The sequence below is a fragment of the Enterobacter pseudoroggenkampii genome, from assembly GCF_026420145.1.
GTDB lineage: Bacteria > Pseudomonadota > Gammaproteobacteria > Enterobacterales > Enterobacteriaceae > Enterobacter > Enterobacter pseudoroggenkampii.
In genome coordinates, this window is the sequence record NZ_JAPMLV010000001.1 from 1999392 (window position 1) to 2056406 (window position 57015).

Consider the following 57015-nt stretch of genomic DNA (forward strand, 5'->3'; position numbering starts at 1 on the left):
TGCCACCGCAGATTGCGGATCCATATGATGGACAGCCATGAACCATCGTGGGGCATAGGCACCAATCGGTAACGCGGCGGCATCAATATGGCCCAGGCGTTCAGGTATCAACAGCAGCTCGGGCGAATACCCCGTATCACCGCTGAACCAGAAACGATGATGTCGGCCTTCCATCACCCAGCCGCACCATAATGAGCGATTGCGGTTCCATGGCGTGCGCATACTCCAGTGTTGAGCCGGTACGGCGGTCAGCGCCATTCCTTGCCAGGTGAAACTCTGCCACCAGTCTAGCTCAACCACGCGTTTTGCTCCCCGACGCCGAAACCAGTCGGCCAGCCCCAACGGAACAAAAAAACTGACGTCGGGGAAGCGTTTGAGGATACGGCGAATGGTCGCGTCATCAAGATGATCGTAATGATTATGGGAGATGACGACCGCATCAAGCTGATGAAGCTGATCGACTGACAGCGCGGGAGGCGTTTTGCGCTGTGGTCCCATGAAAGGGAGCGGAGAAGCACGTCGCGAAAACACCGGGTCGGTAAGGATGATATTGCCGTCCAGCTGCAGCAACACGCTCGCGTGTCCGAGCCACCACACCCCATCTTCATGAGTTTGCGTAAGCTCAACCGGTTGCCACCACTGGCGGATAAAGTCTTCATAACCCAGCGCGGGCGGCTTCGGTAAACCGGCCTCTTTACGCGCTTTACGCCAACGGTCGAGGTCGCCGGGTTGATGTCCGACAGGATCGGTATTACGAAAACCGTTCGGGGTGTGATGTTTCAGGGAGGGGTCATACCAGGGGTTTTTCCAGACCACAGCCACCTCCCAGGACAAAAAGATTAACGCTCAGCCACCAGGCGGATAAAGTCATCTTCGTCTTTGTTATCTTCAGCGACTGCGTCTTTCGGCGCGTCTTTCTCTTCCGGTTCGTTAGCCTCACACAGACGGCGTAGCAGCGCATTCTGACGTTTTTGCTGATCGAGCAGCGCTTCCAGCAGTTCAATCTGCTCGTTAGTACGGGAACTGGCGCGATTCACAAAAAACCAAATGACCAGCCCCACAAGCAGAACAACCAAAGAAATCATCAGGGATGCTATATTCAGCAGCCCTGAATTCAGTAACTCACCCATTTCACCACCTCAATAAAAACGTCTATTTTACCACTGGCGCGAAGGAAGGAAATCACCTTGAGAAAAAATGCGTGTTACCAGGGAATAAATTTATTGATTGCGCAAACGCCGCTAAAAAACTGTACATCCTGATCGCACATCACATTGATCGTCTGCGTCCATAACACCACGCACGCTATCAGCACGATAATCAGAATTACCCAGCGTATTTTTTTCACTCCACACTCCGTCTAATGACCTGATGTAACGAGGTTATCACGCTTATCTTAAACAAGGGCTAACTGTGCCGCCATCGCGCTTTTTTCAGAATCCTGCACTTGTTTCGTTTCGTAAACCGTTTACGCTAGCATTATGATAACAACGATAAAAGAGGTAATGATGCGCTTAATCATTCGAACAATTATTGCACTGGCCCTTGTCTGGATTGGCCTTCTTCTAACGGGTTATGGCGTGCTTGTGGGAAGCATCGAAAACGCTGCCGGGTTAGGCATTCAGTGTAAATACTTAACAGCACAAGGAATGAGCACTGCGCAATATCTGCATACTGACAGCGGGATTGTTGGCTTAACCCACTGTCCGGTCCTGCGTAAGACTTCCGTCGTGATTGATAATGGCTAGTCAGCCGGGTAAATGACCGACAAAAAACGCCGCAACAGATGCGGCGTTTTTTATGTGAACAGAGATTAGAACGGGTAGTCGTGATACCCCATCTGTTCAGAAATCTTACGTGCGGCAGTGTGGAGAATAGCCACATACTCATGCAGACGCTCTTCGGAAAAACGTAAGGTTGGGAAGGAGATACTTAAGCCCGCGATCACCACGCCAAAACGGTCAAATACCGGAACGCCGATGCAGCGCAGTCCCTCTTCCTGCTCCTCGTTATCTTCGCCATACCCCTGCTCGCGTACGCGATCGAGCACCGTTAGCAGCGCGTCCGTGCTGGTAATGGTTCGTGAGGTACTTTGCTTGTATTCCACGCCTTCGAGGATCTGCTTCACTTCCTCACGATCGCGCCACGCCAGCAGAACTTTACCAATGGCGGTACTGTAGAGCGGGTTGCGACGACCAATGCGCGAATACATGCGCAGATTGTACATGGAGTCGATTTTATGGATGTAAACTATGCTGTCTTCATCCAGCGCGCCGAGATGGATGGTCTCTTTAGTGAGGCGAGAGATTTCACGCATCTGAATATCGGCGCTGCGGATCAGGTCAACATTTTGTAGCGCGCGGGCACCCAGCTCAAACAGCTTCAGCGTCAGGGAGTATTTTTCAGATTCGCCTTCCTGGGCAACGTAACCCAGCGATTTCATGGTCTGCAAAAAGCGATATACGGTGCTTTTTGACATCATCACGCGCTGTGACAACTCTGTAATACCTATTTCACGCTCCTCTCCCAGCGCCTGTAAGATGCCAAACACCTTCAGCACGGAAGAAACAGAATCTGGCTGTTTATCCAAATCCGCAATAGCCATTTACCACCTCATAGCGAGTGTTTTATAAAAATCAGAACCGGTTTTTATTATAAGTTCCCGTCATGTCACCTGCAATCAATCCCCGTTTACTTCGTTACAAATCTGCGACATATCGCGGCTGTAACAATGCTAAAATAGTTACCCTGAGAATAATTTCACGCTGAGCTTTTTTAACCCTAATGGAAAAGACCCTTTCCGATGGCCTGCCTTTACCCCAGCGGTATGGCGCGATAGCGACCATCATTATCGGTATATCAATGGCGGTCCTTGACGGCGCAATCGCAAACGTTGCCCTGCCAACCATCGCCAGCGACCTGCACGCCTCTCCCGCCAGTTCGATATGGATTGTTAACGCCTATCAGATTGCGATCGTGGTTTCCCTGCTCTCGTTCTCTTTCCTGGGCGATATGTTCGGTTACCGTCGGGTGTATCAGTGCGGTCTGGTGGTTTTCACCTTTACGTCTTTGTTCTGTGCTCTTTCAGATTCACTGCATACCCTGACGCTTGCCCGCATTGCGCAGGGTTTTGGCGGCGCGGCGCTCATGAGCGTAAACACGGCGCTGATCCGCTTAATTTATCCGCAGCGTCATCTGGGGCGAGGAATGGGGATAAACTCGTTTATTGTCGCCGTCTCTTCTGCCGCCGGGCCAACGATTGCGGCGGCGATCCTTTCCGTTGCGTCATGGCAGTGGCTGTTCGCCATCAACGTGCCGCTGGGTATTGTCGCCATCTTCTTTGCCCTGCGCTTTCTTCCCGCTAACGGTCCCAAAAGCACCATGCCGCGCTTCGATGTGGCGAGTGCGGTGATGAATGCCCTGACCTTTGGCCTGTTGATTACGGCGCTGAGCGGATTTGCGCAGGGACAGTCTCTGATGCTTACCGGCGCGGAGCTTATCGCCCTGCTGGCGATCGGCTTCTTCTTTGTTCGCCGCCAGCTCACTCTCCCTGTGCCTCTACTGCCTGTTGATCTGCTGCGTATTCCCCTCTTTTCCCTCTCCATTTGCACGTCTGTCTGCTCGTTCTGCGCCCAGATGCTGGCACTGGTCTCCCTACCCTTCTTTCTGCAAAGCGTGGTTGGACGTTCAGAGGTGGAGACCGGCCTGCTGCTCACCCCCTGGCCGCTGGCGACCATGGTGATGGCACCGCTGGCAGGTTATTTAATTGAACGCGTCCATGCCGGTTTATTGGGTGCTTTGGGGCTGGCGGTGATGGCGACAGGCCTTTTCGCGCTGGCATTGCTACCGTCATCGCCAACCGATCTGGACATCATCTGGCGCATGATCCTGTGCGGCGCGGGGTTTGGTCTGTTCCAGTCCCCTAACAACCACACCATTATCACCTCCGCGCCGCGTCATCGCAGCGGAGGAGCCAGCGGTATGCTGGGGACCGCGCGTCTGCTGGGCCAAAGCAGCGGTGCGGCACTGGTCGCCCTGATGTTTAACCTTGCCGGACAAAACGGTAACCACATTGCGCTTCTCACCGCAGGTGCCCTTGCTTCCCTCGCGGCGGTCGTCAGCGGCCTGCGGGTGACACAGCCCAGGGTTCAGGCATAAAAAAAGCCGGGCAGAGTGTTCTCCTGCCCGGCTTATTAGGGTTCCTGGCGTTACTTCAGGTATTCCCCACTGCGCAGCGCTTCAATACGTTTATCCAGCGGCGGGTGAGACATAAACAGCTCGCTCAGCGATTTGGATTTACCGTTAATGCAGAAGGCCATCATGCTGTTCGCTTCCTGCGGCTCGTAGCTGGTTTTCAGACGCTGCAGCGCGGCAATCATCTTCTCACGACCAACCAGCTTCGCAGAGCCGGCATCCGCGTGGAATTCACGGTGACGAGAGAACCACATGGTGATGATGCTGGCCAGAATACCGAATACCAGTTCCAGAACCATCGACACGGCGAAGTAGATCAGCGGGTTGCCGTTGCTCTCTTCACCTTCGTCGCGGTTGCCGCCCATAAAGCCAGCCGCAATCTGCGCCAGGATACGGGAGATGAAGATCACGAAGGTGTTCACCACACCCTGAATCAGGGTCATGGTCACCATGTCACCGTTGGCGATATGGCTGATTTCGTGGGCGATAACCGCTTCAGCTTCGTCACGGCTCATGTTCTGCAGCAGACCGGTGCTGACGGCAACCAGTGACGCATCGCGACGGGCGCCCGTGGCAAACGCGTTGATGTCCGGGGCATGGTAAATCGCCACCTGCGGCATGGCGATGCCGGCCTGACGGGATTGCTGAGCCACCGTATTCATCAGCCACTGTTCCATATCGTTACGCGGCTGTTCAATAACCTCACCACCCACCGATTTCAGTGCCATCCACTTCGACATCAGCAGGGAGATGAACGAGCCACCAAAACCAAACAGCAGCGCCATAATCAACAGACCCTGAACGCTGCTCGACTGAATTCCTGTCAGGCTTAGCACGAGCCCGAAAACCACCATGACCGCCAGGTTGGTGAGCAGGAAGAGCGCGATTCGCATCATAATTTTCTTTTTACCTCAGTTTAACAAAACGCACTATGCGATTACCCACATCGTATGGGTATTCCGGTTATTTTCAAGCATCCGGCGGGCGTAAGTCACCAGAAAGACACAACTTTACACAATTGGAAATCTGGCTGACGGAAGGATGAAGAACAAAAAGAAACAGGCACAATTTCTTGTGCCTGTTGGGAGATTATTTTGCCGGAGCGGGCTGTACGGCAGGTTTCTCTTTTTCCTGATTCGCCAGGTCGAGAGCGATATGCACCGTCTCATCCAGATACGGATCCGGCTCCTGGTAATCTTTTGGCAGATCGTCCAGTTTTTTGAGCAGAGGCTTGCCTTCACGCTTGAAGCGATCGTTGATACGCGCCAGGCGGGTTGCATCGTCTTCGTTGTTCTCTTTCTCACGCTGTGCGTAGTTCAGAGAAACGATATTCCGCTTATCTTTCAGGGCATTGAAGCGTGCGATGTCCTTCATGATGTACTGGAATTCCGGATCTTTCGCGATGCGGTCGTTATGCGCTTTCAGCAGTTCAGGGCCAAATTGCGTCATATCACCCGCTTTCACGTAGGTCGCGGCATTGATGCTGTCCCACGGTAACGCGTTATCTTCAAACTTCTCGCCGGTTTCCGTCTCTTCCGTGCCTGTCGGCATCATAATGTCCGGCGTTACGCCCTTACGCTGCGTACTGCCGCCATTCACGCGGTAGAATTTCTGAATGGTGTACTGAACCGAGCCCAGTGCAGGCCATTCCGGACGCAGCATTTGATCGTAGATACGATTAAGAGAACGATACTGCTGAACGGTACCTTTCCCGAAGGTTGGCTCACCGACGATCAGCGCACGGCCATAATCCTGCATGGCAGCGGCAAAGATCTCAGACGCGGAAGCACTGAAGCGGTCAACCAGGACCACCAGCGGGCCTTTGTAGTAGACCACACCGTCGTTGTCGGCATCTTCACGCACTTTACCGTTGTTATCGCGCACCTGCACCACGGGACCCGATGGAATGAACAGACCAGAGAGTGAAACCGCTTCCGTCAGCGCTCCGCCGCCGTTACTGCGCAGGTCGATGATAATGCTGCTGACGTTCTGCTTTTCAAGCTTCTGCAGCTGAACTTTCACATCGTCAGTCAGCCCTACGTAGAAGCCAGGAATATCCAGGACACCCACCTTCTCTTTACCCACGGTTTTCACCGACATTTTCACCGCGCGGTCTTCCAGACGGATACGCTCGCGGGTCAAGGTAACGATACGGGTTTTGGTGCCTTTTCCGGCTGGCAGGACTTCCAGACGAACCTTGCTGCCTTTCGGACCTTTGATCAGCGCAACCACGTCATCAAGACGCCAGCCGATCACGTCGACCATGTTCTGTCCGGTTTGTCCTACACCCACAATACGATCGCCTACGCTAATCGCTTTGCTTTTGGATGCCGGGCCGCCTGCGACCATCGAATTGATCACCGTGTAATCATCGTCCATCTGCAGCACCGCGCCGATACCTTCAAGAGACAGGCTCATCTCGGTATTGAACTGTTCGGTGTTGCGTGGAGAAAGATAGTTGGTGTGCGGATCGATTTCGTGAGCAAAGGCCGTCATGGCCAGCGAGAAGACATCCTCACTGTTGGTCTGCGCCAGACGACGAATGGCGAATTTGTAACGACGCGTCAGCGTGTCACGGATCTCTTTTTCGTCTTTGCCGGTAAGCTTGAGGCTCAGTTCATCGTATTTAACTTTACCGTCCCACAGCGCATTCAATTCGGCTTCATCTTTCGGCCAGGGTGCTTTACTGCGATCCAGATTAAAGGTGTCGTTGCCGGTGAAGTCCATCGGACGTTCCAGCACTTTCAGCGCGTACTGATAGCGTTCGAAGCGGCGCTTTTGCGACAGGTTGTAGAGATCGTAGAACAGATCCAGCTTGCCTGAGCGCAACTCGTCACCCACCTCGGATTTGCGCTTAGCGAACTGCTCGACATCGCTGGCGAGCAAAACGTTATGGCTGTAATCCAGCAAGTTCAGATAGCGGTCAAAGATTTTGGCCGAAAAGGCCTGATCGAGATCGAACTGACGATAGTGCGAGCGGGTAAAACGTGAGGTCACGCGCTCGCTCACCGTCGCGTGCTGCGTCTCTTCCTTGAGAACCGGAATTTGATCAACACGCGTGATATCGTCCACTGCAAAAGCGTGACCTGTTATGGCAAACAGGCCCGCCAGCGCGGTGAGCTTAAAAAAAGTGTTCATGCCAGGCTTGGCCTCCGTTTCAGAACAACAAGTGTTCTGCGCGTACAATCATTGACATACCAGAAGTCAGCTGTACACGAACGCCATCTTTGGTGATTTCCAGTACGGTGGCGTCCATAGCATTGTTACCCGCTTTTACCTTCAGCGCCTGACCTACGCTCAGGGCGTTAATGTCAGAAACCGGCGTATGGCGCGGCTCTTCACGAGGGGCACGCGGGGCTTTTGCTGCTGGTTTGTCTGCACGCGGTTTGCGATCGTTATTATCGTGACGGCGCGGCGCAGGGCGTGGTTTACGCTCACGACGAGGCGCATCTTCCTGGCCGTTTGCCGCGGCGGCTTCGCGTTTTTTCGCCTGCTGTTCTGCACGTTGTGCCTGAACGCGTGCTTTGGCTTCTTCAAGCTGCTTGCGCGCGTGCTCAACGTGCTGCTCGTCCAGCTCACCACACGGGTTGCCGTCGAGATCCACACGGGTCGCGCCAGCTTTGATACCGTACAGGTAACGCCAGCTCGAAGTATAAAGACGTAAGGCGGAACGCAGCTGAGTTTTGCTGAGGTTCATTTCCCCTTCAACACGTGCCACCAGATCCTGAAAAATACCGACTTTCAGGGGACGCGCTTCACCTTCCGCGCTGAAGCACTGCGGGAAACGCTCGGCCAGAAATGCGATAACTTCTTTACTGCTATTCAACTTAGGTTGATTTTCCATGAAATTTCCTGATTACAACGGACGTTGCCAACAAGCGCAGGCATGAACAGGCGTCATTATAATGACGCTATCAGTAAATGCTACGTTATCCGTTGATTATCCTGCGACGCTCGCAAAGAATTTTTGATAATCGGTTGCCGCGAGTACGTTTTCCAGATTAGCCACCAGCTCGCGCAGCCCCTGTTCGTCCTCGGTTGTAAAGCGACTGAAGACCGTACTGTCGATATCCAGAACGCCAATAATCTGATTTTTGACCACCAGAGGCAGAACGATTTCAGAATTACTGGCGGCATCGCAGGCAATGTGCCCGTCAAATGCATGAACATCTTCCACACGCTGGACCTGATTCTCGGCCACCGCCGTGCCGCATACGCCGCGCCCTACCGGAATACGCACGCAGGCCAGTTTGCCCTGGAACGGACCGAGCACCAGCGTTTCACCTTCCAGAAGGTAAAAGCCGGCCCAGTTCACGTCAGAGAGACGTTCAAACAGCAATGCGCTAGTATTTGCCAGAGTGGCTAAGAAGCTGGTCTCACCCGCCATCAATGCCTTAAAATCGCGGTTCAGATCCGCGTAGAATTCTGTTTTGTTCATTATTCAATCACTTAGTTGTCTTACAAATTTACCGCATAGCCTATTAAAATAAGCATTAAATGCGCTCATGCTCAAGATGAATCCGTTCATGAGTTATTATAACTTTCAACAATACTTATTTGTGCGCAGCTGATGGCCTTAAAAACAACCAAAATTACGCCGACAAGAAAGATAACTGTCCATACGGTAAGCGAAGCTTTGCCACGTGCACATTATCAGCGTTGCCCCCAGTGCGATACGCTTTTTATGTTGCCGAAGATGAAATCGCACCAAAGTGCCTTCTGTCCCCGCTGCGACGCCAAAATTCGCGACGGCCGAGACTGGTCGTTAACCCGTCTCGCCGCCATGGCCGTCACCATGCTGCTGCTGATGCCCTTCGCCTGGAGCGAACCGCTGCTGAAACTCTACCTGCTTGGCGTGCGCATTGACGCCAACGTGCTGCAGGGTATCTGGCAGATGACCCGTCAGGGCGATCCCATCACCGCCGCCATGGTGCTGTTCTGCACCGTTGGCGCGCCGCTGGTGCTGGTTGCCGCCATTGCCTATCTTTGGTTTGGCAATATCCTCGGCATGAACCTTCGCCCGGTGCTGCTGATGCTGGATAAGCTCAAAGAGTGGGTGATGCTGGATATTTATCTGGTGGGCGTGGGCGTTGCGTCAATAAAGGTACAGGACTACGCCTTTTTGCAGCCCGGCATCGGGCTCTTTGCTTTCATCTGCCTGGTATTGCTAAGCATCATGACGCTGATTCACCTGAACGTTGAGCAGCTCTGGGAACGGTTTTACCCTCAGCGCCCCGCTACACGCCCCGATGAAAATCTGCGCGTCTGTCTGGGATGCCACTATACCGGCTTACCCGACGCGCGTGGACGCTGCCCACGGTGCCACATTCCGCTGAGACTGCGCCGCAACAATAGCCTGCAAAAATGCTGGGCCGCGCTGATCGCCTCCCTGGTGTTTCTGATCCCAGCCAATATGCTGCCGATTTCTATCATTTACGTGAATGGCGGGCGTCAGGAGGATACTATCCTCTCCGGGATTATCTCCCTTGCACACAGTAACGTCGGGGTGGCGGCGATCGTCTTTATTGCCAGTATCCTGGTTCCCTTTACCAAAGTGGTGGTGATGTTTACCCTGCTCATCAGCATTCACTTTAAATGTGAACAAGGCTTACGAACACGCATTCTGCTTCTGCGGTTCGTCACCTGGATTGGCCGCTGGTCAATGTTAGATCTGTTCGTGATTTCGCTGATGATGTCGCTCATCAATCGCGACCAGCTACTTGCTTTTACAATGGGACCCGCGGCTTTTTATTTCGGCTCTGCGGTGATATTGACTATTCTTGCTGTGGAATGGCTGGATAGCCGCTTACTTTGGGATGCACATGAGTCAGGAAACCCCCGCTTCGCCGACTGAAGCGAGAATTAAAACAAAACGCCGCATTTCGCCATTCTGGTTGCTGCCCGTCATCGCCCTGATGATTGCAGGCTGGCTTATCTGGACGAGCTATGAAGATCGCGGGAGTACGGTCACCATTGATTTCCAGACCGCGGACGGCATCGTCGCCGGGCGAACGCCCGTTCGCTTCCAGGGGGTTGAAGTAGGTACGGTTCAGGACATCTCCCTTGGAAAAGGGCTGAACAAGATTCAGGTGCGGGTCAGTATTAAATCTGATATGCAGGATGCCCTGCGCAGCGAAACGCAGTTCTGGCTGGTGACGCCTAAAGCCTCTCTGGCCGGCGTGTCCGGGCTGGATGCGCTCGTGGGCGGTAACTATATTGGCATGATGCCGGGTAAAGGCGAGCCGCAGGATCACTTTGTTGCTCTGGATACGCAGCCTAAGTACCGCCTCAATAACGGCGATTTGATGATCCATCTGCAGGCGCCGGATCTCGGTTCTCTGAACAGTGGCTCACTGGTCTATTTCCGCAAGATCCCGGTTGGCCGCGTGTACGACTACGCGATTAACCCGAATAAACAGGGCGTCACCATCGACGTGCTTATCGAGCGTCGCTTCACCAATCTGGTGAAAAAAGGCAGCCGCTTCTGGAACGTCTCCGGCGTGGATGCGGACCTCAGCCTGAGCGGTGCGAAAGTGAAGCTGGAGAGTCTGGCCGCGCTGGTGAATGGTGCCATTGCCTTTGACTCCCCGGAAAACTCAAGCCCTGCCACCGCTGATGACTCATTTGGATTGTATGCTGACCTGGCGCACAGCCAGCGCGGCGTGATCATCAAACTCGCCCTGCCCGATGCTAAAGGGCTAAAAGCGGGCTCAACGCCGCTGATGTATCAGGGATTGCAGGTTGGTCAGCTCACCAAAATGACGCTCAACCCGGGCGGCTCAGTCACCGGCGAAATGACGGTCGACCCGAGCGTGGTCGATCTCCTGCGCGAGAAAACGCGCATCGAAATGCGCAGTCCAAAGCTCTCTCTGAACGATGCCAGCCTCAGCACGCTGTTGACCGGCAATACGTTTGAGCTCATCCCCGGTGAAGGTGAACCCAGCAATAGCTTCGTGATTGCCCCGGCGGATAAAGCCCTGCTGCAAAAACCGGGTGTGGTAACCGTCACGCTGAATGCGCCAGAAAGTTACGGTATCGAAGCCGGGCAGCCGCTAATTTTACACGGCGTGCAGGTCGGTCAGGTGCTGGAGCGTAAGCTCTCCGCGGATGGCGTGACGTTCTCGGTCGCCATCGATCCGCAATACAGCGACCTGGTGCACGGTGACAGCAAATTCGTGGTGAACAGTCGCGTCGATGTGAAGGTGGGTCTGGACGGCGTGGAGTTCCTCGGCGCCAGCGCCAGCGAATGGGTTAACGGCGGCATCCGTATTTTGCCTGGCGATAAAGGCCCCGTGCGCGACAGCTATCCGCTGTATGCCAACCTCGAGAAAGCGATTGAAAACAGTCTGAGCGATCTTCCTACCACCACGCTGACGCTAAGCGCCGAAACGCTGCCGGACGTACAGGCGGGATCCGTGGTGCTGTATCGCAAGTTTGAAGTCGGGGAAGTGATCACCGTTCGCCCGCGTGCGGACGCCTTTGATATCGAACTGCACATCAAGCCGGAGTACCGCAAGCTGCTGACGCCAAACAGCGTCTTCTGGGCCGAAGGCGGCGCGAAAGTTCAGCTTAACGGTAACGGGCTGACCGTGCAGGCCTCCCCGCTCTCACGCGCGCTGCGCGGGGCGATTAGCTTCGATAATCTCAGCGGCGCGGGTGCGAATCTGCGCAAAGGTGATAAGCGTATTCTCTTCCCGTCCGAAACCGCCGCACGTGCAGTAGGCGGGCAGATTACCCTGCACGCGTTTGATGCCGGTAAGCTGGCGGAAGGCATGCCAATTCGCTATCTGGGTATTGATATCGGGCAGATCCAGAAGCTGACGCTGATTACCTCACGTAACGAGGTGCAGGCCACCGCCGTGCTTTACCCGGAATATGTGCAGACCTTCGCCCGCACGGGCTCGCGCTTCTCGGTGGTCACGCCGCAGATCTCGGCCGCGGGCGTTGAGCATCTCGACACCATTTTGCAGCCGTACATCAACGTTGAGCCCGGCCAGGGCAATGCCCGTCGCGATTTCGAGCTGCAGGAAGCCACGATCACCGACTCACGCTACCTTGGCGGCCTGAGCATCGTGGTGGAAGTGCCGGAAGCAGGCTCGCTGAACATCGGCACGCCGGTACTGTTCCGCGGCATTGAGGTGGGTACGGTCACGGGCCTGACGCTCGGTACACTCTCCGATCGCGTGATGGTGGCGTTACGCATCAGCGAACGCTACCAGCACCTGGTTCGAAATAACTCGGTATTCTGGCTGGCATCCGGCTACTCGCTGGACTTCGGCCTGACGGGTGGCGTGGTGAAAACCGGCACCTTCAACCAGTTCATTCGCGGCGGTATCGCGTTTGCCACGCCGCCGGGAACGCCGCTGGCGCCGAAAGCGCAGCCAGGTAAACACTTCCTGCTGCTCGAAAGCGAACCGAAAGAGTGGCGCGAATGGGGAACCGCCCTGCCACGTTAAACAGCAAGGCTCCGGTGTCAACGCACCGGAGCCTTTATGTTACACTGCGCACCTGAACTTTTCCCTGTGGTGTGCCCGTGGCTCAAAACTCCGTATTTCTTCCTGAACAATTCCTGGCGCAGATGCGCGAGGCGCTTCCTTCTCACCTGTCGTTAGACGATTTTATCGCCGCCTGCCAGCGTCCGTTACGCCGAAGTATTCGCGTCAACACGTTGAAAATCAGCGTCGATGATTTTCTGGCACTGGTCTCGCCGTACGGCTGGCAGCTTACGCCGGTACCGTGGTGTGCTGAGGGGTTCTGGATCGAGCGCGATGACGAAGCCTCACTCCCGCTGGGCAGCACCGCTGAACATCTGAGCGGCCTGTTCTATATTCAGGAAGCCAGCTCGATGCTGCCTGTTGCCGCCCTGTTTACCGATGGCAATTCGCCTGAGCGCGTGATGGATGTTGCCGCGGCGCCCGGCTCAAAAACCACGCAAATTGCCGCCCGGATGGGTAACCAGGGGGCGATCCTTGCTAACGAGTTTTCCGCCAGCCGCGTGAAGGTGCTGCATGCCAACATCAGCCGCTGCGGTATTCATAATGTTGCACTGACGCACTTCGACGGACGCGTGTTTGGCGCCGCCCTACCGGAAGCCTTCGATGCCATTCTGCTGGACGCCCCCTGCTCCGGCGAAGGGGTGGTGCGTAAAGATCCCGATGCGTTAAAGAACTGGTCCGTGGAAAGCAACCTGGAGATCGCCGCCACGCAGCGAGAGCTGATCGAGAGCGCATTTCACGCTTTGCGGCCTGGCGGCACGCTGGTCTATTCAACGTGCACCCTTAACCGCGATGAAAACGAAGACGTCTGTCTGTGGTTGAAAGCGAACTATCCGGATGCAGTCGAGTTTCTGCCGCTTAACGATCTGTTTGCCTCGGCACAAGAGGCGGTCACCCCCGAGGGTTTCCTTCACGTGTTCCCGCAGATTTACGACTGTGAAGGGTTCTTTGTGGCGCGTCTGCGTAAAACGCAGGCGGTTGCTCCCCTGCCCGCACCTAAATTCAAGGTCGGCAACTTCCCGTTTGCCCCTCTTAAAGGTCGCGATGCAGCACAGCTTGAAGCCGCCGCCAAAAAGGTTGGGCTGGTCTGGGATGAGAGCCTGCATCTCTGGATGCGTGATAAAGAGATATGGCTGTTCCCGGCTGAGATCGAGCCGCTCATCGGAAAGGTCCGTTTTTCGCGAATCGGGATCCGCCTGGCGGAAGTGCATAACAAAGGGTATCGCTGGCAGCATGAGGCCGTTATCGCGCTTGCCGGACGCGAGAATACCTTTGCCCTGACGCATCAGGAAGCCGAAGAGTGGTATCGTGGTCGCGATGTCTATCCGGACAGCGCGCCATCAGGCGATGAAGTGATAGTGACGTATCAGGGATACCCGCTGGGGCTGGCAAAAAAGGTCGGCTCAAGGCTGAAAAACAGCTATCCGCGCGAGTTGGTTCGGGATGGTCGGCTGTTTACCGGTAACGATCGCACGGGCTGAAAAAAAGCGCATTTTTTTACTGGCGATTTTGCTCTCCTTGTCTACGATCAAAAATGGGTGACTGCACTGGTCATACCAGATTTTGACAACAGAACCGGAGAGCACTATGACGAAAACCAGCGTGCGTATTGGCGCTTTTGAGATCGACGACGCAGAGTTGCGCGGCGAAGCACAAGGCGATCGAACGTTAAGTATTCCCTGCAAATCCGACCCGGATTTGTGCATGCAGCTCGATGCATGGGATGCAGATACCAGCGTCCCGGCAATACTTGATGGCGAACACTCTGTCCTTTACCGTGAGCATTACGATAGTAAAACCGATGCCTGGGTCATGCGTCTTGCCTGACCTAAAGAGAACCCGCCCGAAGGCGGGTTATTTATTACTGCAGCTGCGCCAGCGTAAAGTAACCGTCAAATACGGCGCCCGTATCAATGTAGTGGAGATTATTAAAATCATACCTTCTGTCGAGGGGCGTATGTCCGAACCAGAAATGATCCGCGCCGCTGATGCCCTGCCCTTTGCCCACCATAAATCCCATCAACCTGTCGCGGTTCCATAAGACGCGCTGGGCGCTGACCGGTTTTTGCCATTGGTATTCCGTAGCCGGATAATCTGCATGGGCTATCACATTCAGACCATTCGCACAGGTTATCTCGATGATATGCGGTAAATCGCGACAGGCCTCAAGCAACGACAGCGCAAGCTGTTGCTGGTCGCGTTCAAGTTGCGCAAACCACATTCCACCATTTATCGTCCAGAGCGAAAAATCGTTATTATCCAGACTGTCGAGCGCCATTTGCTCGTGGTTGCCCCGCACGGCACGAAACCATTTTTCATGTATTAACTGCAGGCATTTCACGCTATCAGGGCCACGATCGATGATATCCCCGACAGAAATAAGCAAATCCTCATACGGGTTAAAATGACGGCGTTTAAGCTCATCCATAAGCCACTGATAACAGCCGTGTATATCGCTGACAACCCAGACGTGACGCCACATCCCACCTTCAATTCGCTGATACATAAGCCCTCCCATAGGAAGTATAGTTACAGTTGACTTATGTGTAGGGACGCTGCACAGGAGCGCTTTTCATGAAGCTAAACAAACAGTAAACTAAGGATAAATAAATGTTTCACCAGTATTAATACTCTTTTGCATGCCCCCTAAAATATGCATTGCATAAACTTTGAGGTTTTCCCGTGTCAAATACGCGCCTGCAAAACGATGCGCCACAATCGCATCGTACCCATATCATTTCCGAACTGGTGAAAGGCAAACTCGTTCCAGGCCCTATCTGGCAAAAACGCGAGTACCGTCTTAAATTTCTGTTACGTTCATTGCTGTTCTGGTCTTCTACGCATCGCATGCTCGATGCGCTGGCTCGCCGCGACGATTTTGATCAGTTACTGGCTTCGCAGATCACCCTGCCGAGCAAAACACATCGCCAGTATCTGATGCGTGGCATGAACGCCAATGCGCGTGCTGATGCCATCGTCAGCCATTATCAGTGGATTGACTCTCTGAAAGACGTCGGCCTGGTCAAGGCCTTAACCGGACCACAAGAGCAATCCATTGTTGAGTTTCATGCCAAAGATGGCGTGAGCTATAACGTCAACGCCATGAATGCCAGTAAAGCAGAGCGTGAGGGCGAATGTACGCTGTGGCTGCGTGATAACGAAAATACCCTGCTTGCCAGTGTGACATTTTGCGTTGCTCGCGAAAACGGAGAATATGTTCTGGTGATTGGCGGTCTTCAGGGCCCGCGACGCAGCGTATCCCGTGATGTGATCAAACAGGCAACCCGAGCCTGCCATGGTCTCTTCCCGAAACGCGTGTTGATGGAAGTGCTTTTCCAATTGGCCACACTTTCCGGCATCAAAGCCATTTATGCGGTCAGCGATGAAGGTCATATCTTCCGTGCACTGCGTTATCGTCTGAGTAAAGGTCGCCATTTCCACGCCAGCTACGATGAGTTTTGGGCCTCTATCGACGGTCAAAAACGTTCAACCTTCAGTTGGCAGTTGCCATTGCAGATGGAGCGCAAATCCCTTGAGGAGATCGCCAGTAAAAAGCGTGCCGAATACCGCCGTCGCTTTGAACTGCTTGATGAAATTGAGGCATCCGTTAAATCCCGCTTTTAAACACGGTTCTGGCTTTTACTGATTGCACACGAAAATTTAACAAAACAGGCAAAAAGGGCTGGACTTCCGCATGCTGTGTTGCGTTATGTTTTAAGCAGTCGAACAGGACGAGCGCGCTGTATGAGAAAGAACTATTGGGATTACTCGTTTACTTTCATACAGATAAACAGACCGAATGCGATTCCTGTTTATACCTGCAATTTATATTTCTGCGGTATATCAAACACATACGCATCAACCAGATTAAAAAGCATACATCTGGTGATGCGTTTTCAGGCACTAAAAATCATATAGTTACTTAAAATTCCGGACAAATTCGGACGTATTTCGAATCGATTCATATCAAATTTACCAGCCGCCCCCGTTCCTGCATACTACGGGTTGCGGCTTCCTGATTGTAAATTTTCAACCTTATGATTTAACTCGTTGAGTGCCTGAAGGCATAGTGAGATAACACCTGGATATTTCATAGCGTAGCTGTGTTTACTGTCATCTCGTTTTCTTGTTAGCGGTATTACAATAAAAACCGCCCGTAGGGGGCTATGCTAATGAAACGGGTAATTTATCCTCTGATACGCCCTTGTCTCGTAGTGACTGTCGATACATTGCGATTCTCTCCAGCTCAACTTGAGATGGATAACTATCAGAGAGATATATTGCGAACTCGTATACAGGCGGCGGGTTGAAAGTTATCACTGAATACCCAGCATCTTCCAGCAACTCAACAACAATCCCATATGATGGCCTGATACCCGTAAACCAGTAACAGCCATGACTCTCCATACCCTGAACCGCCTTCGCTGCATGCTCTCTAAAAATAGCCAAATAAACAGATTCAGTAAATGCTTCCATTACACAGACTCCAGTCATCACTTTACTCTAAAAGAACTACAACAAATGTGTATGTAGGAATGCTAATCTCATAGATCTATTTTATGCTGTTCCTGAAGAAGTCTTATAGATTAAAGACTATGAGTTTAGAGAAACTGCTTCCAGACCAGCTTATTGAAAAGCGCTTTTACACCTTCCATTATCAAAGCTACAAAAATCATATAGCCACCTAATACGGTCAGTATGTTGGACTATGCACCACTGAACACCACCCCAATGTCACCTATCAACAGAAGCCCAATGCCGACCCAAAAAATATGAAAGCTATGAACAGTAATTGAATAAACCAAATCAGTTAACCCAATCTTCAATTGCAACTTTTCCATTCTTCTGCCTCAGCCAATGTAAGTGGATTGCTTATTATACGCAAAAATCAACTTACCCTTCACACCATTAATTTTAATGATCTGAATCACCCGCTATAGCCTCGCCATCCTGAGTTATTAATGCCTTCCTCTGAACTTTTGCGAAGTCCAGCCTACCGCAGAGCGCAATCAGGATGGTGTCACCTATTTCCGGATTTCTGGCAATATTAATTATCACGTACTCAGCTGATGTTTCGATAGTTCGGCAGTTGTCCTCATGACCGCAAAGGTTGGTAATAGTGAGTATCTCCTCAGCGAGGTCTAATGCAGGTGATTGAAAACCCATGATAACCCCCTAACACCTAACTGTATGTTTATAGAGCTCAACTAAAAACTGAAGGTCAAGAATTTGGGTCAAAAAAACCGCACAAGCGGGTAAGCGATTAATAAAAAAGCACTAAACACCATTATCTAATTCAAGAGAAACCATACAAAATCATCTTTAATTAAAGCGTTGATGTTAATGAGCCACAACCAGGTGTGTTCGTGAATGTAATGCAGAAACGGGTACCGAAATTTTCTGTTATTACCACTCACATCCTTCCTTCATAGCCATCAATGTAAGCTTCAGAGATAGCATCGCTCATGGCTTTACGCTGTTTAGCCGACCATGATTTATTGTCGACGTAACGAGTGCCCGCAAAAATAGTTTCACTCTGGATGGAGTTCAGAAATGCCTCGCTACGAAACTTATCTGCACGCTTGTTCGCGTCCTCTAAAGACATGCCTGATAAGCGGTCTTTTGCTCCCAGATCATGAAAAGTTTTAAAGAATGGCACCGCCATCTTAATACTGTCGGCTTTTATAACGCGTACATTCGGGTCAAAGCCGTCATCTGCAGCATATACATACTGGCGTGCATGGCGTTCTGCACTTGTTTGAGGGGTGCATGCGCTGCTCATCAAAGATGATGTTAACAACGCACACACGAATAATCCGTTAGATTTATTCATGAAGATCTCCTTTCCAGTAAACAATATTCCCATCAGTAGCTTATCAGGATTTTCCGCTCTCAGTCATACCCCAAAATCTGTCATTGACACGTTAGAAACAGCGGCGTAGGATTCGAACCACTGTATATATAACAATGTATTTATATACAGTATTGTCTAACTTTTAACCGTCAAAGAGGAATTAACTATGAGTGGTAATGGTGGCGACAACGCACACAACAATGCGTTCAGTGGTGGCAAAAATCCTGGCATCGGTAACTCTGGTTCTGGCAGCCATTCCGGTACATCAGGAAATGGAGGGAATGGTGGCCGTACACAGAATATTAATGGATTTTCTGTGGATCCAAACAACAGTGCGCAGGTGAATGCTGCTAACAGAGGTGATGCGGCTGGAGTATTTTCTGCCGGTGGTGCAATTGCTATCAGTTCCGGAGTAGACAGTCATTCAGGTAAAGGCTCCGGTGGTAATGGTGGTAACTCAGGTTCACAGTCTGGTAGTAATAACTCCCAGAATCAAAATGGAAATAGCACAACGAGTGCTCCATCTACCTGGGATAGGACGGCAAAGTATTATGGCTCCAATGATAAAGTTTCCCGAAAAGCGCTTAAGAACTTATATGAACAAGCAGTGCGGGATGGAAATATACCAAAAGCAGCCCGGGGTAATTTGCGCGAAAATGTCCAGAAGATGCTCGATGAAGATAATCAAATTGAAGCATTACAAAAAGCCAGTGAAATTATTGCTGACATGGGGGAAAAAGTTGGTAGTCACCTGGGTCAAAAATATAAAGATGTGTCAAGGGACATCGCAAGTAACGTTAAAAACTTCCAAGGTAAAACAATTCGTAACTACAATGATGCAATGACCTCTCTGAATAAGATTATTGCCAATCCGGGGATGAAAATTAATCAAGGTGATAAAACTGCGATCGTTAACGCATGGAAAAGTCTGAATGCAAGTGACATGGCAAACAAACTCGGCAATCTAAGCAAAGCATTTAAGACTGCAGATCTGGTGATCAAAGTCGAAAAAATCCGAGAGAAAAGTATTGAAGGGTATGAAACAGGAAACTGGGGTCCATTGATGCTAGAGGTAGAGTCCTGGGTTATTAGTGGCATTGCTGTCGGTGTGGCTATGGGAATCTTTGGCGCCCTGGCATCTTTTGTTGCGACAACCGTCGGGCTTCCTATTACTGCATTAACAATTGCAGGAATTATCGGTATCAGTTATCTGGCTTCATTCATTGACGATAAAATCGTTGATAAAATCAACAATGAAATAATCAGACCAGCTCATTAATCTAAAAGGGGCAGAGATGTTATCTGCCCCTTAGCTTTCAACGGTGCTTTATTTTTAACTTTAAAATCAAGAAAACTGCATAAGCATAGCTGATGTAATAGCAGGTGAGTATATAACACACATAAAATACGCTTACAAAAAAAACGGTAAGAAGATAATCGTTCCCTGATAAAAGCCTCATAAATCGTCCTGATTCAGTTAACTCCACGTTACACACCAACAAATAATAAACAATTGCAATATAAAACACGGTGAATAGCATAAAAGCCAAAATACCTTTCGTGAAAGAAAAAGTGGTTTTTAAATTTAACTCTCTCCGCGCAATCAAAAAAAACAAAACACCTAACAAAGGAGCGATTTTAACATAAAAACTCATAACACCACTTAATAATGGGTTACTGGCTGAAATCAGCTCAGGAACTTTACCAGATAAAGTATACAAATAATTTAGAAAATCGCTCCCTTGGTTGTTAGCATATAATAAAAAAATCAGAAGCAAAGGTATAACCCCGACAAGAAAAATATAATACATCCTTTTTGCCGCAATGTTTGTCATATCCCTTGATTTAATTTGCTTCATAGACATATCACCTACCCTGTGTTTGGAACTTGTCCCTCTGAGTTTAGTCAGTGGATTGAATAATAGAATAATTATATTGCAGATCTGCTAGCCGATCCATTTTGTCGGTGTTGTTGAATTTTTTTCATACATAAAAGCAAATAATACAATTAGTGGGTTAACTTTTCTCCACAACCTTATGCCAGTTATCTGCAAGCTCTCTTCGAGCCCCCCTCTCCCCTCCTGGCGGAAAAGAGAATCCAACTCGCCATTTTGAACAACCGTTAGAGCACCTAATTTCTGCGCCCCCCAGTTCAACCCACGACTTCGGACCTTCAGTGAAGAGGACATGCCACAATTGGGGCATTTCGGTAGATCAGTCATTCCCCAGCCCCTGCAGACGCTGAAAATTAGCCAGCTTCGCTTTCGTGCGGCCGATTTCGGTCGAGATATGGCGCGATGAGGGAATAATCAGATCATCTGGGCGGCTGGCGAAATGCATTTTCTCTCATTTACGGTCTTAAATTACCATCCTGAGATTTACGCCTCTTATGCATTTGCTAACAAGCTCAACAGTGTAAGCAGGGTCCTTCCTCGAGTTCATATGATTGCAAAAAACAGACTCACGCATACATGGGGACAGCATCTGCGTATGCCTCGGTACTTAACTCTATAGATAATGATGTTCTTCAATTACTTGCCACAAACCCTGAAATTTTTGATTTCGAAACAATTGATGATGGAGTAGTTAACATTAACGACTTTCAGACCATGGGGGTTGTAGCATTTGCGAAAGGACGTCTGTTCTCAATTCTCCCAACTGGAAGTGTGAGGATCATGAATCGCCGAGTTAAGGTAAACGCACCTTATAAGCAGTCTTGCCTTGAAACGAGAGATCGCATGGTTGCAAAACTCTGAGATCGTCTGTGCAGAGCATTCCCAGCATTGCATGAGTTTGGTTGTTAATTTAAAAAACGGTGTGGTATAACGGGAATTGCCGGATATTGAAGTTCGGACAATTTTGGGACATTTTCGGACAGAGCGCCGTAAGTGACTGAAATATAAGACAGATAAAAAGAGACCGAATACGATTCCTGTATTCGGTCCAGGGAAATGGCTCTTGGGAGAGAGCCGTGCGCTAAAAGTTGGCATTAATGCAGGCTAAGTCGCCTTGCCTTTTAAGAATAGATGACGACGCCAGGTTTTCCAGTCCACAGCTAAAGCGGTCGGAAAAAAAGCGCCAGAGCATCATAAAATGTGAAAAACCGCAGTGCTTTCGCAAGCATCTGCGGTTTTTTATTGGAAACCTGAACGTTAGCAGAGCTTGTCGGCACGCTCGATAAACGGCGCCAGACTCATCTTTTGTCCCGGATGCGCCGGGTCATCGATCTGAATAATGCTGATCGGCTGGCCGCTACTCTTGCCGCTGGCTACCTGCTGCTCTGCGGTATCATTTAACGGGTATTGCACCAGCGTGCTCGGGTTAATGGCATACAGCGCATGGCCCGGACGGCAGGTCAGCATCACCTCTTCGCGATTGAACGCCCATTTGTCCTTACCGACTTCAAAACGGCTGACGGTGATAACCTGCGGTGCGGCAAGCGCGCTCCCCGTGCAGGCCAGCAATATGAGAGAAAGTACTGTCTTTTTCATATGATATTTAACCTTGTCAGAAGGGTTCCCAGGTAGCGAACAGACTGACCGTTGCCAGTACCAGCGCGCCCAGCACCACTTCTGCCTGTGTCATCCTGATAAAAATCTGTTGTGCTCGCCCGGTCTCCGGACGAAACCGTGGCACCAGAAAATACCGATTTGCCAGCGCAATTACCACCATCAACGCCACCAGCGCACATTTGAACAACAAAAACTGCACGTAGCCAGCCTGCCAGGGTATATGGACGCCCAGTATCATGAGCGTATTGATCGCTCCGCTGAGCAGCACGCCCGCGACGGCATAATGGCCCACGCGCGAGAAGCGCATCATGGTATAGATGGCGGCATTCTGCCAGCGCCCTTTCGCCAGACGCATGCAGAACAACAGGGGCAGCAATCCGCCAAGCCAGGCTGCAGCGCAGATCAGGTGAAAAGCATAGTTAAGCCGCTGCAACGCCCCCATCGGACCGTCGTTCATCGCCGCGTGACCTACCCCAGCCAGCAGGATAAGCTGGCCCATGGCGAGCAGCAGCAGCCGCGAACCTTTCAGCGGCGCGAGCCATGCTGCAGCGACCGTCATCACAGCAAGAATTATTTGCCACAGCCAGACGCCACCAAACTGTGTCCTAAATACGCCGTACCAGACCTGCGGAGCAAATACATCTCCCCAGCCGTTACCCATCAGTCCGCCCTGAAGCATAAACATCAGGAGTGCAGCCGCCAGGCTCAACAAGGCAGCAACTTTCTGCTGCAGCTGGAAACGCCGGGACATCAGCCGCTGGAGGGAAGAAGGCGCAAACCAGACGCTGTAAAGCGCGTTGCCAAAAACCAGCATCAGCGCCCCGAAATGGATAAAGCGCAACCCGATATAACACAGCGCCAGCATGCTATTTCACGCTAAAGTGATAGCTGCCTTTGGTTTTATGACCGTCTACAGAGACGACATGCCAGTCTACCTGGTACGTCCCTGACGTCAGCGGTTGTTCCAGCGGAACGGTGAGTTGCGCCTTGTTCTTTTCGTCTCGCGTAGCGGCACCCGTTTTGATGACCTGCTTTTGCGCGTCCGTCACCACCACACCGCTAAATCCCGGTTCGATGCCTTCTGAAAAATGCAGCGTAAGTGCCTGCGGAGCGCTCACCACGCTGTCCGCTGCCGGGATCGGCTGCTTAAGATGCGCATGCGCCAGCGCGGAGGAGGTCATCATTGTAGAGGTCAGAAAAACCAGTGCGCATACCGCGCGGGAAGCGGAGAAACCCATCGCAATCATTCCTTTTTGTTATGTCTGTATGCTAAAGAATAACGCTGTATAATAAACGAGTCGAGGAACATCCTGCCTCCGCTTGTCATCGTCGTGCAATCGCGGTAACGTTGCCGCCGCATAAAAAGGAGAAGGTAATGAAGATCAATCTGGCCGCCCTTCCACAGGACGAGATGGATAAAGTAAATGTCGATCTCGCTGCCGCTGGCGTCGCGTTTAAAGAGCGTTACAACATGCTTGTTGTGGCTGAAGTCGTTGAACGGGAACAGCCCGCCCATCTGCGCGACTGGTTTCGCGAAAGACTCATCGCCCACCGTCTCGCCTCGGTTAACCTCTCCCGTTTACCGTACGAACCTAAAGTTAAATAAGCTTAACGAGCCGTTACACTTCCTTACGCGGAATCTGGCAGGATAAGAAAACCCTGATAAATTTAGGTGTATTCTTAAATCTCTGCGACTCAGTGTATAAGGAAGTCACGATGTCACATTGGAATATAGCGGCAGCTCAGTATGGCGGTCAGCACCAGAGTGTGGATGACCATGTTACGCACCACCTGCGCTTCATCGCCGAAGCAGCACGGCAGCGATGTGATTTGCTGGTCTTCCCTGAACTCTCATTAACGGGCTCAGGCGCACCGACGTTACCTCCCCCACCCGATGACGCGCAGCTGGAACCGCTGCTTGACGCGGCACATTTTTACCGGATTACCGTGATTGCCGGGCTCCCCCTGGAACGGAACGGTCAGCGCCAGAAAGGCCTCGCGCTCTTCACGCCCGCCCGTCACCGCATCCTGCGCTACCCGCAAGGTAGCGGTGCCAGCCTGGTGCCGGGGGAGAAACAGCTCAGCATTATTGATGCGCATGCCGATTCCCCCAATCTCGATCCCAGAGCGTCGCTGTTTACCAGCAGTCAGTCCGTAGAGGATCACCGCTGGCGGCAGTCCATCAGTACCCTGCAGCGCTTCGCGCATAAATATGCCATTGCGGTGCTGATGGCGAACGCCTGCGGCGGCAGTGCGCTGTGGGATGAAAAAGGCCAGCTGATCGTCCGCGCAGATCGAGGCGAGCTGCTGTTGACCGGCACGCTCGGCGGAGAGGGTTGGCAAGGCGATATCATTCCTTTAGGCTAGGCGTTTTAAGCTCAGGAGTGTTCAATGCTGCGCGTCATCGATACCGAAACTTGCGATCTTCAGGGCGGAATTGTGGAAGTGGCCTCTGTCGACGTGGTTGATGGTAAAATCGTCAACCCTATGAGCCATCTGGTGCGTCCCGATCGACCCATCAGCCCTCAGGCAATGGCTATCCATCGCATTACCGAATCGATGGTGGCGGATAAGCCGTGGATCGAAGAGATCATCCCGCACTACTACGGTAGCCCGTGGTACGTCGCGCATAACGCCAGTTTTGACCGCCGGGTGTTACCTGAAATGCCGGGGGAATGGATTTGTACCATGAAGCTGGCGCGTCGCCTCTGGCCGGGAATTAAATACAGCAACATGGCGCTGTACAAGTCCCGCAAGCTCAGCGTCCGTACGCCTGAGGGGCTTCACCATCACCGGGCCCTGTATGACTGCTATATCACCGCCGCGTTACTGATAGATATTATGAATATCTCTGGCTGGACGCCGGATGATATGGCGACCATCACCGGCCGTCCTGCACTTCTGACTACATTTACCTTTGGGAAATATCGCGGGAAGCCGGTGTCCGAGGTAGCGGATAAAGACCCGGGCTATTTGCGCTGGCTCTATAACAACCTCGACAGAATGAGCCCGGAACTGCGCTTAACGCTGAAACATTATCTGGGCGACGCTTAACGCTCCGCACGGCCTGGCAGCGTGTCCTGCGCCAGGCCTATTAAAAAGGCATATTCCAGGGCAACTCCTTCGTAGGATTTAAATCGTCCCGATTTCCCGCCGTGACCGGAGTCCATATCGGTACACAGCAGCAGCAGGTTGTCATCGGTTTTCAGCTCCCGCAGTTTTGCCACCCATTTTGCCGGCTCCCAGTACTGCACCTGAGAATCATGCAAACCGGTGGTGACAAGCATATGCGGGTAGGCTTTCGCCTCCACGTTATCGTACGGGCTGTACGCTTTCATATAGCGGTAGTACATCTCATCCTGCGGATTCCCCCACTCTTCAAACTCCCCTGTCGTAAGCGGGATGGATTCATCGAGCATGGTCGTCACCACATCGACAAACGGCACCTGCGCGACAATCCCCTTAAAGCGGTCGGGACGCTGGTTGATCACCGCCCCCATCAGCATGCCGCCCGCGCTGCCGCCCATCCCAAAGCAAAGCTGCGGATCCCCGTAGCCCTGCTCAATCAGCGCATCGCAGACGTCGAGGTAGTCATTGAAGGTGTTTTTCTTTTTCAGGAATTTCCCGTCTTCATACCAGTGCTGCCCCAGTTCACCGCCACCGCGAATATGGGCGATGGCAAAAACAAAGCCGCGATCGAGCAGGCTTAACCTGCTGCTGCTGAAATCGGCGTCCATGCTTGAGCCATACGAGCCGTAACCGTACACCAGGATAGGGTTTTTGCCTTTCTGGAAGTGGGCTTTGTGATAGACGAGCGAGACGGGGACCTCGACACCATCCCGGGCGGTGACCCACAGGTGCTCGCTGAGGTAGTTTTCAGACTCAAACCCTTTGACCTCGGTCTGTTTAATCACCTGACGCTGCCCGGTATCCATATCCAGCTCAAACAGGGTGTCCGGCGTGGTCATCGATGAGTAACCGTATCGCAGCCGCGATGATTCGGGTTCAGGGTTGAAACCAATCCACGTCACATAGGCCGGGTCGTCGAACGCGATCCCCACCACTTCCCGCGTTTTACGGTTGATTTGCCGGATACTGGTCAGCCCGCGCTGACGCTCTTCCACCACCAGCCAGTCGGTAAACAGGGTGAACCCTTCAAGCATCACCTGATCCCGCGCGGGGATAAGCACCTCCCATTTGCGCTCATCGCGCACTTTGGTTTTATAGAGACCAAAGTTTTTGCCCTCGCGATTAGAGCGCAAATAAAAGCTGTGCTGGAAGTGATCCAGGCTGTACTCGTGATCCTTGCGGCGCGGCAGGAAACAGAGCGGCTGGGCGTCGGGAAGTTCGGCATCCAGCAGCAGAACTTCCGAGGTCGTCGCGCTGGCCAGGAAGATAATCACATAGTGGCGCGAGGAGGTTTTATGCAGGCTGACATAGAACGTTTCGTCTTTCTCTTCATAGACCAGCTCGTCGTCAGCGGAGTCTGTTCCCACGGTGTGTCGCCACACCTGATAAGGCAGCAGCGTCGAGGCGTGCTTTTTGACGTAGTAAACCGTCTCGGAATCATTCGCCCAGACAAAATCCGGGGAAACGTTTTCCAGCATTTCCGGATACCAGTTGCCGGTGTCCAGATTGCGAAAACGCAGGCCGTACTGGCGACGGGAGAGATAATCCTCCGCCAGCGCCATCACCGCGTTATCCGGCGAAATGGACATGCCGCCCAGGGTATAAAATTCGCTGTGGGCGGCGCGCTGGTTGGCATCCAGCAGAATATCCCACTCATCCCATTCGGCGCTTAATACCGACTGACGCTGGTAGATGGGATACTCATTGCCGGGCTCGTAAATATGGCGATAGCGATAGCCGTTTTTGGTCCAGGGCGCGGAGATATCGCGCTGAGGAATACGCTGCACCATCTCATTCAGCAGTTGGTTCTGAAGCGTCTGCTGGCTGGACATGACCTTGCGGCCATAGTCGTTTTCCTCGTGCAGGTAGTCGAGTACCTCTGGCCGGGAGCGCGAATCGTCCCGCAGCCAGTAATAGTTGTCTATGCGCGTATCGCCATGCGTGGTGATCGCATATGGTATACGTCGGGCTTTCGGTGGCATGTCATCATTCTTTTAAGTTTTACACCCTATAAGGTTGGCAAAACCCACGCATGATGCAAGCGAAACAGCGTCGCGACGGCGGAGGCTATCCCTGTAACGCCTGTTTTTGTTCGCGGATATCCCGCTCAATGCCCTCGCGCACGTCCTGAGGGATCTTTAACGCATCGCCCAGGGCGTTAAGGTAGCTCCGCTCCATAAAATGGTCGATATCGATGGCGGCACAGCTGAGGAAATAGAGCTCCAGCGCCTCTTCCTCATTTTTCACACTTTGCGCAAGACGCTGCGGCTCGAGCGGCTGTTCGATGGCCTGCGCCACCAGCGCTCTTCCCTTCTCTTCAACGCCGGCTTCGCGCAGTTGCTGCTCGATCGCCGATCGTTCTTTGTCGTCAATATGCCCGTCACTTTTCGCGGCAAAAACCAGCGCAAGAATGAGCCGTTCGGTACGCAGATCCAGCGGCGAGGTGTGCTCGCCATAATGCGGTTCATCGCTGTGCGCGGTCCGTACCCTGTCCTTGTACTTATTCCACAGCACGGTGCCCGCGATGGCGCCCCCACCGGCCAGCAGCGCGCCGGTGCCATATTTTGCCAGCAGCTTGCGCGAGGATTTATTCGCGACCAGCAGGCCTGCCAGCCCGCCGAGCGCCCCGGGTACCAGCAGTTTGCTGAGGTCCCGTTCGCCAGAAGATGTTTTCTGCCCTAACAGGGATTGCAATTGATTTAACCAGCCAGACATGGTTTCCCTCACTTAACGGTGAACATGTTCCACAGCGTAAGCGAGCGGGCGTCAGGAAATGTCTGGTCGGGCTAAAGAAGCGCAAATTTCTGCCCTCGCGTTTATCCCTGCGCAAGACAGACGCAAACGTTTTCGTTTATACTGCGCGCAACTTTTTTAGGGGGATTGTTATGATTCGTTTAGGAACTGCGCTGCGACCTGCGGCGACGCGAGTGATGCTGTTGGGATCGGGCGAGCTGGGAAAAGAGGTCGCCATTGAGTGCCAACGTTTAGGTGTGGAAGTCATCGCCGTAGACCGTTACGCCGACGCACCCGCCATGCACGTCGCCCATCGTTCTTATGTGATTAACATGCTGGATGGCGATGCCCTTGGCGAACTGATTACGCGCGAGAAGCCCGATTTCGTTGTACCGGAAATTGAAGCGATTGCCACCGATACGCTGATCGCCCTGGAGCAGGAAGGCCAGCGCGTGGTGCCCTGCGCGAAAGCCGCAAAGCTGACCATGAACCGCGAAGGCATTCGTCGCCTGGCGGCAGAAGAGCTGGGATTGCCCACCTCGAGCTACCGTTTTGCGGGCGATAAAGCCGCGTTCCTGCAGGCCGTAGAGGAGATTGGCTACCCATGTATCGTTAAGCCGGTGATGAGCTCCTCCGGTAAAGGGCAGAGCTTCATTCGCGATAGCAGCACGCTCGATAAGGCGTGGGATTACGCCCAGCAGGGTGGCCGCGCCGGCGCCGGTCGCGTCATCGTTGAAGGCGTCGTGAAGTTTGATTTCGAGATCACCCTGCTGACCGTCAGCGCCGTTGACGGCGTCCATTTCTGCGATCCGATTGGCCACCGTCAGGAAGATGGCGATTACCGCGAATCCTGGCAGCCGCAGCAGATGAGCGCCCTGGCGCTGGAGCGTGCGCAGGCGATCGCCCGTAAAACCGTCCTCGCGCTGGGCGGCTATGGCCTGTTCGGCGTAGAGCTATTTGTGTGCGGCGACGAGGTGATTTTCAGCGAAGTCTCCCCTCGCCCGCATGACACCGGCATGGTCACGCTGATTTCGCAGGATCTTTCCGAGTTCGCCCTGCACGTGCGCGCCTTCCTCGGCCTGCCCGTCGGCGGTATCCGTCAGTACGGCCCGGCCGCCTCGGCGGTCATCCTGCCGCAGTTAACCAGCCAGAACGTTACGTTTGATAACGTCGACGTGGCAGTGGGTGCCGGGTTGCAGGTACGTTTGTTCGGCAAGCCGGAGATCGACGGTACCCGTCGTCTTGGCGTGGCATTAGCCACCGGGGATAACGTTGACGACGCCGTGGCGAGAGCGAAAGCAGCCGCAGCAAGCGTTAAGGTAACGGGATAAAAAAAACGGGCCGAAAGGCCCGTTTTTCATGCGGCGAATGGCTTACTGCTTCGCGCCTTCCACCGCTTCGCGAGCCAGTTTTGTGATGCGATCCCAGTCGCCCGCTTCCAGCGCATCCGCCGGAACCAGCCATGAGCCACCGATGCACAGCACGCTTTTCAGCGCCAGGTAGTCACGGTAGTTGGCAGGAGAGATCCCCCCCGTCGGGCAGAAGCGTACCTGAGAGAAGGGACCCGCAATCGCCTGCAGCGCTTTAGTGCCGCCGTTCGCTTCAGCCGGGAAGAATTTGAACTCTTTCAGACCGTAGTCCATGCCCAGCATCAGTTCAGAGACGGTGCTGATGCCCGGGATCAGCGGAATGGTGCCTTCGGTCGCGGCTTTCAGCAGCGACTCGGTCAGGCCCGGGCTGATGGCAAACTGCGCGCCCGCTTCGGTCACTTCAGCCAGCTGTTTTACGTTCGTCACGGTACCCGCACCGATGATTGCGTCCGGCACTTCTTTAGCAATCGCGCGAATGGCATCCATCGCGCAGGCGGTGCGCAGGGTCACTTCCAGAACGCGAACGCCGCCCGCAACCAGCGCTTTCGCCATCGGTACAGCGTGCTCCAGCTTGTTTACCACGATAACCGGCACGACAGGGCCAGTGGTCAGGATTGCTTCTGCACTTGTTTTCCAGTTTTTCATCAGAGTCTTCTCTCGCCAGATCGTTAAAATCAAGTCGTCTTAAAACGTAATACAGGTTGCGCCCTGCTCCGCACCGGAGAGCTTCTCACGCAGCGCGCTGAACATTTCGCGTCCGGTCCCCACGCGCGATGCGCTCAGGTCAGGAATATGGGGTTGACGTGCCGCCAGCTCGGCGTCATCCACCAGCAGGGTTAACTCGCCTGTCTGACCGTTCACGCGGATCATGTCACCGTCGCGCACTTTCGCCAGCAACCCGCCGTCGTAGGCTTCAGGCGTCACGTGGATGGCTGAAGGCACTTTACCGGATGCTCCGGAGAGGCGTCCATCGGTTACTAACGCAATTTTGAAACGGCGGTCCAATAATACACCAAGTGGTGGCATAAGTTTATGTAATTCTGGCATCCCGTTAGCTTTAGGCCCCTGATGACGCACCACCACCACGCAATCTTTGTCGAGCAGACCGGCGTCAAAGGCGGGTAATACGTCGTGCTGGCTTTCAAACACCACCGCCGGCGCTTCGATAATCTGGTTCTCTTCCGGTACGGCAGAGGTCTTCATTACCGCACGACCGAGGTTGCCGCTCAGCACTTTGGTGCCACCGTGAGGAGAGAACGGTTTGTCGATGGTGGCGATAACCTGCGCATCAAGAGACGCGCTCGCCCCGTCGCGCCAGTCCAGCTCGCCGTTGTTCAACCACGGCTCCTGGGTATAGCGCTGAAGGCCAAAGCCTGCCACGGTATTTACGTCTTCATGCAGCAGACCGCCTTTCAGCAGCTCGCGCATCAGAAGCGGTACGCCGCCCGCGGCCTGGAAGTGGTTAATGTCCGCCGGGCCATTCGGGTACAGGCGTGCCATCAGCGGCACCACGGAAGAGATTTCGGAGAAGTCATCCCAGTTAATCAGAATGCCCGCAGCACGCGCCATGGCCACCAGGTGCATGGTGTGGTTGGTTGACCCCCCGGTTGCCAGCAGCGCGACAATCCCGTTGACGATGACCTTTTCGTCGACCATTTTGCCCATCGGCATCCATTCGTTGCCGTTGCCGGTCAGACGCGTAACCTGACGGGCCGCGGCCTCGGTCAGCGCCTTGCGAAGCGGCGCGTCCGGCTGGATAAAGGACGAGCCCGGAAGCTGCATCCCCATAAACTCCACCACCATCTGGTTCGTGTTCGCGGTACCGTAAAACGTACAGGTGCCCGGCGCATGGTAGGACGCGGCTTCCGCCTCCAGCAGCGCCTGACGGTCTGCTTTCCCTTCCGCGTACAGCTGGCGGATACGCACTTTTTCTTTGTTCGGCAGACCGCTCGCCATTGGGCCCGACGGCACGAAGATCGCAGGCAGATGCCCAAACGACAGCGCCGCCATTACCAGGCCCGGAACAATCTTGTCGCACACGCCGAGATACAGCGCGCCATCAAACATGTTGTGCGACAGGCCCACCGCCGCGGACATAGCAATCACTTCGCGGCTCAGCAGGGAGAGCTCCATACCGTCCTGGCCCTGCGTCACGCCGTCGCACATGGCGGGTACCCCACCCGCCACCTGGCCGACCGCATTCACGCTGTGCAGCGCTTTACGGATGATATCCGGGTAAACCTCATAGGGCTGGTGCGCGGAGAGCATATCGTTATAGGAGGTAATGATGGCGATATTGTTACGCAACATGCTTTTCAGCGACGCTTTATCATCAGGCTGGCAGGCGGCGAAACCGTGCGCCAGGTTACCGCAGGCCAGCTGAGATCGGTGGACGGTGTTGCTCTTTGCCTGTTCAATCCGGGCGAGGTAGGCCGAGCGGGTCTCTTTCGAGCGCTCAATAATGCGTTGTGTTACGCGTAACAATGTCGGATTCATAAAAGCTCCTCTAATTTATCTGTCCGGGCTCGGGAGTTTACAAAGTCGCTGGCAGTTGTTAACAACGCTGAAACGCTTGCTGTCCGGAGCTCAGGGGCAAAATCACTTCCGGCAGTGTAATAAAAAAAACTCCGCGGGTGAATCCACGCGGAGCTTAAAAGTTGAAAATTGTGCCACTAGCTGAGTTAGATCATGTTACCGGTAAAATAACACTTTCGGGCTAGCGGATTATTTTACTCAAACTCGTTCCAGGAGCGGCCATCGCGGGTGATCATCGCCACCGACGCGACCGGTCCCCAGGTGCCCGCCTGATACGGTTTTGGCGCATCCTGGTCGGCAGCCCAGGCTTCGGTGATGGAGTCGACCCATTTCCACGCCTCTTCCACTTCATCGCGGCGCACGAACAGCGCCTGGATACCGCGCATGGTTTCCAGCAGCAGACGCTCGTAAGCATCGGCCAGGTGCGTCTGGTTAAAGGTTTCAGAGTAGCTCAGATCCAGCTTGGTGGTCTGCAGGTTGTGTTTATGATCCAGGCCCGGTACTTTGTTCAGGATCTGGATATCCACACCCTCGTCCGGCTGCAGACGAATGGTCAGCTTGTTCTGCGGCAGCTCCTGCCAGGACTCTTTGAACAGGTTCAGTTCCGGGTTTTTGAAGTAGACCACTACCTCGGAGCACTTGGCAGGCAGACGCTTACCGGTGCGCAGGTAGAACGGAACCCCCGCCCAGCGCCAGTCGTCGATATCCACGCGGATCGCCACGAACGTCTCGGTGTTGCTGGACTTATTCGCGCCCTCTTCTTCCAGGTAGCCCGGCACTTTTTTGCCTTGCGCAAACCCGGCGGTGTACTGACCGCGAACGGTCTTCTCACGCACGTTGGAGCGGTCGATGCGGCGCAGTGACTTCAGCACTTTCACTTTCGCGTCACGGATGCTGTCCGCCGTCAGGTCAGACGGTGGAGACATGGCAATCATGCACAGGATCTGCAGCAGGTGGTTCTGGATCATGTCGCGCATCTGACCGGCCTGGTCAAAGTACCCCCAACGACCTTCAATCCCCACCTCTTCCGCCACGGTGATTTCCACGTGGTCGATAGTGCGGTTGTCCCAGTTATTCACAAACAGAGAGTTAGCAAAACGCAGCGCCAGCAGGTTCAGTACCGTCTCTTTACCGAGATAGTGGTCGATACGGTAGACCTGGCACTCTTCAAAGAACTCGCCCACCTGGTCGTTGATTTCACGCGAGGTTGCCAGCGAGGTACCCAGCGGCTTCTCCATCACGACGCGCGCCGGTTTGGCGTTCAGTTTGGCTTCGCCCAGACCTTTGCAGATGGCGCCGAAGGTGCTTGGCGGCATGGCGAAATAGTTAATGGTGACACGGTTTTTCTGATCCAGCATCGCGCCTAAGCGGGTAAACGCGCTGACGTCATTGACGTCCAGGTTGCAAAAATCGAGACGTCCACTCAGGGTATCCCACAAACTTTCATCAATTTTTTCCTTCATGAAAGTTTCGAGCGCCTCGCGGACGACTTTGGTATAAGCGTCCTTGTCCCAGTCGGCGCGCCCTACACCCAGGATACGGGTATCCGGATGAATTTGGCCCGCTTTCTCCAGTTGATACAGGGAAGGCAGCAATTTTCGGCGTGCAAGGTCGCCTTTCGCGCCGAAAATGACCAGGTCACATGCCTGGGCTGTTTGCGTTACCGCCATGTCATTCTCCTCAGTTGGATCACCTGGTACTTCTGCCAGGTATCGTTGTAATTTTATTACAATGCACTGTACTGCTTTTACGTCATTCCCGAAACCATTAGCGCTTATCGTCGCGTGCGATACCGCGATTTTTCACCCTCTGGAGGATTACGACGGCTTAATGACGCAACAACCGTCGTTTCTTTGCGCAACAGGGTCACAGCAAAACCCGACACCGATCAAGTAATGAAAAAAAACAACAACATTATCTTGTCGATTGTTACCCTTAATGGAAGCCACAAGGGTAATATCGGCTAAATCGAATCACGATTTCATCAATTTATGAAATCGTTTACACCCATGAGCATCCTGTTAACATGAACATGCTGGAAAAAATCCAGTTTCAACTGGAACACCTTAGCAAATCCGAGCGAAAAGTGGCCGAGGTCATTCTCGCCTCCCCCGCTCAGGCGATTCATTCAAGCATCGCCGCTCTGGCACAGGAAGCGGGTGTTAGCGAACCCACGGTCAATCGCTTTTGCCGCAGCCTGGAAACGCGCGGCTTTCCTGATTTTAAACTGCATCTGGCGCAAAGTCTGGCTAACGGCACCCCTTATGTTAATCGTAATGTGGATGAAGACGACAGCGTTGATGCCTATACCGCGAAAATTTTTGAGTCGGCCATGGCTTCGCTCGACCACGTCCGACAGTCTCTGGACATGAGTTCCGTGAATCGCGCGGTGGATTTACTCACCCAGGCCAAGCGAATTGCGTTCTTCGGTCTCGGCTCGTCAGCGGCCGTGGCGCATGACGCGATGAACAAATTTTTCCGCTTTAACGTCCCGGTGATTTATTCCGATGACATTGTGCTGCAACGCATGAGCTGTATGAATTGCAGTGAGGATGACGTCGTGGTACTGATTTCGCATACCGGCCGCACCAAGAGTCAGGTAGAGCTGGCGCAGCTGGCCCGTGAAAACGATGCCATGGTGATTGCCCTCACAACTGCAGGCACGCCGCTGGCGCGTGAAGCAACGCTGGCAATTACCCTCGACGTGCCGGAAGACACCGACATTTATATGCCGATGGTTTCCCGACTGGCGCAGCTCACCGTGATTGACGTGCTGGCGACCGGTTTTACCTTACGTCGGGGCGCAAAATTCCGGGATAACTTGAAGCGGGTCAAGGAAGCGCTGAAGGAATCGCGTTTTGATAAAGAATTGCTTATAAAGAGCGATGTTCCCTGATAGTTGATAACGAAGACGTAACCAATAATTACGATGTAACGATTTACGGCATTCGGTCCACTCTCCGCTGCCTTGCAGCAGATGAAGACCGATTCAATGTTCACGCAACACCAAAGTTGTTTCAGTCAACGGAGTATTACATGTCCAGAAGGCTTCGCAGAACCAAGATCGTAACCACCTTAGGCCCGGCCACCGATCGCGATAATAATCTTGAGAAAATTATCGCCGCTGGTGCCAACGTGGTGCGTATGAACTTCTCTCACGGTACGCCAGAAGACCATAAATTACGTGCCGACAAAGTGCGTGAAATCGCAGCAAAACTGGGCCGCCACGTGGCTATCCTCGGTGATTTGCAGGGTCCCAAAATCCGTGTCTCAACCTTTAAAGAAGGTAAAGTTTTCCTCAATATCGGCGACAAATTCCTGTTGGATGCCAACCTGGGCAAAGGCGAAGGCGATAAAGAAAAAGTCGGTATCGACTATAAAGGCCTGCCGGCTGACGTGGTACCTGGCGATATCCTCCTGCTCGATGACGGTCGCGTACAGCTGAAAGTGCTGGAAGTTCAGGGCATGAAAGTGTTCACCGAAGTCACCGTCGGCGGCCCGCTCTCCAACAATAAAGGCATCAACAAACTGGGCGGCGGCCTCTCTGCAGAAGCGCTCACCGATAAAGACAAAGCGGACATCGTGACGGCTGCGCTGATCGGCGTGGACTACCTGGCTGTCTCCTTCCCGCGCTGCGGCGAAGATCTGAACTATGCGCGTCGCCTGGCACGCGATGCAGGTTGCGATGCCAAAATCGTCGCCAAAGTTGAGCGTGCGGAAGCCGTTTGCGATCAGGATGCCATGGACGACGTGATCCTCGCGTCTGACGTGGTGATGGTTGCGCGCGGCGACCTGGGCGTGGAAATTGGCGACCCTGAGCTGGTCGGTATCCAGAAAGCGCTGATTCGTCGCGCACGTCAGCTGAACCGCGCGGTGATCACCGCGACTCAGATGATGGAATCGATGATCACCAACCCAATGCCAACCCGTGCAGAAGTCATGGACGTGGCAAACGCCGTGCTGGACGGTACTGATGCGGTGATGCTCTCCGCAGAAACCGCAGCGGGCCAGTATCCGGCAGAAACCGTGGCCGCCATGGCGCGCGTCTGCCTGGGCGCTGAAAAGATCCCAAGCATCAACGTCTCTAAACACCGTCTGGACGTGCAGTTCGACAATGTGGAAGAAGCGATTGCGATGTCGGCAATGTATGCGGCAAACCATCTGAAGGGCGTTACCGCGATCATCACCATGACTGAATCTGGCCGCACCGCGCTGATGACCTCGCGTATCAGCTCGGGTCTGCCGATCTTCGCCATGTCCCGTCATGAGCGTACCCTGAACCTGACGGCGCTGTACCGCGGCGTGACGCCGGTTCACTTCGACAGCACCAATGATGGCGTGGCCGCCGCGCACGATGCCGTAAACCTGCTGCGCGACAAAGGCTATCTGGTGTCCGGTGATATCGTCATTGTGACCCAGGGCGATGTAATGAGCACCATCGGCTCAACCAACACCACCCGCGTTATGACCGTCGAGTAATAACGTCTCTGTTAAAAAGCCCTCTCCAGATGGAGAGGGCTTTTTTTATTTCGTTGGATACAGCTCTTTGCGTTTATACGGCTCTGTTTCGCCCGGTTTGCGCGTTTTAAGCAGCTTCAGAATCCACGTGTACTGTTCGGCATGCGGCCCCACCAGTATCTCTACCTCTTCGTTCATTCGACGCGCGATGGTGTGGTCGTCTGCGGTCAGCAGATCGTCCATCGGAGGACGGACCTCAATACTCAGACGATGCGTTTTGCCGTCATAGACCGGGAATAGCGGGATCACGCGGGCACGACAGACTTTCATCAGGCGACCTATCGCAGGGAGCGTCGCTTTATAGGTCGCAAAGAAATCGACAAACTCGCTGTGCTCGGGGCCGTGATCCTGATCCGGTAGATAGTAGCCCCAGTACCCCTGACGTACCGACTGAATGAAGGGCTTAATGCCATCGTTACGGGCATGCAGGCGTCCGCCAAAACGACGACGCACCGTGTTCCAGACAAAATCGAAAATCTTATTGCCCTGATTGTGGAACATTGCCGCCATCTTCTGGCCCTGAGAGGCCATCAGCATCGCCGGAATATCAACGCCCCAGCCGTGGGGGACGAGGAAAATGACTTTCTCGTCATTGCGGCGCATCTCCTCGATGATCTCCAGCCCTTTCCAGTCAATGCGATCGACGATTTTATCCGGCCCTTTCAGCGCCAGCTCCGCCATCATCGCCATGGCCTGCGGCGCGGTAGTATACATCTCATCAATGATTGCCTCGCGCTCGGCGTCGCTTTTCTCAGGAAAACAGTAATAGAGGTTGATCTGCGCACGACGGCGGGCGCTCTTGCCTAAACGCCCCGCCAGACGACCAATTTTACCCAGAACGGGATCGCGAACAGAGGCAGGCAGCATCGCCATCCCCGCAAAGGCGTAAACACCAAGCCAGGCGCCCCAGTTGCGCGGATGGCGGAAGGATTTTTCAAACTCAGGAATGTATTCAATATTGTTTTTTTGGGTTTCCATGCTGGATCCAGGGTCTGATGACGCAAAATTTTATTCAGATAGTGTAGCGAGGCAGTCGTCCACGCACAAAAGAAAAAGCCGGCGTCAGTGTGCGCCGGCTTTTTTAACAAAAACAGAGAACTTAGTTTAAGCTCAGCTGCGGCATCACCTCTTTCACCTGCGCCAGATAATCAGTACGATCTTTACCTGTCAGGCCTTCAGTGCGCGGCAGTTTCGCGGTCAGCGGGTTCACTGCTTGTTGGTTGATCCACACTTCATAGTGCAGGTGCGGGCCGGTAGAACGTCCGGTATTGCCGGAGATCGCGATACGGTCCCCGCGCTTCACCTTCTGGCCCGGTTTGACCAGCAGCTTACGCAGGTGCATATAGCGGGTCGTATAAGTACGACCATGACGTACCGCGACATAATATCCGGCGGCACCGCTACGCTTGGCCACCACCACTTCGCCATCCCCTACCGCCAGTACCGGCGTGCCCTGCGGCATGGCAAAGTCAACGCCACGGTGCGGCGCGACGCGCCCGGTTACCGGGTTCAGACGACGCGGGTTAAAGTTCGAGGAGACGCGGAACTGTTTTGCCGTCGGGAAACGCAGGAAGCCTTTCGCAAGACCCGTACCGCTGCGGTCATAGAACTTACCGTCTTCGGCACGAATCGCGTAGTAATCTTTGCCCTCAGAGCGCAGACGTACGCCCAGCAGCTGGCTTTGCTCGCGCTTGCCGTCCAGCATTTCGCGGGACATCAGAACGGAGAACTCATCGCCCTTCTTCAGCTTACGGAAATCCATCTGCCACTGCATGGCTTTGATCACCGAACTGATTTCAGCGCTGGTCAAGCCCGCATCTCGCGCGCTGGAGACAAAGCTCGCGCCCACGGTGCCTTTCAGAACGCTGTTAACCCAGTCGCCCTTCTGCATTTCGCTGGTCATCTTGAAACCGTTTGCAGTGCGATCGTAGGTGCGGGTTTCGCGGCGGGACATTTCCCAGGTCAGACGCTGGAGATCGCCATCCGCCGTTAGTGTCCAGGAGAGCTGTTGTCCGATTTTCAGGTTACGAAGATCTTTATCCGCAGCCGCCAGCTGGCTGATATTGCCCATGTCGATGCCGTACTGGTTCAGCACGCTGCTCAGCGTGTCCCCGGTAGACACAACATATTCGTGAATACCGGCTTCGTTCTCGGTTTTATCGTCCAGCTCATCCTGCGGAATGGCTTCATCTTCCTGAGCCGCCTGGTCGATAGGCTCACTGGCTTCAGGCAGCAAAGAACGGATTTCGCTCTTTTCAAGCTCAATGGTTTTGATGATAGGGGCAGAACTCGGGTGGTAAACATAGGGCCGCCAGACGGCGACCGCTAAGGTGAGTACTGTAAGCGACCCCAGCATAACGCGGTGGGGTCGAGGCAGATTGTTAAATGCCAGGGCGACAGAGCGGGCTATCTGTTGCACGTATTCACTTCCTCGTTAATCTCCTTTCAGGCAGCTCGCATACTGGTTCGCCAGTTGGCTGAGGAACTGCGAATAGCTCGCTTTGCTCAACTGGATATTCGTACCTAGCGGGTCAAGGGTTCCCATGCGCACGGATGTTCCCCTGGCCACGGCTTCTACGACCGCTGGCCTGAACTGTGGCTCAGCAAAAACGCATGTCGCTTTTTGCTCAACCAGCTGTGTTCTGATTTCATGTAAACGCTGCGCACCAGGCTGAATTTCAGGATTGACGGTAAAATGACCCAGCGGGGTCAAACCGTAGTGTTTTTCGTAATAGCCATAGGCGTCATGAAAAACGAAATACCCTTTACCTTTCAACGGTGCGAGCTCATTACCTACCTGCTTATCGGTTGCGGCTAATTGTGCCTCAAAATCCTTCAGGTTGGCGTCTAGTTTGGCTCGACTTTGCGGCATAAGTTCCACTAATTTGTCATGGATTGCAACCGCTGAAAGCCGCGCTATCTCTGGGGATAACCAAAGATGCATGTTGTACTCGCCGTGATGGTGATCTCCATCACCTTTTTCACCCTCTGCAGCGTGATGGTCATGTTCGTCACCGTCGTCATCCGCCCCTTTCATGAGCAGCGGTTTCACGCCGGGGAGGTCTGCAATCGCGACCTGCTTTTCGCCGGCAACCTGTTTTGCTGACTTCTGCATGAACGCTTCCATTTCCGGGCCAATCCAGACGACTAAGTCCGCGTTTTGTAAGCGTTTTACATCTGACGGGCGCAGGGAATAGTCATGCTCGGATGCACCATCAGGGAGCAGAACCTGGGTTTCCGTGACCCCGTCTGCAATGGCCGACGCGATGAATCCGAGTGGTTTAAGCGAAGCGACAACCGCAGCGTTAACATCTTGTGCGGTTGTACCCCAAAGGGCAGCGGATAATGCTGCGAAAAGAAGCGTATTTTTATGTAACATAATGCGACTAATCATCGTAGTGAATGCGTGGAATGTGATATTATAACATTCGTTGACTTCTTCAAGCTTAAAATGACATGACGACATTGGTTTCCCTTGAAAATATTTCGGTCTCATTTGGCCAGCGCCGCGTCCTCTCTGACGTGTCGCTCGATCTGAAGCCCGGCAAAATTCTGACGCTGCTCGGCCCCAATGGCGCAGGCAAATCCACCCTGGTGCGCGTGGTGCTGGGTCTGGTCGCACCCGATGAAGGCGTGATCAAGCGCGAGGAAAAATTGCGTATCGGTTATGTGCCGCAAAAACTTCATCTCGACGCCACGCTGCCGCTGACGGTCAGCCGCTTCCTGCGTCTGCGCCCCGGCACGCGTAAAGCCGATATTCTCCCGGCACTGAAACGCGTGCAGGCGGGCCATCTTGTCGATGCGCCGCTGCAAAAACTGTCCGGCGGTGAAACTCAGCGAGTCTTACTTGCCCGCGCGCTGCTGAGCAGCCCGCAGCTGCTGGTGCTGGATGAGCCGACTCAGGGTGTGGATGTGAATGGTCAGGTTGCGCTTTATGATTTGATCGACCAGCTACGTCGAGAGCTTGATTGCGCAGTGCTGATGGTGTCTCACGATCTCCATCTGGTGATGGCAAAAACCGACGAAGTGCTGTGTCTCAACCACCATATCTGCTGCTCCGGCACGCCAGAAGTGGTCTCCATGCACCCGGAGTTTATCTCTATGTTCGGCCCTCGCGGCGCTGAACAGCTGGGCATCTATCGCCATCATCATAATCATCGCCATGATTTACAGGGACGAATCGTACTGCGTCGGGGAAATGGACACTCATGATTGAACTGTTACTGCCCGGCTGGCTGGCCGGGATTATGCTTGCCTGCGCCGCGGGTCCGCTCGGCTCGTTTGTCGTCTGGCGCAGAATGTCCTATTTCGGCGATACCCTTGCGCACGCGTCCCTGCTGGGTGTTGCCTTTGGTCTGTTGCTTAATGTGAACCCGTTTTACGCGGTGATTGTGGTCACGCTGTTGCTGGCCGCCGGTCTGGTCTGGCTGGAGAAGCGCCCTCACCTCGCAATTGATACGCTGCTTGGCATTATGGCGCACAGTGCCCTGTCACTGGGCCTGGTGGTGGTCAGCCTGATGTCGAATATCCGCGTGGATCTGATGGCTTACCTGTTCGGTGACCTGCTGGCCGTCACGCCAGACGATCTCATCGCTATCGCCATTGGCGTGGTGGTGGTGCTCGCTATTCTGCTCTGGCAGTGGCGTAACCTGCTGGCCATGACCGTCAGCCCGGACCTGGCGTTTGTCGACGGCGTGAAGCTGCAGCGCGTTAAGCTGCTGCTGATGCTGGTAACGGCGTTAACCATAGGCGTGGCGATGAAGTTTGTCGGCGCGCTGATTATTACGTCGCTGCTGATCATCCCTGCGGCTACGGCGCGTCGTTTTGCCCGTACGCCGGAGCAGATGGCCGGTGTGGCCGTGATTGTCGGAATGATTGCGGTAACGGGTGGACTCACCTTCTCGGCGTTCTATGACACGCCTGCGGGGCCGTCTGTGGTGTTGAGTGCAGCGGTGCTGTTTATCTTCAGTATGATGAAGAAGACCGCAAATTAACATCGAGGGCGCTGATGCCCTCACCCTGGCCCTCTCCCACAGGGAGAGGGAACAATGCATTACGGCATTGCCGGTGGCGTAATGCCAAAATGATTCCACGCCCGCACCGTCGCCATACGTCCACGCGGGGTGCGCTGCAGGAAGCCCTGCTGGATTAGATACGGTTCAAGCACGTCCTCGATGGTTTCGCGCTCTTCCCCGATTGCCGCCGCCAGGTTATCCAGCCCGACCGGGCCGCCAAAGAACTTATCCAGCACCGCCAGCAGCAGTTTACGGTCCATATAGTCAAAGCCTTCGGCATCGACGTTCAGCATATCCAGCGCCTGCGCGGCGATCTCGGCGGAAATCGAGCCATCGTGCTTCACTTCGGCAAAGTCACGTACGCGGCGCAGCAGGCGGTTAGCGATACGCGGCGTACCGCGGGAACGCTTCGCCACTTCAAACGCGCCCTCTTCGCTCATTTCCAGCCCCATATAGCGGGCGCTACGGCCAACGATATGCTGGAGGTCCGCCACCTGGTAAAACTCAAGACGCTGCACGATACCGAAACGGTCGCGCAGCGGAGAGGTCAACGACCCGGCCCGCGTCGTTGCACCAATCAGGGTAAACGGCGGCAGATCGATTTTGATGGAGCGCGCGGCCGGGCCTTCGCCAATCATGATATCCAGCTGGTAATCTTCCATCGCCGGATAGAGCACTTCCTCCACCACCGGCGACAGGCGGTGGATCTCATCGATAAACAGCACGTCATGCGGTTCGAGGTTGGTCAGCATCGCAGCGAGATCGCCCGCCTTCTCCAGCACCGGGCCGGAGGTGGTGCGCAGGTTGACGCCCATTTCATTGGCGACGATATTCGCCAGCGTGGTTTTCCCCAAACCTGGAGGGCCAAAAATCAGCAGGTGATCGAGCGCATCGCCGCGCAGCTTTGCCGCCTGGATGAAAATCTCCATCTGGGAACGAACCTGCGGCTGGCCGATATACTCATCAAGCAGTTTTGGGCGGATCGCGCGATCCACCACGTCATCTGCCTGAATAGTGCCTGCCGATACCAGGCGGTCTGCTTCAATCATCCTTTACCTCACAATGCAGCGCGCAGCGCTTCGCGAATCAGGGTTTCACTGCTGGCGTCCGGTTTGGCAATTTTGCTCACCATACGGCTGGCCTCCTGAGGTTTATAGCCCAGCGCCACCAGCGCGGCAACCGCTTCCTGCTCGGCATCATCATCCGTGGCGGGGCCGCCTGGCGAGGTCAGTACCAAATCGGCAGCCGGCGTGAACAGATCGCCATGCAGACCTTTAAAGCGGTCTTTCATCTCGACAATCAGGCGCTCTGCCGTTTTCTTGCCGATGCCCGGAAGCTTAATCAGCGCAGCAGGATCTTCGCGCTCAACGGCATTCACAAACTGTGGCGCTGACATGCCGGATAAAATCGCCAGCGCCAGCTTCGGGCCAACGCCGTTAGTTTTAATCAGCTCGCGGAACAGGGTCCGCTCCTGCTTGTTATTGAAGCCGTACAGCAGTTGGGCATCTTCACGCACCACAAACTGTGTAAAGACAATCGCCTCTTTGCCCGCGTCCGGCAGCTCATAGAAGCAGGTCATCGGCATATGGACTTCATAGCCCACGCCACCCACTTCCAGCAGCACTAACGGGGGTTGTTTTTCAATGATGATGCCTCTGAGTCTGCCTATCACGTGACGCTCCTGCGTTCTGGGAGAAATTAACTGCCGACATAATAAAAAAAGGCTGGATGTTTATCCAGCCTGATTTCTCATTATCGTAACCTGCCTCGCGCCAGATTAAGCCGCGACTCGCTCATCTGCATCGCGTTCTGGCTGACGTGACAGTGGGTAATCGCAATCGCCAGCGCATCCGCGGCGTCGGCCTGCGGGTTCGCTGGCAGCTTCAGCAGGGTACGCACCATGTGCTGCACCTGACTTTTCTCCGCGCTACCAATGCCCACCACCGTCTGCTTGACCTGACGTGCCGCGTATTCAAATACCGGCAAATCCTGGTTGACCGCAGCCACAATGGCCACTCCGCGCGCCTGACCGAGCTTTAGCGCCGAATCGGCGTTTTTCGCCATAAAGACCTGCTCGATAGCGAAATAGTCCGGCTGAAACTGGGTGATGATCTCCGACACGCCCGCATAAATGAGCTTCAGGCGCGACGGCAGATCGTCCACTTTGGTGCGAATACAGCCGCTGCCGAGGTAGGTTAACTGGCGTCCCACCTGACGGATAACGCCATAACCGGTGACGCGTGAGCCTGGGTCAATCCCGAGAATAATCGACATCACGCGTCTCCTGTAACGGATTTACACGCTCTCATTAGAGAGTCGCTGCAACCTCATCAGAGATTTCACCGTTGTGGTACACTTCCTGCACGTCGTCGCAGTCTTCGAGCATGTCGATCAGACGCAGCAGTTTTGGTGCGGTTTCCGCATCCATGTCCGCTTTGGTGGACGGGATCATGGAGACTTCAGCGTTGTCCGCTTTCAGGCCAGCCGCTTCCAGCGCGTCGCGCACGGCACCCATCTCTTCCCATGCGGTGTAAACGTCGATAGCACCGTCATCGAAGGTCACCACGTCTTCCGCACCGGCTTCCAGCGCCGCTTCCATGATCGCATCTTCATCGCCTTTCTCGAAGGAGATGACGCCTTTTTTGCTGAACAGGTAAGCAACGGAACCGTCAGTGCCCAGGTTGCCACCGGTTTTGGTGAACGCGTGGCGCACTTCCGCAACGGTACGGTTACGGTTGTCGGACAGGCACTCAACCATCACCGCCGTACCGCCAGGGCCGTAACCTTCATAAATGATGGTTTCCATGTTCGCGTCTTCATCGCCGCCCACACCACGTGCGATAGCACGGTTTAGGGTGTCACGCGTCATGTTGTTGGACAGCGCTTTATCAACCGCCGCGCGCAGACGCGGGTTAGAAGCCGGGTCACCGCCGCCCAGACGCGCTGCCGTCACCAGCTCGCGAATGATTTTGGTAAAGATCTTACCGCGCTTGGCATCCTGTGCCGCTTTGCGGTGTTTGGTGTTGGCCCACTTACTATGACCTGCCATAAAAATATCCTCAAAGAGCGCGCCTTTTCAGGCAGCGTTAATTACAAATTCTTCAATCGCCTGCCGGTTGCTCCACGACTTGGTCAGTGCGGCGGCCTCCGCCGCATTCACCCAGCGGTAGGTCAGGTGTTCGGTAAACACGATCTCCCGTTCATGGGGGAGCGCGAGACAGAACCACGACTCCGTGTTGCGGCTGGTACCCGGCGCGTAGCGATGACGTAAATGGCTAAAAATTTCAAACTCCACCGTGCGCTGACAGTCCTTCAGGGTCAGTTGCTCGCGGGCAACGTCAATGGCGACCTCTTCCTTTACTTCACGCGCGGCGGCCTGCGGCGCGGTTTCTCCCTCTTCCAGACTGCCGGTTACCGACTGCCAGAAATCAGGGTCATCGCGCCGCTGCAACATCAGCACCCGCTTCGTGTCTTCTGCATAAATGACCACCAGAACCGAAACGGGAAGCTTATATTCCATATCAGTTTTTCTCTTCCTTCTTCACCACTTCAATGCCCAGCTCAGCCAGAGAGGCTGGGTTAGCAAAGCTTGGCGCTTCGGTCATCAGACACGCTGCGGCAGTGGTTTTCGGGAAGGCAATAACATCACGAATGTTATCGGTGCCGGTCAGCAGCATGGTCAGTCGGTCAAGTCCGAAGGCCAGACCTGCGTGCGGAGGCGTACCGTATTTCAGCGCGTCCAGCAGGAAGCCAAACTTCTCGCGCTGCTCCTGCTCGTTGATGCCCAGGATGCCGAACACGGTCTGCTGCATTTCACCGCTGTGAATACGCACGGAACCGCCGCCCACTTCGTAGCCGTTGATAACCATGTCATAAGCGTTCGCGACCGCGTCTTCCGGCGCCGCTTTCAGCTCTGCTGCCGTCATGTCTTTTGGCGAGGTGAACGGGTGGTGCATCGCCGTCAGGCCGCCTTCACCGTCGTCTTCAAACATTGGGAAGTCGATAACCCACAGCGGCGCCCATTTGTTTTCGTCGGTCAGGCTCAGGTCTTTGCCGAGCTTCAGACGCAGCGCGCCCATCGCATCCGCCACAACTTTCTTGTTGTCTGCGCCGAAGAAGATCATGTCGCCGTCCTGCGCGCCGGTGCGCTCAAGGATCGCTTCCACGATGTCCGCGTTCAGGAATTTCGCTACCGGGCTGGTGATACCTTCCAGACCTTTCGCACGCTCGGTCACCTTAATATAGGCCAGACCTTTCGCGCCGTAGATCTTGATGAAGTTGCCGTAGTCGTCGATCTGCTTGCGGCTCAGAGCTGCACCACCCGGCACGCGCAGAGCCGCCACGCGGCCTTTAGGATCGTTAGCCGGGCCAGCGAAGACGGCAAACTCAACGCCTTTCACCAGGTCTGCAACGTCCACCAGCTCCATCGGGTTACGCAGGTCAGGTTTGTCGGAGCCGTAGCGACGCTCGGCTTCAGCGAAGGTCATAATTGGGAAATCGCCCAGCTCAACGCCTTTTACGTCGTTCCACAGGCTACGCACCAGGGCTTCCATCACTTCACGCACCTGTTCGGCGGTCATGAAGGAGGTTTCCACGTCGATCTGGGTAAATTCTGGCTGGCGGTCAGCGCGCAGGTCTTCGTCGCGGAAGCATTTAACGATCTGATAGTAACGATCGAAGCCGGACATCATCAGCAGCTGTTTGAACAGCTGCGGAGACTGCGGCAGCGCGTAGAATTTACCTTTATGAACGCGGGATGGGACCAGGTAGTCGCGCGCGCCTTCCGGCGTGGCTTTGGTCAGCATCGGGGTTTCGATATCGAGGAAACCGTGATCATCCATAAAGCGACGCACCAGGCTGGTGATTTTCGCACGGGTTTTCAGGCGCTGAGCCATTTCCGGGCGACGCAGATCCAGGTAGCGGTATTTCAGACGCGCTTCTTCAGTGTTGACGTGGTTGGAGTCCAGCGGCAGCGCTTCAGCACGGTTGATGATCGTCAGATCGGACGCCAGCACTTCAATGGCACCCGTCGCCATGTCGGCGTTAACGTTTTTCTCGTCACGCGCACGCACGGTGCCGGTAACCTGAATGCAGAACTCATTACGCAGCTCAGAGGCCAGCTTCAACGCATCTGCGCGATCCGGGTCGAAGAACACCTGAACGATACCTTCGCGGTCGCGCATATCGATGAAGATAAGGCTACCAAGATCACGACGACGATTGACCCAACCACACAGGGTGACCTGCTGTCCGACGTGGGACTGACGCAGCTGCCCGCAATATTCTGTACGCATGAGATATCCCTTAATTAGCCGCAGGCTAAATGTCGCCTGGTATGCAGGCTACTATGTCGCAGCTTTCTGTATGTCACAACTGGATGAAAAAAGGCGGCTATTATACTGGAAATTCCGCCGGACGATAAGAGCGAACCACGGCCAGGCGGTCGTTTGCTGCACTCTTATTGCGCATTCTCACAAAAATTAACAAAATTATGCGACCAATAACAGGCCATCACGTCGTATGGTGTCCAGAAGTGATTAATTTAACGGGAGTAACAATGTTAACCCTTGATGCCAAAAAAACCGCGCTTGTAGTGATTGATTTACAGGAAGGCATTTTGCCCTTTGCCGGTGGCCCGCATACCGCAGACAATGTGGTCAGCCGCGCCGCTCGCCTGGCGGAGAAATGCCGTGCCAGCGGTGCGCAGGTGGTCATGGTGCGCGTCGGCTGGTCCGCGGATTACGCCGAAGCGTTAAAACAGCCCGTTGATGCGCAGGCACCCGCGCGAGCCCTGCCGGAAAACTGGTGGACGTACCCGGTCTCACTCGGCAAATGCGACAGCGATATTGAAGTGACCAAACGCCAGTGGGGTGCCTTCTACGGTACCGATCTCGAGCTGCAGCTCCGCCGTCGCGGCATTGACACTCTCATCCTGTGCGGCATTTCCACCAATATCGGCGTGGAGTCAACCGCCCGCAACGCCTGGGAACTGGGCTTTAATCTGGTGATCGCCGAAGATGCCTGCAGCGCGGCCTCCGCGGAACAGCATCAGGGCAGCATGACCCATATCTTCCCGCGCATCGGCCGCGTGCGCAGCACGGATGAGATCCTTCGCGCACTATGATGTATGTGGGCCTGCCCCAGTGGTCGCACCCGAAATGGGTGCGCCTTGGCATCACCAGCCTTGAAGAGTATGCCCGACACTTCAACTGTGTCGAGGGCAACACCACCCTGTATGCGCTCCCCAAAGCTGAGATTGTCGCACGCTGGCGGGAGCAAACAACCGACGATTTCCGTTTCTGCTTCAAGTTTCCGGCGACCATTTCTCACCAGGCCGCACTGCGAAACTGCGGTGAGTTGACCGACGAATTCTTTGCCCGGATGGCGCCTCTGGCAAACCGCATCGGCCAGTACTGGCTGCAGCTTCCGGCCGTCTTTGGCCCTCGCGACCTGCCCGCACTGTGGACGTTTCTGGACGCCCTGCCCCGGGAGTTTACCTATGGGGTGGAGGTCCGACACAAGGACTTCTTTGCGAAGGGCGAAGCAGAAAAAGCGCTCAACCGCGGCCTTCTTGAACGTTCCGTCAACCGGGTGATCCTCGACAGCCGTCCGGTGCACAGCGCGATACCGCACAGTGAGGCCATCATTGAGGCGCAGCGTAAAAAACCGAAAGTGCCGGTCCACGCCATCATGACTGCGCAGAACCCGATGGTCAGGTTTATCGGCAGCGATAACATGCAGCAAAACCAGGCGATGTTCGCCGTCTGGCTGGAAAAACTGGCCTCGTGGGAACACACCACCACGCCGTATCTCTTTTTGCACACGCCGGATATTGCCCAGGCCCCCGAACTGGTCGATGCTCTGTGGCAGGCCTTGCAGGCTGCGGTGCCGTCCGTGGGCAGCGCCCCTGGCATCCCACAACAATCTTCTCTTTTCTGATATCACCCCCTATCATAGTGAAGTGCCATCTGCCAAAAAACAGGGAGTTTGTATGGTCAGCGCGCTGTATGCGGTGTTAGGTGCATTACTGCTGATTAAGTTTTCATTTGATGTTGTGCGCCTCAGAACGCTGTACCGTGTCTCCTACGGTGACGGCGGATTTTCAGAGCTACAAAGCGCTATCCGCATTCATGGCAACGCGGTCGAATACATCCCCGCAGCCTTAATCCTGCTGCTTTTTATGGAGATGAATGGCGCAGAAACCTGGATGGTTCATATCTGTGGCCTGCTTCTTATTGCTGGCCGCCTGATGCATTATTACGGCTTTCACCACCGCTTAATCCGCTGGCGTCGTTCCGGCATGAGTGCGACCTGGTGTTCGCTTTTGCTGATGGTGCTGGCTAACCTGTGGTATATGCCGTGGGAGTTGGTTTTCTCCCTCCATTAGCGCACAATACGCCACTTTATTTTTCCCGGATTTTTACGTTATGTCAGATCGCGACACGCTTTTTTCCGCGCCTATCGCCAGCTTGGGCGACTGGACCTTCGATGAACGGGTAGCTGAAGTCTTCCCGGATATGATCCAGCGCTCTGTTCCCGGTTATTCCAATATTATCTCTATGATCGGCATGCTGGCTGAGCGCTTCGTTCAACCCGGCACGCAGGTCTATGACCTGGGCTGCTCGCTCGGCGCGGCAACGCTGTCGGTTCGTCGTAATATTCACCAGGAAGGCTGCCGAATCATTGCCGTCGATAACTCCCCGGCCATGGTTGAGCGCTGCCGTCGCCATATTGACGCGTACAAAGCCCCTGTTCCGGTGGACGTGGTGGAAGGTGATATCCGCGAGATTGAAATCAATAACGCCTCGATGGTGGTGCTGAATTTCACCCTTCAGTTCCTGGTGCCGGAAGACCGCCAGCTGCTGCTGGACAAAATTTATCAGGGGCTGAATCCTGGCGGCGCGCTGGTGCTCTCGGAGAAATTCAGCTTCGAAGATGCCGAGGTTGGCGAGCTGCTGTTCAACATGCACCACGATTTCAAACGGGCGAACGGCTACAGCGAGCTGGAGATCAGCCAGAAGCGCAGCATGCTCGAAAACGTGATGCTGACGGATTCCGTAGAAACCCACAAAGCGCGTCTGAGCAAAGCCGGGTTTGAGCACAGCGAACTGTGGTTCCAGTGCTTTAACTTTGGCTCTCTGGTGGCGCTGAAAGCGGGGAAACCGGCATGATCGAATTCAGTAACTTCTATCAGCTGATTGCCAAAAACCAGCTCTCCCACTGGCTGGAAACCTTGCCCGCGCAGATTGCCGCCTGGCAGCGCGATCCGCAGCACGGCCTGTTAAAGCAGTGGTCAAACGCGGTGGAGTTTCTGCCCGAGCTGACCCCGCATCGTCTGGATCTTCTGCACAGCGTAACCGCCGAAAGCGAAGAGCCGCTTCCGGCCGGGCAGATCAACCGCATCGAAACGCTGATGCGCAATCTGATGCCGTGGCGCAAAGGCCCGTTCTCGCTGTACGGGGTGAACATCAATACCGAATGGCGCTCGGACTGGAAATGGGATCGCGTTCTGCCGCACCTTTCCGACCTGACCGGACGTACCATTCTGGACGTGGGCTGCGGCAGCGGTTACCACATGTGGCGCATGATTGGCGCGGGCGCGCACCTGGCGGTCGGTATTGACCCGATGCAGCTGTTCCTGTGCCAGTTTGAAGCGGTACGTAAGCTGCTGGGTAACGACCAGCGCGCGCACCTGCTGCCGCTGGGCATTGAACAGCTCCCTGCCCTGAAAGCGTTTGATACCGTGTTCTCCATGGGCGTGCTGTATCACCGTCGTTCTCCGCTGGAGCACCTGTGGCAACTGAAGGATCAGTTGGTCAGCGGCGGCGAGCTGGTGCTGGAAACGCTGGTGATCGAAGGGGATGAACATGCTGTTCTGGTGCCGGGCGATCGCTACGCGCAGATGCGCAACGTTTACTTCATCCCTTCCGCGCTGGCGCTGAAGAACTGGCTGGAGAAGTGCGGGTTTGTGGACGTGCGGATTGCCGATGTCAGCGTGACCTCTCTCGAAGAGCAGCGCCGCACCGACTGGATGATTACCGAATCGCTGGAGCAGTTCCTCGACCCGGCCGACCACAGCAAAACCATCGAAGGCTATCCGGCCCCGATGCGTGCGGTTTTGATAGCGACGAAGCCGTAGCCTGTTAGCCGGGTGGCGGCTGCGCCTTACCCGGCCTACGCGTCGCACGTTTTCTCCAAAATAGTTCAAGCTGCAGCAAGGCGGCAACGCAGCGAATCCCCGGGAGCTTACATCAGTAAGTGACCGGGGTGAGCGAGGCGGCCAACGCGGCTGCGGCTTGAAATATGAAGGAGAAAAAAAGGCCCCTGTTGAAATTGCAGGGGCCTGGTACAAGCAAGCATCATATTGGGCGACATGATGCGCGGTAAAAATCGGTACGTTGCTACACGTGATGGCGCTCAATCAGCGACTTCATTTCCGCAACCGACTCTCCCTCTACGCCGTAGCGTGAATACTCATCTGCTTCAGCATCCGTCGACATTGACAACCCTGTATTGCGATAACGCATGGGCGAAGGTATCCATTTACCCGCGGAGCTGTGCAGCTCTTCTACCCCAGCGTTTAAAAACCGTTCCAGATTGCTGGCGCGGACTCCCGCACCCGCCATTATTATTGGAACACCGGAATGTGCTTTTAGTTCCGTAATTAATTGCAGTCCTTTTTCAGCTGACGCCTGTTGACCCGATGTCAGAATGCGCGCCACGCCAAGTTCTCCAAGCGTTTCAAAGGCCTGAAGCGGATCTTTACACATATCAAATGCACGATGAAAAGTGACGGCCAGCCCCTGTGCGGCGCTCATCACCTGACGCATGCGCGGGAGATCGATATTGCCGTCTTCATCCAGCAGACCGGTGACCAGCCCGGGGAACCCCAGGTCGCGCACGAGGGCGATGTCTTCAAGCATGGCACTGAACTCGCCCGCCGTGTAACAAAAATCACCGCCGCGCGGGCGAATAATCGGGTGAACGGGAATGGTGAGTGCCTGACGGGCAGACTTTAACACGCCGAAGGACGGCGTCAGCCCGCCCTCTTTGGGTGCCGCGCACAGTTCAATACGGTCAGCCCCGTGTTTTTGTGCGGTCACAGCACACTCCACGCTGTAACAACAAATCTCCAGCAGCGCCATTTAATCCTCCTGAAATCCCACTAAACGAATCATCATGCCACGCCGTCCATTTTCAGTCGCGGCGTGAACTCACATCTCTTACGCTTCGCTGGCAACGATCTGCTCAATGGTCCACGGATGAAATTTCACCGTGACCTGTCCGTCCGTGACGGCCAGCGTCGGGTTAGGTAACCGCTCGCGCTCGCCTTTGGGAGAACTCGTCTTCACAAAAATTCCCGGCTTGCTTAATCCGTCGTCAGAAAGCAGGGCCAGCGCGCGCGCGTTCAACGTCTCCGGTTCACCCGGCAGGACAATTTCGATATGCTCCCAGCCTTCGTGCGGATAGCGCTTCTCGCCCGGCCACGGCAGCTCAACCACGGTGAAGTGCCAGTGGGCCACGTTCACCGGTTCATGCAGTTTAAACAGGCAAATGGGGCGACCATTGATGATGTTCTCGGAGAGCAACACGCCGCACTGTTCGAAACCGCGACGCCAGCGCTCTGCGGTGGCATTCTGATGACAGCGCAAAGAGATGTGATCGGCCTCAAGCGGTGCGATATCCAGACCCAGACGGGTGGCAAGTTCTGTGAACGCCTGGGTGAAGCGCGGTAAATCTGCGGAAATATCATGCAGTTCGTCAATGGATTGCCAGTTCGCCATAATTCACTCTCTTTTCGTGTCGCAAAGCCGCTAATTTACTCTGTTGCCCTGTTTTGACCAACCGCATAATCCGGCTTTTTATGACTGCATGTTTATGCACACCTTCACTGCCTGGATTCTGAGCAATCTTCAGGCCCCGCGATGCTGACGACAGAAGGCATTTGCAGTATACTCCCGCCCTAAATTCTTTAACTGGCGCGGGCGGTTGTAAGCCCGCATCAAAAACGTAAGGTATCCAGGTGAATATTCAGGCTCTTCTCTCCGAAAAAGTCAGTCAGGCACTGATTGCCGCAGGTGCACCTGCGGATTGCGAACCGCAGGTTCGTCAGTCAGCAAAAGTACAGTTTGGCGACTATCAGGCTAATGGCGTGATGGCAGTGGCTAAAAAACTGGGCATGCCGCCGCGACAGCTCGCTGAGCAGGTACTGACGCATCTGGATCTTTCCGGCATTGCCAGCAAAACCGAAATTGCCGGCCCGGGCTTTATCAATATCTTCCTGGAACCTGCGTTCCTGGCCCGCCACGTTGATGCGGCGCTGAAATCCGATCGTCTGGGTGTGTCCCAGCCGGAAGCGCAGACCGTCGTGATCGACTATTCTGCGCCGAACGTGGCGAAAGAGATGCACGTTGGCCACCTGCGCTCCACCATCATCGGTGATGCCGCAGTGCGCACGCTCGAGTTCCTCGGTCACAAGGTGATCCGCGCGAACCACGTGGGCGACTGGGGTACCCAGTTCGGCATGCTGATTGCTTACCTGGAAAAACAGCAGCAGGAAAACGCGGGTGAAATGGCGCTGGCGGACCTGGAAGGGTTCTATCGCGAAGCCAAAAAACACTACGACGAAGACGAAGCCTTTGCCGAGCGCGCGCGCAGCTACGTGGTAAAACTGCAGGGCGGCGATCAATACTTCCTCGAGATGTGGCGCAAGCTGGTTGACATCACCATGTCTCAGAACCAGCTTACCTATAACCGCCTGAACGTCACCCTGACCCGTGACGACGTGATGGGTGAAAGCCTGTATAACCCAATGCTGCCCGGCATTGTGGCGGACCTGAAAGCGAAAAATCTGGCGGTTGAGAGCGAAGGCGCAACGGTTGTGTTCCTTGATGAGTATAAAAACAAGGAAGGTGAACCGATGGGCGTGATCATCCAGAAAAAGGATGGCGGCTATCTCTACACCACTACCGACATCGCCTGCGCAAAATACCGTTACGAAACGCTGCATGCCGACCGCGTGCTGTACTACATCGACTCCCGTCAGCACCAGCACCTGATGCAGGCGTGGACCATCGTGCGTAAAGCCGGTTACGTGCCGGATTGCGTTCCGCTGGAACACCACATGTTCGGCATGATGCTGGGTAAAGACGGCAAGCCGTTCAAAACCCGTGCGGGCGGTACCGTGAAGCTTTCTGACCTGCTGGACGAAGCGCTGGAACGCGCCCGCCGTCTGGTGGCCGAGAAGAATCCGGACATGCCTGCTGACGAACTGGAAAAACTGGCCAACGCCGTGGGTATCGGTGCGGTGAAATATGCGGATCTCTCTAAGAACCGTACCACCGACTATATCTTCGACTGGGATAACATGCTGGCGTTTGAAGGCAACACGGCGCCATACATGCAGTACGCTTACACCCGCGTGCTGTCGGTATTCCGTAAAGCTAATATCGACGAAAGCGTGCTGGCAAATGCTGCCGTGACCATCACGGAGGATCGTGAAGCGCAGCTGGCGGCACGTCTGCTGCAGTTCGAAGAGACGCTGACGGTGGTCGCGCGTGACGGCACGCCGCACGTGATGTGTGCTTACCTGTACGATCTGGCGGGTCTGTTCTCCGGCTTCTACGAGCACTGCCCTATTCTGTCTGCGGAAAACGAATCGGTCCGCAACAGCCGCCTGAAGCTGGCGCAGCTCACGGCGAAGACCCTGAAGCTGGGTCTGGATACCCTGGGTATCGAAACCGTAGAACGTATGTAATACAAAAAACCCGGCAAGCGCCGGGTTTTATTTTTTGCAGTCCTGCTCAGCAACCGTCAACGGTAGTTCACGATGACAGAATTACTCTGCACCTTCAGCGCCGGGATCAAACGTCCCCCGCCCGGCACTTCCCAGATGAAACGCAAAGGCTCAATGGCCGGTACGCCGTTGAACGCCTGCGTCGTACCATTTTCGCCGTCGATTTCCGTGCAGCGCGTCTGAGAACAAAGACGCACCCGCAGTCCGGCTGGCGTAGGGCCAATCAGCCGGTAGTTCCAGACCACAAGGCCCATCTGACCGGAAACGCCTTCAGAAGGCGAAAGCGGATTAGAGGACATGGCGACGCCCCGGTTGCTGAGGGTCACCCCCATGCTGCTTGCCTGCCAGGTCCCCTCCCCGCCAGCCTGTGCCATCAGCGGGAAGAGCAAAATCCAAAGCCATTTACGCATTATTTTCCTCCAATCGTCGCGGTCATGCGGATATGACGGTTGTCCGACAGCTCCAGATTCGAGAGTACGACCAGCTGATTCAGGCTGCGACGCAGGAAGCGCGACAGCAGCGGACGCAGCGCATGGTTCACCAGCAGCACCGGCGGCGCGCCCAGCATCTCCTGACGCGCCAGCGCCTCCTGGGTTTGCGCCAGCAGACGGTCCGCCAGGCCCGGCTCCAGGCCACCCCCGCCCTGCAGGGCCTGAAGCAGCAGGCGTTCAAGCGGCGTATCGAGGCCAATAACCTGCACTTCTCCGGTTCCCGGGAACCACTGCTGGGTGATCGCACGCCCCAGCGCCACGCGCACCACCGCCGTCAGCTCGTGCGGATCGCTCTGGATTGGCGCATGCTCTGCCAGCGTTTCCAGAATGGTGCGCATATCGCGGATCGGTACCTTTTCTTCGAGCAAGTTTTGCAGCACCTTGTGCAGCGTCGTCAGCGTCACCACGCCCGGAACCAGATCTTCCGTCAGCTTCGGCATCTCCTGCGTGACGCGGTCCAGCAGCTGCTGCGCTTCCTGACGGCCAAACAGTTCCGCTGAGAATTGTCCAATCAGGTGATTAAGATGGGTCGCCACCACGGTACTGGCTTCAACAACCGTATACCCCTGGATCTGCGCCTGCTCTTTCAGGGCACTTTCAATCCAGATAGCGGCCAGACCAAAGGCCGGGTCGATGGTTTGCTCGCCCGGCAGCGTGCCTGCGGCGGTGCCGGGGTTAATCGCCAGCCAGCGGCCTGGATAGGCATCACCGCTGCCAATTTCAACGCCTTTCATCAGAATGCGATAGCGCGCGGGCGGCAGGTCCATATTGTCGCGGATGTGTACCACCGGCGGCAGGAAGCCCATATCCTGCGCGAATTTTTTACGGATGCTGCGGATACGGCCAAGCAGCTCGCCGTCCTGCTGGAAATCGACCATCGGGATCAGGCGATAGCCCACTTCCATTCCCAGGGAATCTTCCAGCTGAACGTCGTTCCAGGTCGCTTCGACGGCCTGGGTATTCTCCGGCATTTTGACCGGAACAGGTTCCGCAGCCGGTTTGGTTTCACGGCCGCGCATCCACCAGGCTAGCCCCAGCAGACCTGCCGTAAACAGCAGGAAGACGAGGTTTGGCATCCCCGGCACCAGACCGAGCAACCCGAGAACCGCCGCGGCAAGCAGCATGACGCGCGGGTTACTGAACAGCTGGCCCACCATCTGCTCGCCAACGTCCTGATCGGTGCTCACGCGGGTCACGATGACACCCGCCGCCGTGGAAATCACCAGCGCCGGGATCTGCGCGACCAGACCGTCACCAATGGTCAGCAGCGTATAGCTTTCCGCCGCGTGGCCCATGTCCATCCCGTGCTGCAGTACCCCTACCAGCAGGCCGCCGACCACGTTAATCACCATGATCAGAATGCCTGCGATGGCGTCACCGCGCACAAACTTACTCGCACCGTCCATGGAGCCGTAGAAGTCCGCTTCCTGCGTCACTTCCGCACGGCGTTTTTTGGCTTCATCTTCGGCGATAAGACCGGCATTCAGGTCGGCGTCGATCGCCATCTGCTTACCCGGCATCCCGTCCAGCACAAAACGCGCGCCCACTTCCGCGATACGCCCTGCACCTTTGGTGATAACCATAAAGTTGATGATAACGAGGATAACGAACACCACGATACCGATAGCGAAATTACCGCCCACCAGGAAGTGGCCGAACGCTTCCACCACTTTACCCGCCGCTGCCGCCCCGGTGTGACCTTCCATCAGGATGATACGCGTGGACGCCACGTTCAGCGCCAGTCGCAGCAGGGTGGTAAACAGCAGAATGGTCGGGAACGCGGCGAATTCCAGGGTACGCTGGGTGAACATCGCCACCAGCAGCACCATAATGGACAGCGCAATATTGAAAGTGAAAAGCAGGTCGAGGATGAACGCCGGGAGCGGCAGTACCATCATCGACAGAATTAGCAGGATCAGAATCGGCCCGGCCAGGATCTGCCATTGGGTCGATTTCAGGTTGCCGGGCAGGCGCAACATTGCCACCAGATTAGCCATCAGTGTCCTTCTCGTTCATAAAATCCAGCGCGGCAGGCACCGGAAGGTTCTCAGGTTTCACAGGCCGTTGACCGCCGGCCAGACGCCAGCGCTTCAACTGCCATACCCAGGCCAGCACTTCCGCCACGGCGGCGTAGAGCTGTCCCGGGATCTGTTGTCCAATATCCGCATGGCGGTACAGGGCACGCGCCAGCGGAGGGGCTTCCAGGATCGGCACGCGGTGTTCGGTGCCAATTTCCCGGATACGCAGAGCGATCAGCCCCGCCCCTTTCGCCACCACTTTCGGCGCGCTCATTTTGTTTTCGTCATAGCGCAGCGCAACAGAATAGTGCGTCGGGTTAGTAACAATGACGTCGGCCTTCGGCACATCTTCCAT

General features: G+C 54.7%; 58 protein-coding genes (2 of these 58 running past the window's edge). 22 read left to right on the forward strand and 36 right to left on the reverse strand.

The genetic code is table 11. The features are described from left to right. The 3 genes from OTG14_RS09815 to mgrB all read right to left on the reverse strand — a co-directional run. A protein-coding gene (locus tag OTG14_RS09815) for an MBL fold metallo-hydrolase (RefSeq protein ID WP_267215009.1) crosses the window boundary here: on the reverse strand, window positions 1–816 show its 5' portion. Its footprint begins 174 nt before the window's first position; the window shows 816 of its 990 coding nt (coding positions 1–816); the start codon lies at window positions 814–816; its stop codon lies off the left edge, out of view. Between the two features lie 23 nt (window positions 817–839). Beyond that, window positions 840–1130, reverse strand: a complete 291-nt coding sequence (locus OTG14_RS09820; protein ID WP_024909723.1) for a YebO family protein — start codon at window positions 1128–1130, stop codon at window positions 840–842. 74 nt (window positions 1131–1204) lie between these two features. After that, a complete protein-coding gene (mgrB, locus tag OTG14_RS09825; RefSeq protein ID WP_006175995.1) occupies window positions 1205–1348 on the reverse strand; it encodes a PhoP/PhoQ regulatory lipoprotein MgrB in 144 nt (47 codons plus the stop codon). A 160-nt stretch (window positions 1349–1508) separates the two neighbouring features. Here mgrB and OTG14_RS09830 point away from each other — a divergent pair, with 160 nt between their 5' ends. Beyond that, window positions 1509–1748: a YobH family protein gene (locus OTG14_RS09830; RefSeq protein WP_267215211.1), complete on the forward strand. Its 240-nt coding sequence runs from the start codon at window positions 1509–1511 to the stop codon at window positions 1746–1748. A gap of 65 nt (window positions 1749–1813) precedes the next feature. Here OTG14_RS09830 and kdgR read toward each other — a convergent pair whose 3' ends face one another. Further along, a complete protein-coding gene (kdgR, locus tag OTG14_RS09835; RefSeq protein WP_023312208.1) occupies window positions 1814–2605 on the reverse strand; it encodes a DNA-binding transcriptional regulator KdgR in 792 nt (263 codons plus the stop codon). Window positions 2606–2784: 179 nt separating this feature from the next. On the opposite strand from kdgR, the gene OTG14_RS09840 reads away from it, so the two are divergent. Then, entirely contained in the window at window positions 2785–4158 is a 1374-nt protein-coding gene (locus OTG14_RS09840; protein WP_024909721.1) for an MFS transporter, read from the forward strand. Window positions 4159–4208: 50 nt separating this feature from the next. Here the strand turns inward: OTG14_RS09840 and htpX are convergent, their stop codons facing one another. From htpX to OTG14_RS09860, 4 genes are all read right to left on the reverse strand, one after another. Continuing rightward, window positions 4209–5090 (reverse strand): protease HtpX, encoded by an 882-nt coding sequence (htpX, locus tag OTG14_RS09845; RefSeq protein ID WP_014884290.1) that lies wholly within the window; start codon window positions 5088–5090, stop codon window positions 4209–4211. A 193-nt stretch (window positions 5091–5283) separates the two neighbouring features. Further along, window positions 5284–7332 (reverse strand): carboxy terminal-processing peptidase, encoded by a 2049-nt coding sequence (gene prc / locus OTG14_RS09850; protein ID WP_024909720.1) that lies wholly within the window; start codon window positions 7330–7332, stop codon window positions 5284–5286. Window positions 7333–7351: 19 nt separating this feature from the next. After that, window positions 7352–8038, reverse strand: coding sequence for an RNA chaperone ProQ (gene proQ / locus OTG14_RS09855; RefSeq protein WP_024909719.1), 687 nt, complete (start codon window positions 8036–8038; stop codon window positions 7352–7354). A 96-nt stretch (window positions 8039–8134) separates the two neighbouring features. Beyond that, a complete protein-coding gene (locus OTG14_RS09860; RefSeq protein WP_008500476.1) occupies window positions 8135–8632 on the reverse strand; it encodes a GAF domain-containing protein in 498 nt (165 codons plus the stop codon). Between the two features lie 132 nt (window positions 8633–8764). Here OTG14_RS09860 and yebS point away from each other — a divergent pair, with 132 nt between their 5' ends. From yebS to OTG14_RS09880, 4 genes are all read left to right on the forward strand, one after another. Beyond that, window positions 8765–10048, forward strand: coding sequence for a membrane integrity lipid transport subunit YebS (yebS, locus tag OTG14_RS09865; protein WP_024909717.1), 1284 nt, complete (start codon window positions 8765–8767; stop codon window positions 10046–10048). Continuing rightward, complete coding sequence (locus OTG14_RS09870) at window positions 10017–12650, forward strand: PqiB family protein (protein ID WP_267215010.1); 2634 nt, start codon at window positions 10017–10019, stop codon at window positions 12648–12650. The genes yebS and OTG14_RS09870 overlap by 32 nt, the downstream gene beginning before the upstream one ends. Window positions 12651–12727: 77 nt before the next feature. Continuing rightward, window positions 12728–14170 carry a 16S rRNA (cytosine(1407)-C(5))-methyltransferase RsmF gene (rsmF, locus tag OTG14_RS09875; RefSeq protein ID WP_425340238.1) on the forward strand — a complete coding sequence of 481 codons (1443 nt, stop codon included), beginning with the start codon at window positions 12728–12730 and terminating at the stop codon, window positions 14168–14170. Between the two features lie 106 nt (window positions 14171–14276). Further along, window positions 14277–14516 carry a YebV family protein gene (locus OTG14_RS09880; protein ID WP_008500472.1) on the forward strand — a complete coding sequence of 80 codons (240 nt, stop codon included), beginning with the start codon at window positions 14277–14279 and terminating at the stop codon, window positions 14514–14516. A 34-nt stretch (window positions 14517–14550) separates the two neighbouring features. Here OTG14_RS09880 and pphA read toward each other — a convergent pair whose 3' ends face one another. Further along, window positions 14551–15195, reverse strand: coding sequence for a protein-serine/threonine phosphatase (pphA, locus tag OTG14_RS09885; protein ID WP_148770111.1), 645 nt, complete (start codon window positions 15193–15195; stop codon window positions 14551–14553). Window positions 15196–15371: 176 nt separating this feature from the next. On the opposite strand from pphA, the gene OTG14_RS09890 reads away from it, so the two are divergent. Next, window positions 15372–16313 carry a VirK/YbjX family protein gene (locus OTG14_RS09890; protein ID WP_061714879.1) on the forward strand — a complete coding sequence of 314 codons (942 nt, stop codon included), beginning with the start codon at window positions 15372–15374 and terminating at the stop codon, window positions 16311–16313. 540 nt (window positions 16314–16853) lie between these two features. Here the strand turns inward: OTG14_RS09890 and OTG14_RS09895 are convergent. The 3 genes from OTG14_RS09895 to OTG14_RS09905 form a co-directional block, all read right to left on the reverse strand. Continuing rightward, a complete protein-coding gene (locus tag OTG14_RS09895) occupies window positions 16854–17165 on the reverse strand; it encodes a hypothetical protein (RefSeq protein ID WP_267215011.1) in 312 nt (103 codons plus the stop codon). 438 nt (window positions 17166–17603) lie between these two features. Beyond that, window positions 17604–17855, reverse strand: a complete 252-nt coding sequence (locus OTG14_RS09900) for a hypothetical protein (protein WP_024909711.1) — start codon at window positions 17853–17855, stop codon at window positions 17604–17606. Window positions 17856–18102: 247 nt separating this feature from the next. Next, on the reverse strand, window positions 18103–18522 hold the full coding sequence (locus OTG14_RS09905; protein WP_090419781.1) for an Exc2 family lipoprotein: 420 nt from the start codon (window positions 18520–18522) through the stop codon (window positions 18103–18105). Between the two features lie 187 nt (window positions 18523–18709). On the opposite strand from OTG14_RS09905, the gene OTG14_RS23715 reads away from it, so the two are divergent. Next, entirely contained in the window at window positions 18710–19822 is a 1113-nt protein-coding gene (locus OTG14_RS23715) for a colicin-like pore-forming protein (RefSeq protein WP_280924540.1), read from the forward strand. 37 nt (window positions 19823–19859) lie between these two features. Here OTG14_RS23715 and cui read toward each other — a convergent pair whose 3' ends face one another. The 5 genes from cui to yobA form a co-directional block, all read right to left on the reverse strand. Next, a complete protein-coding gene (cui, locus tag OTG14_RS09915) occupies window positions 19860–20408 on the reverse strand; it encodes a colicin immunity protein Cui (protein ID WP_148770103.1) in 549 nt (182 codons plus the stop codon). 349 nt (window positions 20409–20757) lie between these two features. Beyond that, a complete protein-coding gene (locus OTG14_RS09920) occupies window positions 20758–20883 on the reverse strand; it encodes a hypothetical protein (RefSeq protein WP_265589657.1) in 126 nt (41 codons plus the stop codon). An 812-nt stretch (window positions 20884–21695) separates the two neighbouring features. Continuing rightward, window positions 21696–22034, reverse strand: coding sequence for a YebY family protein (locus tag OTG14_RS09925; protein WP_024909705.1), 339 nt, complete (start codon window positions 22032–22034; stop codon window positions 21696–21698). Window positions 22035–22050: 16 nt separating this feature from the next. After that, a complete protein-coding gene (gene copD / locus OTG14_RS09930) occupies window positions 22051–22920 on the reverse strand; it encodes a copper homeostasis membrane protein CopD (RefSeq protein ID WP_248165036.1) in 870 nt (289 codons plus the stop codon). Window position 22921: 1 nt separating this feature from the next. Beyond that, window positions 22922–23293 (reverse strand): CopC domain-containing protein YobA, encoded by a 372-nt coding sequence (gene yobA, locus OTG14_RS09935; protein ID WP_267215012.1) that lies wholly within the window; start codon window positions 23291–23293, stop codon window positions 22922–22924. A gap of 137 nt (window positions 23294–23430) precedes the next feature. On the opposite strand from yobA, the gene OTG14_RS09940 reads away from it, so the two are divergent. From OTG14_RS09940 to exoX, 3 genes are all read left to right on the forward strand, one after another. Beyond that, on the forward strand, window positions 23431–23661 hold the full coding sequence (locus tag OTG14_RS09940; protein ID WP_267215013.1) for a DNA polymerase III subunit theta: 231 nt from the start codon (window positions 23431–23433) through the stop codon (window positions 23659–23661). Window positions 23662–23771: 110 nt separating this feature from the next. Then, a complete protein-coding gene (locus tag OTG14_RS09945) occupies window positions 23772–24422 on the forward strand; it encodes a carbon-nitrogen hydrolase family protein (protein ID WP_024909702.1) in 651 nt (216 codons plus the stop codon). A gap of 24 nt (window positions 24423–24446) precedes the next feature. Continuing rightward, window positions 24447–25109, forward strand: a complete 663-nt coding sequence (gene exoX / locus OTG14_RS09950) for an exodeoxyribonuclease X (protein ID WP_010432611.1) — start codon at window positions 24447–24449, stop codon at window positions 25107–25109. On the opposite strand, the gene ptrB is transcribed toward exoX, so the two are convergent. Both ptrB and OTG14_RS09960 read right to left on the reverse strand, forming a co-directional pair. Beyond that, window positions 25106–27166, reverse strand: a complete 2061-nt coding sequence (gene ptrB / locus OTG14_RS09955) for an oligopeptidase B (RefSeq protein ID WP_267215014.1) — start codon at window positions 27164–27166, stop codon at window positions 25106–25108. The two genes, exoX and ptrB, sit on opposite strands and share 4 nt — an antisense overlap. Before the next feature lie 85 nt (window positions 27167–27251). After that, complete coding sequence (locus OTG14_RS09960; RefSeq protein ID WP_024909700.1) at window positions 27252–27899, reverse strand: tellurite resistance TerB family protein; 648 nt, start codon at window positions 27897–27899, stop codon at window positions 27252–27254. Between the two features lie 170 nt (window positions 27900–28069). On the opposite strand from OTG14_RS09960, the gene purT reads away from it, so the two are divergent. Beyond that, complete coding sequence (gene purT, locus OTG14_RS09965; protein ID WP_267215015.1) at window positions 28070–29248, forward strand: formate-dependent phosphoribosylglycinamide formyltransferase; 1179 nt, start codon at window positions 28070–28072, stop codon at window positions 29246–29248. A 42-nt stretch (window positions 29249–29290) separates the two neighbouring features. Here the strand turns inward: purT and kdgA are convergent, their stop codons facing one another. The 3 genes from kdgA to zwf all read right to left on the reverse strand — a co-directional run bounded on the left by kdgA (window position 29291) and on the right by zwf (window position 33492). After that, complete coding sequence (kdgA, locus tag OTG14_RS09970) at window positions 29291–29932, reverse strand: bifunctional 4-hydroxy-2-oxoglutarate aldolase/2-dehydro-3-deoxy-phosphogluconate aldolase (protein WP_024909698.1); 642 nt, start codon at window positions 29930–29932, stop codon at window positions 29291–29293. 39 nt (window positions 29933–29971) lie between these two features. Continuing rightward, complete coding sequence (gene edd / locus OTG14_RS09975) at window positions 29972–31783, reverse strand: phosphogluconate dehydratase (RefSeq protein WP_267215016.1); 1812 nt, start codon at window positions 31781–31783, stop codon at window positions 29972–29974. A 233-nt stretch (window positions 31784–32016) separates the two neighbouring features. Next, complete coding sequence (gene zwf / locus OTG14_RS09980) at window positions 32017–33492, reverse strand: glucose-6-phosphate dehydrogenase (protein WP_023312228.1); 1476 nt, start codon at window positions 33490–33492, stop codon at window positions 32017–32019. A gap of 356 nt (window positions 33493–33848) precedes the next feature. On the opposite strand from zwf, the gene OTG14_RS09985 reads away from it, so the two are divergent. Both OTG14_RS09985 and pyk read left to right on the forward strand, forming a co-directional pair. Continuing rightward, the gene (locus tag OTG14_RS09985) at window positions 33849–34718 is read left to right on the forward strand and encodes a MurR/RpiR family transcriptional regulator (RefSeq protein WP_023312229.1); all 870 of its coding nucleotides are present in this window, start codon (window positions 33849–33851) and stop codon (window positions 34716–34718) included. Window positions 34719–34858: 140 nt separating this feature from the next. Then, a complete protein-coding gene (pyk, locus tag OTG14_RS09990) occupies window positions 34859–36301 on the forward strand; it encodes a pyruvate kinase (protein ID WP_008500455.1) in 1443 nt (480 codons plus the stop codon). A 45-nt stretch (window positions 36302–36346) separates the two neighbouring features. On the opposite strand, the gene lpxM is transcribed toward pyk, so the two are convergent. The 3 genes from lpxM to znuA all read right to left on the reverse strand — a co-directional run bounded on the left by lpxM (window position 36347) and on the right by znuA (window position 39719). Beyond that, window positions 36347–37318 (reverse strand): lauroyl-Kdo(2)-lipid IV(A) myristoyltransferase, encoded by a 972-nt coding sequence (gene lpxM, locus OTG14_RS09995; RefSeq protein WP_024909695.1) that lies wholly within the window; start codon window positions 37316–37318, stop codon window positions 36347–36349. Between the two features lie 121 nt (window positions 37319–37439). Beyond that, window positions 37440–38759, reverse strand: coding sequence for a murein DD-endopeptidase MepM (gene mepM, locus OTG14_RS10000; RefSeq protein WP_024909694.1), 1320 nt, complete (start codon window positions 38757–38759; stop codon window positions 37440–37442). A 15-nt stretch (window positions 38760–38774) separates the two neighbouring features. Next, window positions 38775–39719: a zinc ABC transporter substrate-binding protein ZnuA gene (gene znuA, locus OTG14_RS10005; RefSeq protein WP_032642638.1), complete on the reverse strand. Its 945-nt coding sequence runs from the start codon at window positions 39717–39719 to the stop codon at window positions 38775–38777. Between the two features lie 77 nt (window positions 39720–39796). Between znuA and znuC the strand changes: the two genes are divergently transcribed. Both znuC and znuB read left to right on the forward strand, forming a co-directional pair. Next, window positions 39797–40552 (forward strand): zinc ABC transporter ATP-binding protein ZnuC, encoded by a 756-nt coding sequence (gene znuC, locus OTG14_RS10010; RefSeq protein ID WP_023312233.1) that lies wholly within the window; start codon window positions 39797–39799, stop codon window positions 40550–40552. Then, a complete protein-coding gene (gene znuB / locus OTG14_RS10015) occupies window positions 40549–41334 on the forward strand; it encodes a zinc ABC transporter permease subunit ZnuB (RefSeq protein WP_024909692.1) in 786 nt (261 codons plus the stop codon). The genes znuC and znuB overlap by 4 nt, the downstream gene beginning before the upstream one ends. Before the next feature lie 59 nt (window positions 41335–41393). On the opposite strand, the gene ruvB is transcribed toward znuB, so the two are convergent. The 6 genes from ruvB to aspS all read right to left on the reverse strand — a co-directional run bounded on the left by ruvB (window position 41394) and on the right by aspS (window position 46649). Further along, a complete protein-coding gene (ruvB, locus tag OTG14_RS10020) occupies window positions 41394–42404 on the reverse strand; it encodes a Holliday junction branch migration DNA helicase RuvB (protein WP_023312235.1) in 1011 nt (336 codons plus the stop codon). 8 nt (window positions 42405–42412) lie between these two features. After that, entirely contained in the window at window positions 42413–43027 is a 615-nt protein-coding gene (gene ruvA, locus OTG14_RS10025; RefSeq protein ID WP_023312236.1) for a Holliday junction branch migration protein RuvA, read from the reverse strand. An 80-nt stretch (window positions 43028–43107) separates the two neighbouring features. Next, window positions 43108–43629 carry a crossover junction endodeoxyribonuclease RuvC gene (ruvC, locus tag OTG14_RS10030; protein WP_003859749.1) on the reverse strand — a complete coding sequence of 174 codons (522 nt, stop codon included), beginning with the start codon at window positions 43627–43629 and terminating at the stop codon, window positions 43108–43110. 34 nt (window positions 43630–43663) lie between these two features. Further along, window positions 43664–44404 (reverse strand): YebC/PmpR family DNA-binding transcriptional regulator, encoded by a 741-nt coding sequence (locus tag OTG14_RS10035; protein ID WP_008500447.1) that lies wholly within the window; start codon window positions 44402–44404, stop codon window positions 43664–43666. 27 nt (window positions 44405–44431) lie between these two features. Beyond that, window positions 44432–44875 (reverse strand): dihydroneopterin triphosphate diphosphatase, encoded by a 444-nt coding sequence (gene nudB, locus OTG14_RS10040; protein ID WP_248272627.1) that lies wholly within the window; start codon window positions 44873–44875, stop codon window positions 44432–44434. 1 nt (window position 44876) lies between these two features. Next, window positions 44877–46649, reverse strand: coding sequence for an aspartate--tRNA ligase (aspS, locus tag OTG14_RS10045; protein ID WP_048992234.1), 1773 nt, complete (start codon window positions 46647–46649; stop codon window positions 44877–44879). Between the two features lie 263 nt (window positions 46650–46912). Here aspS and OTG14_RS10050 point away from each other — a divergent pair, with 263 nt between their 5' ends. Genes OTG14_RS10050 through cmoB form a run of 5 tightly spaced genes read left to right on the forward strand, consistent with a single transcriptional unit; the run spans window position 46913 to window position 50494 of the window. Continuing rightward, on the forward strand, window positions 46913–47479 hold the full coding sequence (locus OTG14_RS10050) for a hydrolase (protein WP_061714869.1): 567 nt from the start codon (window positions 46913–46915) through the stop codon (window positions 47477–47479). Continuing rightward, window positions 47476–48294 carry a DUF72 domain-containing protein gene (locus tag OTG14_RS10055; RefSeq protein WP_208763023.1) on the forward strand — a complete coding sequence of 273 codons (819 nt, stop codon included), beginning with the start codon at window positions 47476–47478 and terminating at the stop codon, window positions 48292–48294. Before OTG14_RS10050 ends, OTG14_RS10055 begins: the two co-directional genes overlap by 4 nt. Before the next feature lie 52 nt (window positions 48295–48346). After that, window positions 48347–48742 carry an MAPEG family protein gene (locus OTG14_RS10060; protein WP_021240443.1) on the forward strand — a complete coding sequence of 132 codons (396 nt, stop codon included), beginning with the start codon at window positions 48347–48349 and terminating at the stop codon, window positions 48740–48742. A 40-nt stretch (window positions 48743–48782) separates the two neighbouring features. Next, window positions 48783–49526: a carboxy-S-adenosyl-L-methionine synthase CmoA gene (gene cmoA, locus OTG14_RS10065; protein ID WP_048992239.1), complete on the forward strand. Its 744-nt coding sequence runs from the start codon at window positions 48783–48785 to the stop codon at window positions 49524–49526. Continuing rightward, window positions 49523–50494, forward strand: coding sequence for a tRNA 5-methoxyuridine(34)/uridine 5-oxyacetic acid(34) synthase CmoB (cmoB, locus tag OTG14_RS10070; RefSeq protein WP_267215017.1), 972 nt, complete (start codon window positions 49523–49525; stop codon window positions 50492–50494). Before cmoA ends, cmoB begins: the two co-directional genes overlap by 4 nt. A gap of 262 nt (window positions 50495–50756) precedes the next feature. Here the strand turns inward: cmoB and cutC are convergent, their stop codons facing one another. Together cutC and OTG14_RS10080 are read right to left on the reverse strand one after the other, a co-directional pair. Then, the gene (gene cutC, locus OTG14_RS10075) at window positions 50757–51500 is read right to left on the reverse strand and encodes a copper homeostasis protein CutC (protein ID WP_061714865.1); all 744 of its coding nucleotides are present in this window, start codon (window positions 51498–51500) and stop codon (window positions 50757–50759) included. Between the two features lie 78 nt (window positions 51501–51578). Further along, window positions 51579–52139 carry a VOC family protein gene (locus OTG14_RS10080; protein WP_032647800.1) on the reverse strand — a complete coding sequence of 187 codons (561 nt, stop codon included), beginning with the start codon at window positions 52137–52139 and terminating at the stop codon, window positions 51579–51581. A 239-nt stretch (window positions 52140–52378) separates the two neighbouring features. On the opposite strand from OTG14_RS10080, the gene argS reads away from it, so the two are divergent. Next, on the forward strand, window positions 52379–54112 hold the full coding sequence (argS, locus tag OTG14_RS10085; protein ID WP_024909682.1) for an arginine--tRNA ligase: 1734 nt from the start codon (window positions 52379–52381) through the stop codon (window positions 54110–54112). Between the two features lie 56 nt (window positions 54113–54168). On the opposite strand, the gene flhE is transcribed toward argS, so the two are convergent. The 3 genes in view from flhE to flhB are tightly spaced (each overlapping or abutting the next) and all read right to left on the reverse strand, a layout consistent with a single transcriptional unit that may run on beyond the window. After that, the gene (gene flhE, locus OTG14_RS10090) at window positions 54169–54561 is read right to left on the reverse strand and encodes a flagellar protein FlhE (protein ID WP_032647804.1); all 393 of its coding nucleotides are present in this window, start codon (window positions 54559–54561) and stop codon (window positions 54169–54171) included. Next, complete coding sequence (gene flhA / locus OTG14_RS10095) at window positions 54561–56639, reverse strand: flagellar biosynthesis protein FlhA (protein ID WP_267215018.1); 2079 nt, start codon at window positions 56637–56639, stop codon at window positions 54561–54563. Before flhA ends, flhE begins: the two co-directional genes overlap by 1 nt. Continuing rightward, on the reverse strand, window positions 56632–57015 hold the 3' end of the coding sequence (gene flhB / locus OTG14_RS10100) for a flagellar biosynthesis protein FlhB (protein WP_024909679.1). It continues 765 nt past the right edge of the window; the window shows 384 of its 1149 coding nt (coding positions 766–1149); the start codon falls outside the window, past its right edge; the stop codon is at window positions 56632–56634. The genes flhA and flhB overlap by 8 nt, the downstream gene beginning before the upstream one ends.

Coding starts and splice junctions, on each gene's coding strand:
- OTG14_RS09820 (WP_024909723.1), bottom strand. CDS start 1,130: ATGGGTGAGTTACTGAATTCAGGGCTGCTGAATATAGCATCCCTGATG.
- OTG14_RS09830 (WP_267215211.1), top strand. CDS start 1,509: ATGCGCTTAATCATTCGAACAATTATTGCACTGGCCCTTGTCTGGATT.
- kdgR (WP_023312208.1), bottom strand. CDS start 2,605: ATGGCTATTGCGGATTTGGATAAACAGCCAGATTCTGTTTCTTCCGTG.
- OTG14_RS09840 (WP_024909721.1), top strand. CDS start 2,785: ATGGAAAAGACCCTTTCCGATGGCCTGCCTTTACCCCAGCGGTATGGC.
- htpX (WP_014884290.1), bottom strand. CDS start 5,090: ATGATGCGAATCGCGCTCTTCCTGCTCACCAACCTGGCGGTCATGGTG.
- prc (WP_024909720.1), bottom strand. CDS start 7,332: ATGAACACTTTTTTTAAGCTCACCGCGCTGGCGGGCCTGTTTGCCATA.
- proQ (WP_024909719.1), bottom strand. CDS start 8,038: ATGGAAAATCAACCTAAGTTGAATAGCAGTAAAGAAGTTATCGCATTT.
- OTG14_RS09860 (WP_008500476.1), bottom strand. CDS start 8,632: ATGAACAAAACAGAATTCTACGCGGATCTGAACCGCGATTTTAAGGCA.
- yebS (WP_024909717.1), top strand. CDS start 8,765: ATGGCCTTAAAAACAACCAAAATTACGCCGACAAGAAAGATAACTGTC.
- OTG14_RS09870 (WP_267215010.1), top strand. CDS start 10,017: ATGAGTCAGGAAACCCCCGCTTCGCCGACTGAAGCGAGAATTAAAACA.
- OTG14_RS09880 (WP_008500472.1), top strand. CDS start 14,277: ATGACGAAAACCAGCGTGCGTATTGGCGCTTTTGAGATCGACGACGCA.
- pphA (WP_148770111.1), bottom strand. CDS start 15,195: ATGTATCAGCGAATTGAAGGTGGGATGTGGCGTCACGTCTGGGTTGTC.
- OTG14_RS09895 (WP_267215011.1), bottom strand. CDS start 17,165: ATGGAAGCATTTACTGAATCTGTTTATTTGGCTATTTTTAGAGAGCAT.
- OTG14_RS09900 (WP_024909711.1), bottom strand. CDS start 17,855: ATGGGTTTTCAATCACCTGCATTAGACCTCGCTGAGGAGATACTCACT.
- OTG14_RS09905 (WP_090419781.1), bottom strand. CDS start 18,522: ATGAATAAATCTAACGGATTATTCGTGTGTGCGTTGTTAACATCATCT.
- OTG14_RS23715 (WP_280924540.1), top strand. CDS start 18,710: ATGAGTGGTAATGGTGGCGACAACGCACACAACAATGCGTTCAGTGGT.
- cui (WP_148770103.1), bottom strand. CDS start 20,408: ATGTCTATGAAGCAAATTAAATCAAGGGATATGACAAACATTGCGGCA.
- OTG14_RS09920 (WP_265589657.1), bottom strand. CDS start 20,883: ATGCATTTCGCCAGCCGCCCAGATGATCTGATTATTCCCTCATCGCGC.
- OTG14_RS09925 (WP_024909705.1), bottom strand. CDS start 22,034: ATGAAAAAGACAGTACTTTCTCTCATATTGCTGGCCTGCACGGGGAGC.
- copD (WP_248165036.1), bottom strand. CDS start 22,920: ATGCTGGCGCTGTGTTATATCGGGTTGCGCTTTATCCATTTCGGGGCG.
- yobA (WP_267215012.1), bottom strand. CDS start 23,293: ATGGGTTTCTCCGCTTCCCGCGCGGTATGCGCACTGGTTTTTCTGACC.
- OTG14_RS09940 (WP_267215013.1), top strand. CDS start 23,431: ATGAAGATCAATCTGGCCGCCCTTCCACAGGACGAGATGGATAAAGTA.
- OTG14_RS09945 (WP_024909702.1), top strand. CDS start 23,772: ATGTCACATTGGAATATAGCGGCAGCTCAGTATGGCGGTCAGCACCAG.
- exoX (WP_010432611.1), top strand. CDS start 24,447: ATGCTGCGCGTCATCGATACCGAAACTTGCGATCTTCAGGGCGGAATT.
- ptrB (WP_267215014.1), bottom strand. CDS start 27,166: ATGCCACCGAAAGCCCGACGTATACCATATGCGATCACCACGCATGGC.
- OTG14_RS09960 (WP_024909700.1), bottom strand. CDS start 27,899: ATGTCTGGCTGGTTAAATCAATTGCAATCCCTGTTAGGGCAGAAAACA.
- purT (WP_267215015.1), top strand. CDS start 28,070: ATGATTCGTTTAGGAACTGCGCTGCGACCTGCGGCGACGCGAGTGATG.
- kdgA (WP_024909698.1), bottom strand. CDS start 29,932: ATGAAAAACTGGAAAACAAGTGCAGAAGCAATCCTGACCACTGGCCCT.
- edd (WP_267215016.1), bottom strand. CDS start 31,783: ATGAATCCGACATTGTTACGCGTAACACAACGCATTATTGAGCGCTCG.
- zwf (WP_023312228.1), bottom strand. CDS start 33,492: ATGGCGGTAACGCAAACAGCCCAGGCATGTGACCTGGTCATTTTCGGC.
- OTG14_RS09985 (WP_023312229.1), top strand. CDS start 33,849: ATGAACATGCTGGAAAAAATCCAGTTTCAACTGGAACACCTTAGCAAA.
- pyk (WP_008500455.1), top strand. CDS start 34,859: ATGTCCAGAAGGCTTCGCAGAACCAAGATCGTAACCACCTTAGGCCCG.
- lpxM (WP_024909695.1), bottom strand. CDS start 37,318: ATGGAAACCCAAAAAAACAATATTGAATACATTCCTGAGTTTGAAAAA.
- znuA (WP_032642638.1), bottom strand. CDS start 39,719: ATGTTACATAAAAATACGCTTCTTTTCGCAGCATTATCCGCTGCCCTT.
- znuC (WP_023312233.1), top strand. CDS start 39,797: ATGACGACATTGGTTTCCCTTGAAAATATTTCGGTCTCATTTGGCCAG.
- znuB (WP_024909692.1), top strand. CDS start 40,549: ATGATTGAACTGTTACTGCCCGGCTGGCTGGCCGGGATTATGCTTGCC.
- ruvB (WP_023312235.1), bottom strand. CDS start 42,404: ATGATTGAAGCAGACCGCCTGGTATCGGCAGGCACTATTCAGGCAGAT.
- ruvC (WP_003859749.1), bottom strand. CDS start 43,629: ATGTCGATTATTCTCGGGATTGACCCAGGCTCACGCGTCACCGGTTAT.
- OTG14_RS10035 (WP_008500447.1), bottom strand. CDS start 44,404: ATGGCAGGTCATAGTAAGTGGGCCAACACCAAACACCGCAAAGCGGCA.
- nudB (WP_248272627.1), bottom strand. CDS start 44,875: ATGGAATATAAGCTTCCCGTTTCGGTTCTGGTGGTCATTTATGCAGAA.
- aspS (WP_048992234.1), bottom strand. CDS start 46,649: ATGCGTACAGAATATTGCGGGCAGCTGCGTCAGTCCCACGTCGGACAG.
- OTG14_RS10050 (WP_061714869.1), top strand. CDS start 46,913: ATGTTAACCCTTGATGCCAAAAAAACCGCGCTTGTAGTGATTGATTTA.
- OTG14_RS10055 (WP_208763023.1), top strand. CDS start 47,476: ATGATGTATGTGGGCCTGCCCCAGTGGTCGCACCCGAAATGGGTGCGC.
- OTG14_RS10060 (WP_021240443.1), top strand. CDS start 48,347: ATGGTCAGCGCGCTGTATGCGGTGTTAGGTGCATTACTGCTGATTAAG.
- cmoA (WP_048992239.1), top strand. CDS start 48,783: ATGTCAGATCGCGACACGCTTTTTTCCGCGCCTATCGCCAGCTTGGGC.
- cmoB (WP_267215017.1), top strand. CDS start 49,523: ATGATCGAATTCAGTAACTTCTATCAGCTGATTGCCAAAAACCAGCTC.
- cutC (WP_061714865.1), bottom strand. CDS start 51,500: ATGGCGCTGCTGGAGATTTGTTGTTACAGCGTGGAGTGTGCTGTGACC.
- OTG14_RS10080 (WP_032647800.1), bottom strand. CDS start 52,139: ATGGCGAACTGGCAATCCATTGACGAACTGCATGATATTTCCGCAGAT.
- flhE (WP_032647804.1), bottom strand. CDS start 54,561: ATGCGTAAATGGCTTTGGATTTTGCTCTTCCCGCTGATGGCACAGGCT.
- flhA (WP_267215018.1), bottom strand. CDS start 56,639: ATGGCTAATCTGGTGGCAATGTTGCGCCTGCCCGGCAACCTGAAATCG.